Raw genomic sequence first — 55,622 nt, forward strand, 5'->3', positions numbered from 1 at the left:
TCGCGGGTGATGCGCACGTGCCGCTTGAGGAGGGTGGCGAGGCCGTAGCTGCCGTTGTTCTCCGCGTAGGTCTCGCCGCCGATCCGGAAGAACCCGATGTCCAGCAGCCGGAAGGCGACCGCGAGGGCGCGCTCGCGCGGCATGCCGTTGCGCGCGAGGTCCATCGTCACCTGACGGCGGGCGGACGGGAGCCGGCGCGCGAGGTCGAGGACGCGCTCGTGCTTGGCCGCGTCGCGGCTCTCGCGCCACGCGGGGTGGTAGAGGTACTGGCGGCGCCCGGCGTCGTCGGTACCCACCGCCTGGATGTGCCCGTTGACGACCGGGCAGATCCACACGTCCTTCCAGGCGGGCGGGATGACCAGCGCGCGGCAGCGCGCCAGCACGTCCGGATCGCTGACCCGGGCGCCGTCGGCGTCGAGGTAGACGAACCCGGTCCCGGCCCGGCGCCTGCTCAGGCCCGGTCCGTCCACCCGCACCCGCCGGAGTCTCACCCGTCACCTCTCACGGGGTCAGTGTGCTGGCGTGTGCCGCCTCGCGCTCGCCGACCCAGGCGCAGGCCCAGCACGAGGGCGTCCGTCCGCTCGAGCACGCGCATACCAAGGTGCTGGTAGAACCCGACGGCACCCTCGTTGGCCGGGTCGACGCCGAGGTGCACGCCCGGCGCGCCCGCCACGGCGAGCGCCGCGAGGACCGACTCCAGCAGCTGGCGGCCGTGCCCGCCGCCCTGCGCCTCCGGCAGCAGGTCCACGTGAAGGTGCGCCGGGTGGTCGACGAGCCAGGCGCCCGCGGTGCGCGTCCCGGCGTGGATCGCCCGGACGAGCCGGGCGTCGGGCGAGTCGTCGCCGGGCTCCGGGAGCGGGTACCGCGCCCGCAGCGGCGGCCACCAGGACGCCTCGCACGCGTCCTCGAACGCCGTGGTTCCGACGGTGGCGACGGCGTAGCCGACCGGCTCGCCGCCGGGGCGGCGCAGCACGCGGGCGAGGCCCGGCTCGAGCGCGAGGTAGGCGCCGAGGTAGACGTGGCCGAGGAGCTCCGGGTCCCGGTGGAGGCTGGTGGCGTCCCGGCCGGCGTCCCCCGTGCGCAGGCAGATCTCGTACAGCGCCGGACGGTCGCCGGGACGGTAGGGGCCGACGGCGAGGCCCGACCCGGCGCGCTCAGCCACGTGCCGCCCCGACGGCGGCGGTGAGGGCGGCGACGTCCGGCAGCGGCCAGCCGGCCCGGTCCGCGGCCAGGCGCAGCGCGCCGACCACCGGCGCGGCGGCGTCGTGGACGCGCAGGTCGTGGGCGGGCTGTCGCAGGCCGGCCAGCACGCCGTCGCGGACGGGACCGGGCCGGGTGAGCACCGAGCCCGCGAGCACGACGTCCGCGGCGCCGTCGGCCACGGCGGACAGCGAGCGCAGCAGGCCGGCGACCCCCTCGGCCACGATGCCGGCGGCGACGGCGTCACCGACGGCCGCGCACGCCGTCACCTCTCGGGCGAAGGAGCCGAGCTGGGCGGGGGAGCGGGTGTCGGTCAGGCGCACGAGATCCTGGCGCGGGTCGCCGGTGACGGCGGCCCCGGCCGCGGCGGCCAGCTCCGCCGCCGCTGGCGTCAGCGCGGTCGCGGGGCCACGCCCGTCGAGGTGGGCCGCCGCTGCGCGCAGGCCGGCCAGGGCCAGCCAGACGCCCGAGCCGACGTCCCCGAGGAGCCAGCCGAGCCCGTCGGAGCGGGCCCGCTCGGCGAAGCCGGCCACTCGCAGGGCGATCGCGCCGGTGCCCGCCAGCAGGAGGGCGCCGTCGGGCCCGGGCGCCCCGGCCGCGTAGGCGACGACCGGGTCCGTCACGACCTCGGCGGCCACCGGGACCGGCATCCCGCTGCCCGGCAGCGCGTCGTGGAGCAGGGCGACGGCGCGGGCCCGGCCGGCGGGTCCCGCCCCGGCGATCCCCGCCACGAGCGCGTCGGCCTGCCAGCGGCCGTCCAGCCGCCCATCCGCCTGCGCGGCCGCGGCGGCGAGGACCGCCCGCAGATGATCGACGACCACGCCGGGGGAGGACCGGAAGTTGGCGCCGGGCCCTTCGACGACGGCGAGCACGGCCCCGTCCGGGGCCAGGACGCCCGCGGTCGAGGAGGTCCCGCCCACGTCGAGGCCGACCACGGCGCGCAGCGCGCCCGCGGTGCCGGCGTACTCAGAGATTGGAGGCACGCTATTCCCCACCTCGGTCGACGGTGGTAACTTTCCAACTTGCGTCGGTGAACGGAAGTTATCACCACCACAGGAGCTTCCGCTCCATCGAACCACCGCCCGGTCCGCGCGTCCGACCGCCGGACCGCAGCAGCCCCGCGCGACCCGAGCCCGACCCTGGAGCCGCCATGAGCCGGACCGACAACGACTGGCGCGAGGTCATCGGCCTGCGCTCGCCCACGGAGGAACGCAACCCGCGCACCGCCGGGATCGACCAGCTGCCGGCCCGCGAGCTGGTCGCCCTGGTGATGGCCGAGGACCGCACGGTCCACGACGCCGTCGCGACGGTGGCCGGGCCCGTGGCCGAGCTCGTCGAGCGCGCCGTCGGGGCGATCGCGGCGGGCGGGCGCGTGCACTACGTCGGCTCCGGCACGTCCGGGCGGCTCGGTGTCCTCGACGCGGTCGAGCTGCTGCCGACCTACGACGTGGGCGAGGAGGCCTTCCGCGCGCACCTCGCCGGCGGCCCGGGGGCGATGATGCTGGCCGTCGAGGGCGCCGAGGACGACGCCGGCGCCGGCCGGACCCTCGGCGAGCAGTTCGGGCCGGACGACCTCGTGGTGGGGCTGACCGCGAGCGGGCGCACCCCGTTCGTCGGGGGCGCGCTCGCCGCGGCGCGCGAGCGCGGCGCGGCGACCGCCCTGGTCTCCACCAACCCCGCCGCCCCGCTGGCCGGTGCGGTGGACGTCGCGGTGCTGGTGGACACCGGCCCCGAGGTGGTCACCGGCTCGACCCGGATGAAGGCGGCGACCGCGCAGAAGCTGGTCCTGAACACTTTCTCGACGGCCGTGATGGTGCGCCTGGGCAAGACGTACTCCAACCTCATGATCGAGGTGCGGCCGACCAACCAGAAGCTCCGGGCGCGGACGGTGCGGATGCTCGTGCAGGCCACCGACCAGGAGCCGGCGCGCTGCGCGGAGGTTCTCGAGGAGGCCGGCGGGCGCGTCCGCGTCGCGCTCGTAGCCCTGCTGGCCGGCAGCACGGTGGAGGCGGCGGCCCGGGCGTCCGCTACGTTCCCGCCGGACCCCGCCCGGGCCGACGACCCCGCCGGGGTGCGCTCCGCCGTCGCCGCCCTCGGGGCGGGCGTGCGGTGAGCGAGGTGCCGCTCGCGGTGCGTCTGCGGGGGCTGCTGGAGAACCTCCAGCCCTCGACCCGGCGGGTGGCCGAGCTCGTCCTCGCCGACCCCGAGCGCGCGGCCGGCCTGACGATCACCCAGCTGGCCCAGGCCTCCGGGACGTCGCAGTCCACCATCGTGCGGCTGTGCCGCGAGGCCGGGCTCGACGGGTACCGGCAGTTCCGGCTCGCGCTGGTCGCCGACCTCGGACGGCGGGAGGGCGAGTCCCGCCCCGCCGAGATCACCGGCGACATCGCCGAGGGGGACGACCTGGACTCCGTCGTCGCCAAGATCGCCTTCGCGGACGCCCGGGCGGTCGAGGAGACGGGCCGCGCGCTGTCGGTCCCGGAGCTGGAGGCGGTCGTGGACGCCGTGGTGGCCGCCGGGCGCACGGACGTCTACGGGGTGGGGGCCTCGGGCATCGTGGCGGCCGACCTCCAGCAGAAGCTCCACCGCATCGGGCGCGTCGCGTTCTCCTTCCCGGACGCCCACCTCGCGCTCACGTCCGCGGCGCTCCTGGGCGTCGGCGACGTCGCTATCGGCATCTCCCACACCGGCACCACCGTCGACACCGCGGACGCGCTCGCCATCGCCCGGCGCAACGGGGCCACGACCGTGGCCATCACGAACGCACCGCGCTCGCCGATCGCGCTCGGGGCGGACCACGTGCTGCTCACCGCGGCCCGGGAGACGACGTTCCGCTCCGGGGCGACCGCGTCGCGGCTCGCGCAGCTGACCGTCGTGGACTGCGTCTTCGTCGGCGTCGCCCAGCGCACCTTCGCGGCGAGCCAGCGGGCGCTGGAGGCCACCCGCGACGCCGTCCGCGACCGGCGCGTGGAGCACCGCCCGCGCACGACCTCGCACTGAGGCCCGCCGCGCCAACCGACTCGCACCGTCACCGAGCAGGAAGGAGCACCGCCGCGGGGAACGCCCGCCAGGCCCGCCGCCCGATGACGCGCGCCGGGCCCGCCTCGCGCAGAGCCGCGCGACGGCAGGACAACTCGAGAGGAGCAGGACGATGAGACGACCGACTTCACGGACGATCGCCGCACTGGGGGGTTTTGCACTTCTGCCCGCACTCGCGCTCGCCGCGCCGGTCACGGCGCAGGCCGAGGACCGGCCCGAGCAGTGGCGCGGGTACTGGGTCGACGCGTTCAACGCAGGGATCTACGACGCCGAGCAGGTCACGGAGCTCGTGGCCGACGCCGAGGACCTCGGCGCCAACGTGCTGGTGGTCCAGGTGGGCCGCCGGTTCGACTGCTTCTGCAACGACGCGCTCTACCCGCGCACCGACGCGTTCGTGGACCCGGCGCCGTACGACCCGCTCGCCGAGGTGATCGAGCAGGCGCACGCCGCGGGCATCGAGGTCCACGCCTGGGTCAACGCCACGACGCTGTGGAACTCCGCGACCCCGCCGAGGTCGCCCGAGCACGCCTACAACGCCCACGGCTTCGCCGCCGAGGGCGAGCACCGCTGGCTGAACAAGCGGGCCGACGGCGTGGAGAAGGTGGGCAACAACTCCTTCATCGACCCGGCCAACCCGCACGCCGTCGACTACGTGGTGGACGCCGTCGCCTCCATCACCGAGAACTACGACGTGGACGGCGTCAACCTCGACTACATCCGCTACCCGGACTACAACAGCGGGGACTTCGTCAACGACTGGGGGTACTCCGAGGTCTCCCTCGCACGGTTCGCCGCCGAGACCGGCCGCACGGACGTCCCGGCCCCGACCGACGAGCAGTTCAGCGACTGGCGCCGCGACCAGGTCTCCGGGCTGGTCCGCAAGATCTATCTCGCGATGTACGAGGTCGACCCGACCGACCGGCTCAGCATCAACGGCATCACCTACGCCTACGGGCCGGCCACGTACGGCGGGTGGGAGGGCACCCGCCCCTACCGCAACGTCATGCAGGACTGGAAGGGCTGGCTGGACGAGGGCATCGTCGACACCGTCACCGCGATGAACTACAAGCGGGACTGGGTGCCCGCGCAGGCGCAGATGTTCGACGAGTGGAGCGAGGCGCTGGTCGACTACCGGGCCGGGCGGCACGTGGTGAACGGCCCCGCCCTCTACCTCAACGACGTCGACAGCTCGGTGGAGCAGGCCCGCAAGACGGTCGAGGCCGGCTTCGACGGCTGGATGGGCTACTCCTACGCCAACGCCACCATGGCCGCGACGGCGTCCGGCGACGCCGCCGTCAAGGACGCGGAGCGGGCCGCGCTGACGGACGCCCTGCGCGCCGACGTGCTCGCCGACGAGGTCGTCGTGCCCGAGATGACCTGGAGGACGGCGCCGACGACCGGGCACGTCTCGGGCACCGTCGTCCTGGCGGGCGGGGCCCCCGCCGACCAGGCCGACGTGGTGCTCCACCGGGTCGACGGGCCGGCGCAGAAGGTGCTCGCGCGCACCGACGGCTCGGGCTGGTTCGGCGCGGTGGATCTTGAGCCCGGCCGCTACCGCGTGCAGGTGGTGGAGGCGGGCGCCGAGGGGACGGCGTCGGCCTTCGTCACCGTGGGTGCGGGCGCCGTCGCCGAGGTCGCGGTGCGGGCCGACACCCTCGGCTGACGGCGTCCGACGGCCCTCGAGCGCCGCCCGACCCGACGACCGCTGCCGGCGCGCCCGCGGCGGTCGTCGGGTCGGGGCGCGGTCGCGTCGGGGCCGCGCCCCGACCATGACCCGCAGCCCTCAGCGCAGCGACGGCCGCTTCCACTCCTCGTCCGGGCGTGGCACCGAGGGCGGCCGGTCCGCGGCCGGCCGCGCACCGGGCCCGGCGTCGTCGGGCACGCGGACCATGCCCTCCTGGGCGACGGTCGCCACGTGGGTCCCGGCCGTGTCGAACACCTTGGCGATGCCGAGCCCGCGACCACCCTGCGCCGACGGGGACTCCTGGACGTAGAGCAGCCACTGGCCGACGTCGAGCGGCCGGTGCCACCACATGCCGTGGTCCAGGCTCGCCACGCTCAGCCCCGGTGTCCGCCAGCTCAGCCCGTGGCGGCGCAGCACCGGCTCCAGGAGCACCTGGTCGCAGGCGTACGCGAGCAGCGCCCGGTGCTGCAGCTGGGTCAGCCCCGCCGGCAGCGGGGAGCGGGCACGCATCCACAGCATCTGCGCGTCGGTCCGCTCGCCCGCGCCCCGCAGGTAGATGTCCTGCTCGACGTGGCGGATGTCGAACGCGGCCGTGGAGGACATGAACTTCGCGACGGGGTGGTCCACCTCGTCGAAGAGCGTCAGCGCGCTGCGCAGGCTCTCCGGGTCCGGGGCCTCGGGCGCTGCCGCGGCGTGCTCCCGCCCCGGCTGGTCCTCCTGGTAGGAGCTGATGAGGGAGAGGATCGGCTTGCCCTGCTGCAGGGCGTGGGTGCGCCGCGTGCTGAAGGACCGGCCGTCGTGCAGCCGCTCCACCGCGAACGTGATCGGCAGCTCGACCTTCCCGGGCCGCAGGAAGTACCCGTGCACCGAGTGCAGCTGGCGCCGGCCGTCGCCGTCGTCGGGCAGCGTCGCGGCCGCGGCCAGCACGGACTGCGCGAGCACCTGGCCGCCGTAGATGCGCCCGCTCAGCTGCGGCAGGGAGGTCCCCGCGAACTCGTCCGGCCCCAGCCGGGTCAGGCGCAGGGTGCTCAGGACCGTCGCCATCGGCTCGGCGTCGGTCTGGGGGACGTCCAGCACGGCGGCGGCGTCGGGGGCTTCGGGCAGCTGGGGCATGACGCTCCTGGGTGGTGGGTGGACGGGTGGTCGTCCCGCGCACGCGACGGCGCGGCGAGGCTCAGATCAGGCTGCGGCGGCCGGGCTCGGGCGTGTTGACCATTGCGTGCGCCGCGCGCTCGAGGTAGTCCCACAGCAGCGTCTCGAGCTCCGGGGCGAGCTCCAGCTCGTCGACGCCGACCCGCATGTGCGCGAGCCAGCGGTCGCGGGCCGCCGGGGTCACCGGGAAGGGCAGGTGCCGACGGCGCAGCATGGGGTGCCCGCGCTGCTGCGAGTACGTGGTGGGCCCGCCCCAGTACTGCTCCAGGAACATCGTCAGGCGCTCCTCGGCGCCCGCCCAGTCGTCCTGCGGGTACATCGGGGCGAGCAGCTCGTCCTCGCGCACGCCCTGGTAGAACCGGTGCACGAGCCGGGCGAACGTCGGGTGCCCGCCCATCGCCTCGTACACGCGGGCGAGATCGGCGTGGGTGGGCTGCTGCGCTGTCACCGTCCCATCATCGCTCACAGCCCGAGGTCCGCGAGAACCGGCAGCCCCTCCCGCACGCGCGCCCGGGCGTCGGCCGCGGACTCGGCGTCGACCGCCGCGCGGGCCAGCCGCCGGCACGTCGCGAGGTCGGTGGCCGCCAGCACGGCGGCGACGTCGGCCAGGGCTCGCGGCGTCATGGACAGCGAGGAGATGCCCAGACCCACGAGGACGACGGCGAGTGCTGGGTCGGCCGCGGCCTCGCCGCACACCCCGACCGGCCGGGACTGCTGCGCGCCGCCGAGGCAGGTCGACTCCACGAGCCGCAGGACGGCGGGCTGCCACGGGTCGGACAGCTCGGCGAGGGAGCCCAGCAGCCGGTCGGCGGCCATCGCGTACTGGGTCAGGTCGTTCGTGCCGATCGACGCGAACGAGGCCCGCGCCAGGATCGGCCCCGCGAGCAGCGCCGCGCTCGGCACCTCGACCATGACGCCCGCCGTGCCCAGCCCGTGGCGCTCGCACGCGGCGACGAACTCCTCGGTCTCGGCCACGGTCGCGACCATGGGGGCCATCACCCAGACGTCCGCGCTGGTCGCCTCGGCGGCGCGGGCGATCGCGGCGAGCTGGTTCTCGAGGACCTCGGGCGCCTTCCGGGCGGTGCGCAGCCCACGCACGCCGAGGGCCGGGTTGGCCTCCTCGGCGTCGGTGACGAACGGCAGCGGCTTGTCCGCGCCGGCGTCGAGGGTGCGGACCACGACCTTCTTGCCGGGGAACTGCTCGAGCACGCGCCGGTACTGCTCGGCCTGCTCGTCGACGCCCGGCTCCTCGGTGCGGTCGAGGAAGCAGAACTCCGTGCGGAACAGGCCCACGCCCTGGGCGCCCGCCTCGGCCGCGGACCGGGCGCCGTCCGGGTCGCCGACGTTGGCCAGGAGCGCCACCTCGTGCCCGTCCGCGGTGCGGCCGTGGCCGTCGAAGGTGCGGACGACCGCGCTCCGCTCCTCGGCGCGGCGGACGCGCTCGGGGTCGGGCGAGAGCTCGACGGTGCCGGCCCCGCCGTCGACGAGGACGAGCTCCCCCTCGGGCAGCGCCGCGGGGGCGCCGGCCAGGCCGACGACGGCCGGGATGCCGAGGGACCGGGCGAGGATCGCGGTGTGCGACGTCGGGCCGCCCTCCGCGGTGACGATGGCGCGCACGAGCGCGGGGTCCAGCAGCGCGGTGTCCGCCGGGGCGAGGTCGGTGGCCACGAGCACGAACGGCTCCGCGCGCTGCGGGACCCCCGGCATCGGCTGCCCGGTGAGCTCGGCGATGATGCGGTTGCGCACGTCGGCGACGTCTCTAGCCCGTTCGGCCATGTACCCGCCCAGCGCACCCAGCTGCTCCGCCACCTTCCCGGCGGCCAGCCACACCGCCCGCGGCGCCGGCAGGTGCTCCTCGCGCACCAGCGCGGAGGCGCTCTTCACGAGCGTGGGGTCGGCCGCCATCTGCGCCGTCGTCTCGAGCAGCTCGCGGCGCTCGCCCTCGACCGTCGTCGCCGCCTGCTCCAGGGCGCCGCGCACGGCCTCCGCGGCGGCGGCGATCCGTCCCGCCTCGGCCTCGGCCTGCTCCTCCGCGACCGCGGGACCGGCCGGGGGCTCGCCGGCGGGCGGGCGGACCTGCGCCACGGGGCCGGCGGCGAGGCCGGGGCTGACGCCGACGCCGCGCAGCGGCTCGGCCGCGCCCGCCGGGGCGCCGGGGTCGGGCATGACGGTGTCCGGGGCGTCCTCGCCCGCGGCCTGGGTGCTCATGGATGCTCCTGTCCTCGGAATGCGCCCCATCATGCCGCGCCTCGGCCCGCCCGCCCGGCGCACGCGCCGGGAGCACGGTGACCGGCCCCGGGTGACGCCGCCGGACGCGCCCCCGCGCGCCGATCCGCTGGTGCACCGGTAGCGCGCGGGTAGGCTCGGAGGAGGTCGCGGGAACGTGACGAATCCCGCACGCACACCGTCTCAACACCGTTGGAGGAGTTCGATGAACAAGGCCGAGAGCATCCTGGCCGCCCTGGGAGGTGCGCCGAACGTCGTCGACGTCGAGCCGTGCATCACCCGTCTGCGCGTGGAGGTCCGGGACCCGGCCGTCGTGGGTGAGAGTGACCTCAAGGCCACCGGTGCGTTCGGCGTCGTGCGGGTGGGCCGTGTGGTGCAGATCGTGGTCGGCCCGGAGGCGGACGACCTGGCCGAGGAGATCAGCGCGCTCCTGTAACCCAGGACCGTCGCGCGGTGCGCCGGCGAGGGCGAGGCCCCGGGCGCGAACACCTACGGCGGACCTGACGCGTCCGTCCAGACCGAGGAGCACCATGACGTCCAGCCCGGCACCGGCCGCGGACACCACCACCCCCTCGCCGGAGCTGCGGCGGCTCGCCGACAGCCTCGGCGTGGCGACCGAGTTCTGGGACTTCACCGGTCACCACCGGATCGTCTCCGCCGCGACCATCCGCGCCGTGCTGGCCGCGCTCGGCGTGCCCGCGGGCGACGAGGGCCAGGTGCGCGCCGCGCTCGCGGACGCCGAGCTGGCGCCGTGGCGCGCGGTGCTCCCGCCGTCCGTGGTGGTGCGGGAGGGACGGACGCACGAGCTCGCGGTGCACGTGCCCGACGGCACGGGCGTCGCCGTCGTCGTCGAGCTCGAGGCGGGCGGCACGCGCGAGCTGGAGCAGAAGGACGCCTGGGTGGAGCCGCGCGTGGTGGACGGCGTGCTCGTCGGCCGGGCCACCTTCGTCCTGCCCGCCGACCTGCCGGTCGGCTGGCACGAGGTGGAGGCCCGGGTCGACGGCGGACGAGCCGTCCGCAGCCCGCTCGCCGTCACGCCCGACCGGCTCCCGGACCCGGGGGTCGCCACCGCCCGCGGGTGGGGCCTGATGGCGCAGCTGTACTCGGTGCGCTCGGCCCGCTCGTGGGGGATCGGGGACCTCTCGGACCTGGCGGAGCTGACGAGCTTCTCGGGCGATCTGGGCGCGGACTTCCTGCTCATCAACCCGCTGCACGCGGCGGAGCCGAGCGGCCGGATGACCCCCTCGCCGTACCTGCCGGTCACGCGCCGGTTCGTCAACCCGATCTACATCCGCCCGGAGGAGGTGCGCGAGGCCGCGTACCTCAGCGGACCCCAGCGCGCCCTCGTGGAGTGGGCCGCCGAGGAGGTCCGGGGCGCCAACGCCACGAACCGGCCCATCGACCGCGACGCCGCCTGGTCCGCGAAGCGCCAGGCGCTCGAGGTGATCTTCGCGGCGGGCCGCAGCCGGTCCCGTCAGCGGGCGCTCGACCGGTTCCGGGCGGAGGAGGGCCAGGGGCTGGAGGACTTCGCCCTCTGGTGCGCGCTGCACGAGAGGTACGCGAGCACCGGCTGGCCGACGGAGCTGCAGGACATCCGCTCCCCGTTCGTCGCCCGCGCCCGCCGCGAGCTGGCCGAGCGGGTCGACTTCTACGTGTGGCTGCAGTGGGTCGCGGACGAGCAGCTGGCCCACGCCCAGCAGGTGGCCCTCGACTCCGGCATGGGGCTCGGGGTCATGCACGACCTGGCGGTCGGGGTCCACCCCGGCGGAGCCGACTCCTGGATCGACCGCGAGGCCTTCGCCCAGGGCATCGGCGTGGGCGCACCGCCGGACATGTACAACCAGCAGGGCCAGAACTGGAGCCAGCCGCCGTGGCGGCCCGACGCCCTGGCCCGCACCGCGTACGCGCCGCTGCGCGAGATGGCCCGCACGGTGCTGCGCCACGCCGGCGCGGTGCGCGTGGACCACATCCTGGGGCTGTTCCGGCTGTGGTGGATCCCGGACGGCATGGGCGCGGACGAGGGCACCTACGTGCGCTACGACCACGAGGCCATGGTCGGCGTCCTGCTCCTCGAGGCCGACCGTGCGGGCGCCGCCGTGATCGGGGAGGACCTGGGCACCGTGGAGCCGTGGGTGCGCGACTACCTGGAGGAGCGGGGGGTGCTCGGCACCTCGGTGCTCTGGTTCGAGAAGGACGGCGCCGGCCAGCCCCTCCAGCCGGACGCCTACCGACGCCTCGTCCTGGCCACCGTCGACACCCACGACCTGCCGCCCGTCGCCGGCTACCTGGCCGAGGAGCACGTCGACCTGCGCGAGCGGCTCGGGCTGCTCACCGAGCCGGTCGAGCAGGTGCGCGAGGAGGCCCGGACGGAGCGCCACCGCATGGTCGACCGGCTGCGCGAGCACGGCCTGGTCGGGGAGAACCCCACCGAGCGCGAGCTCGTCGAGGCCCTCCACGCCTATGTGGTCCGCACCCCGGCCGTGCTGGTGGGCGTCTCGCTCACCGACGCGGTGGGCGAGCGGCGCGCGCAGAACCAGCCGGGCACGGACACCGAGTATCCCAACTGGAAGCTTCCGCTGGCCGACGGGGCCGAGCAGGTGGTCATGGTCGAGGACCTCCCCGGCTCGGCCCGGCTGCTCTCCCTCGTCGCCGCCCTGCGGGCCGCGCTCGGCGACGACGACCGGCTGGCCTGACCGCCCCCGCAACGCCGCCACCCTCGGCGGCAGTGACATGTCACTTCTCTCGGTGACACGTCAGTGTTTCTCGAGCGCCTGAGAACGTGAGACGACCCCCTGCCCCGGAGCTCGTGAGCTCGCGGGGCAGGGGGTCGTCGTCAGCGGTTCAGACGCGCGGGGTTCCGCCGCCGTCGCGCTCCTCGCGACGCAGCTCGGGGACGGCCTTGCCCGTGTCCTCGGCCACGGCGCCGGCCGGGTCGCCCCGCCGTGCCGCGCGCTCCTCGGCCGGCCGCGCACCGGTCTTGACCGCGGCGGCGTCCTGCGCCTCGTCGAAGACCGACGGCGCACCCGAACCGACCTCGCCGTCCTCCTCGCGGCCGGGCGTGCGCAGGTTCCACCGCTTGATCGCGAAGCTGAAGATCAGGTAGTAGATCACCGCGTAGCCCAGCCCGATCGGGATCAGCCACAGGGGCATGGTCGCGATGCCGAAGTTGAGCAGGTAGTCGATCGCGCCCGCGGAGAACGTGAACCCGTCCTTGATGCCGATCGCGTTGACCAGTGCCAGCGAGGTGCCGGTCAGGACAGCGTGGACCGCGTAGAGCGGGAACGCCACGTAGGCGAAGGCGTACTCCAGCGGCTCGGTGATGCCGGTGAGGAACGCGGTCAGCGCGACGGAGATCATGATGCCGCCGGTGACCTTGCGGCGCTCCGGCTTGGCGTGGCGCCAGATCGCCAGCGCCGCGGCGGGCAGGGCGAACATCATGATCGGGAAGAACCCGGTCATGAACGTCCCGGCGGTCGGGTCGCCCGCGAAGAACCGGAAGAGGTCACCCTGGGCCACCTGACCCGTGTCCGGGTTGGTGTACTCGCCGAACTGGAACCACGGCAGGTTGTTGAGCAGGTGGTGCAGGCCGAACGGGATGAGCAGGCGGTTCAGCGTGCCGAACACGAAGCCACCGATCACGACGTTGCCCTCGTCGGTGACCCACCGGCCGAAGCCGCCGATGACGGCGTCGAAGGCGGGGTAGATCAGCGCGAAGATGACGGCGACGAGCACCGCGACGAAGGCGGTGATGATCGGGACGAGGCGGCGCCCGCCGAAGAACGCCAGGTAGGGCGGGAGCTTGGTGCGGTAGAACTTCTGCCACAGCAGCGCGGCGATGATGCCGATGACGATGCCGCCGAGCACGCCGTAGTTGATCGTCTCCTCGCCCTCCGCCCCGGCGCCGAAGAACGGTGCGAGCGCGTCGAGCACGGCCTGGAAGGTGAGGTAGCCGATCAGGCCGGCCAGCGCCGTCGAGCCGTCCGACTTGCGGGCGAAGCCGATGGCCACGCCCAGGGCGAAGATGATCGGCAGGTTGCCGAACACGGCGTTGCCGGCGGCGGCGAAGACGTCCGCGACGGGCTGGACCCAGCCCATCCCGTTCCAGCTCGCCACGCCCTGCTCGCCGAGCATGTCGGGCTGACCGAAGCGCAGCAGCAGGCCGGCGGCGGGCAGCACGGCGATCGGCAGCATGAGCGAGCGGCCCACGCGCTGAGCCTGGGCGAAGCCCGGGATGTGTCTCTTCTTCGTGGTGGCGGGGGTGCCCGCCGCGGTGGTGGTCATCGCTGCTCCAAGGTTCAGGAGCGACCCACCTGGCGTGCGCGACGGCGCGCACCGGGACGCTCCGGGATGCGTCCGCACGCCCGTCTCGCAGGACGATACGGACATGCTGACGCGGACACTGAATCGCCAGGGACCCCACGTGTCAAGGAACCGCGCCGCGCCTGGAGTTCGCTTGACACGCGCCTCACCTGCGCGGTCTCATCAGCATGCCGGGCCAGCCGGGTCCGGCGCGGGCGCCCGACGGCGCACGGCGGGGAGTTCCGCCGGCAGGATCACGGTCGATCCGTGACGACAGGAGCTGAAGATGAGCCAGGCGGAGCAGATCCTCGCGGCGCTGGGCGGGGACGCGAACATCCTCGACCTCGAGGCGTGCATCACGCGGCTGCGCGTAGAGGTCGAGGACCCGGCCAAGGTCGACGAGGCCGGGCTGCGCGCCGCGGGCGCCTTCGGTGTGGTGCAGCAGGGCGCGGCGGTCCAGGTTGTCGTCGGTCCGCAGGCGGACACCATCGCCGAGGACATCGAGGACCTGCGGTGACGTTGCGGGTCCTCGCACCCGTCGCCGGCACCGTCCTCGCGCTGAAGGACGTGCCGGACCCCGTCTTCTCGGAGGCGATCGTCGGTCCGGGGATCGCCGTCGACCCCGCAGGTGCGGAGGTCTCCGAGGTCCGCGCCCCCGTGGCGGGGACCATCATGAAGTTTCATCCGCACGCCTTCGTGCTGGTGGCCGAGGGAGGCCGCGGCGTGCTCGTGCACCTCGGTCTCGACACCGTTCAGCTCGGCGGCGAGGGCTTCACCCTCCACGCCGCGGAGAAGGACACCGTCGAGGCGGGGCAGCTCCTCGTGACCTGGTCGCCGGAGAAGGTGGCCGCGGGCGGTCGGTCGCCGGTCACGCCGGTCATCGCCCTGGAGGGCGCCGCGGAGTCGCTCACCACGGCCGTCGCGCCGGGGGACACGGTCGCCGCCGGCGACGAGCTGTTCACCTGGGCGTGACCCGCGACGGCCTGCGGGGCCGGGTGGACGCCATGCTGCGTGCTCCCGGCTCCGGGCTGCTCCTCGACCTCGACGGCACCCTCGTGGACTCCGAGCCGACCCACCGGGCCGCCTTCGCCACGTACTTCGCCCGGCGTGGCTGGGACGTGCCCGCCGACATGCTGCACCTGTTCGCCGGGCGGCGCGGCGCGGAGGTGTTCGCCGCGGTCGAGGGCCCCTGGACCGGTGAGGACCCGATGACGCTCGCGCACGAGGTCATCGCGTGCCTCGACGTCGTGGCCCACCCGCCCGCCCCGGTCCCTGGGGCGGCGGAGACGATCTCGGGCTGGCACGCGGCCGGGGTGCCGCTCGCCGTCGTCACCTCGGCGACGAACGCCTGGGCGACGGCGGCCCTCGAGCTCCTCGGGGTGGCCGACCTCGGCGTCGCGCTCGTCACCGCGGAGCTGGTCGACGTCGGCAAGCCCGATCCGGCCCCGTACCGGCTGGGCGCCGAGGTGCTCGGGGTGGCCACCGCCGCCTGCGTGGCCGCGGAGGACACCCCGGCCGGCCTCAGCGCCGCACTGGGGGCGGGCGTGGGGCTGGTGCTCGGGGTGACCACGTCGCACGACGCGCACGTCCTGCGGGCCGCCGGCGCCCACGACGCGGTCGCCGACCTCACGGCGCTGGTGCCCTGACCCACCGGCCTCGCGACACCGGCACCACCACCGGGTCCTAGCGACACCGGCAGCACCCCCAGTGAACGCCGAGAATGCCCTCACTGCTCGAACCGTCGTCGCGACGGGCAGGTAGGGCATTCTCGACGCCGGGGGAGGCGGTGCTGGGGTCAGACGCCTGCCCGGTCGGCCTCCTGGGCGCGGACGGCCCGGCGGGCGGCGTCGAGATTCTCCACCACCAGGCGGCGCAGCGCGGGCGCCGCGTCGGCGTGGGCGTCCAGCCACTGCTGCGTCAGCTCCACGACGTCCACGCCGTGCTGCTCCGCCAGGCCGGCCAGCTTGCCCGGGTAGAGCCCGATGACGATGTTCTGCGCCATCTCGTTCGTGCGGCCCGACCACACCGGCTCCAGCGCGTCGAAGTAGCGCCGCACGAACGGGACCAGCAGGCCGCGGTCGTGGACCTGCGCGAAGCCGCCGATGACGTTCGACTGCACCGCGTTGGGCAGGGCGTCGGACTCGACGACGTCGGCCCAGGCCCGCTCCTTGTTCTCCGCCGTCGGGATGGCGGCCCGCGCGCGGGCCGCCTGCTGCTGCCCCGTCGCGGTGGCGTCGCGCCGCAGCTCGTCGTCGATCTCGGGGGCGCCGGCGCGCCCGCCGGCGACGAGGCCCTGCAGCAGAGCCCAGCGCAGGTCGGTGTCCACCGCCAGGCCGGGCAGCTCGGCGGAGCCGTCGAGGAGGCCGGCCAGGACCTCGAGGTGCTCGGGTGCGACGGCGTGGGTGGCCAGGGCCCGCACCAGCTGGAGCTGGGTGTCGGAACCCCCGTCGGCCGCGCGCGCGAGCTCGAGGAGGCGTGCGCCGACGCCGCGGCCGACCTCGTCGCGCCGCTCCGGGGCGACGTAGGAGCCGAGGGCGACGCCGACCTGGCGGAGCAGCACCAGGACCACCGAGGAGTCGGTCTCGGTGGCGACGGCGCGCAGCGCGAGGTCGATGAACTGGCGCGCCGACCACTCGCCGTCGCGGGTCATGTCCCACGCGGCGGCCAGGACGAGGGCGCGGGGGAGGGACCCGTCGAACCCGCCCAGGTGCGCCGTCGCCGTCCCGAGGGACTCGCCGTCCAGGCGGACCTTGGCGTACGCGAGATCCTCGTCGTTGAGGAGGATCAGGTCGGGCCGCCGGCGGCCGACGAGCTCAGGGACCTCGGTGCGGGCGCCGTCGACGTCGAGCTCGACGCGGACGGTGCGCTCCAGGCGGGCGGCCGGGCCCTCGCCCACGACGTCGTAGCCGCCCACGACCAGCCGGTGCGGGCGGAGGGCGGGGTGCTCCGCCGGGGCCTCCTGGAGGACGGCGAACGTGGCGATCGTGCCGTCGTCGGCGGTGCGGATCTCGGGCCGGAGCCGGGTGACCCCGGCCTCCTCCAGCCACACCGCCGACCACGCGCCGAGATCGCGGCCGGAGGTGGCCTCGAGCTCGACGAGCAGGTCCCGCAGCTCGGTGTTCCCGAACGCGTGCTTGGCGAAGTAGCGCTGCACGCCGGCCAGGAACGCGTCGCGGCCCACCCAGGCGACGAGCTGCTTGAGGACGGAGGCGCCCTTGGCGTAGGTGATGCCGTCGAAGTTGACCTCGACGTCCTCCAGGTCGTTGATCGGCGCGACGATCGGGTGCGTGGAGGGCAGCTGGTCCTGGTTGTACGCCCAGGACTTCTCCATCGAGGAGAAGGTGGTCCACGCGCTCGTCCAGCGGGTGGCCTCCGCGGTCGCCAGGTGCGAGGCGTACTCGGCGAAGGACTCGTTGAGCCACAGGTCGTTCCACCAGCGCATGGTCACGAGGTCGCCGAACCACATGTGCGCGAGCTCGTGCAGGATCGTCACCGCGCGGCGCTCGACGGTGGCCTCCGGGACCTTGGAGCGGAAGACGTAGTTCTCCACGAACGTCACGGCGCCGACGTTCTCCATCGCGCCGGCGTTGAACTCGGGGACGAAGAGCTGGTCGTACTTGGCGAACGGGTACGGCCGGTCGAACGCCTCCTCGTAGAAGGCGAACCCCGCGCGGGTGATGTCCATGATCTCCTCGGCGTCGAGGAACTCGGCCAGGGACGCGCGGCAGTACACCCCGAGCGGGATCGTGCGCCCGTCGCGGGACGTCAGCTCGCCGGTGACCTTGTGGAACGGGCCGGCGACGACCGCGGTGAGGTAGGAGGAGATCACCTCGGTGGGTGCGAAGCGCCAGGTCAGCGACTCCGCGCCGGGCTCGGCGACGGGCTCGGGCGCGACGACCGGGGTGTTGGACACGACGGTCCAGTGGGCCGGGGCGGTGACCGTGAAGGCGAACACCGCCTTGAGGTCGGGCTGCTCGAAGACGGCGAAGACGCGCCGGGAGTCGGCGACCTCGAACTGGGAGTAGAGGTAGACCTCGTCGTCGACCGGGTCGACGAAGCGGTGCAGCCCCTCGCCGGTGTTCATGTACCGGCAGGTCGCCTCGACGACGAGCTCGTTGTCCACGGCCAGGTCCGTCAGGGCGATGCGGGCGCCGTCGAAGGCGGCGGGGTCCACCTCGCGGCCGTTGAGCACGATCCGCTCGACGGAGGCGGCGATGAGGTCGACGAACGTGCCCGCACCCTCGGTGGCGGAGAAGCGGATCGTCGTCGTCGAGCCGAAGACCCCGTCCCCGCGGGTGAGGTCCAGGACGACGTCGTAGGCGGACGTCGCGACGGTGGCGGCCCGCTCCTGGGCCTCGGCGCGGGTGAGGTTCTCTCCGGGCATGGGTCTCCTTGACGCGTGCATGACGGCCCGTTCGGCCGCGGTCCGGCTGCGCCCGACGGCGCACCGGGCTCGATCCTGCCACCCGGGTGCCGCGCCGGCCGACCTGAATCCGCGCCGGTTGCGCGCCCGCCGGGCCCGGGACACGCTGGGGCCAGCCGAGCTGGGAGGACCGACATGAACCGCGAGACCCCGCGCGAGACCGCCGACCGCGCCAAGGAGCTGGCCGACGCCGCCGCCGAGAACCTCGAGCACACCCGCCCCGACGACGAGGACCTCGCCGAGGCCGACGTCGACGCCGCGAACCGTCCGGGCGTGCCGGACAACCAGGAGCGACTCGACCCCGAGGGCCCGGGGGAGGACCTCGTCGGGCCCGGGTCCCCGATGCCGTGATGGCCTAGCCCGGGACCGACGCGACCGGTGCCTGCTGCACCTCCTCGGTGCGGTAGACCCGCAGGCCCCTCGCCCGGTAGTTCCCGAGGGCACGGGGACTGTCGAGGCTGCAGGTGTGCAGCCAGACCCGCCGGACCGGCGGCAGGCCGGGCCAGCGCGCCGGCAGCGTCCACGCCTGCCGCAGGACGTCGGCCAGCACGTGGCCGCCGAGCCCGCGCCCGGTGAACGCCGGCAGCAGCCCGAAGTACTCGAGCTCGACCTCCGTGGCACCGGACCCGTCCGCGGCCGTGCCCGCCAGCTCCGCGTAGCCGGCGACCTCGCCGTCCACCCGGGCCAGCCACGTCTCCCGGCCGGGGACGGCGAGCCAGGCTCGCCACTGCCGCGGCGACCACGGGAGCCGGTCGGTCCACGCCCAGTCCCCGCCGACGGACGCGTAGAGGGCGCGGTTGAGGTCCGGGTCGGGCTCCGGAACCCGCGCCAGCTCGAACGGCGGCCGCGGGGACGACGGCGGAGCCAGCGTGGCCGGGTCGGTCGTCTGCAGGTACGTGACGGTGACGCGCACCCGGCCATTCCAGCACGGCCGCCGGGGGTGCGGCAGGCCCCTGTGCCGGACCCCACACGGAGGCGGCTCCCGCTCGTCCGTACGATGGCCGCATGACTGAGACCACCACCGCACCCGCGACCGCCGACTTCTGGTTCGACCCCATGTGCCCGTGGGCCTGGATGACCTCCCGCTGGATGAGCGAGGTCGAGCAGGTCCGCGACGTGAGGGTGCGCTGGCACGTCATGAGCCTGTCCGTGCTCAACGAGGGCCGTGACCTCCCCGAGGACTATGCCGCCCTGATGGAGCGGGCCTGGGGCCCGGTCCGGGTGGTCAACGCCGCCCGCGAGCACCACGGCGAGGAGGTCCTGAAGCCGCTGTACGACGCGCTGGGGAACCGCATCCACCCCGGCGGGCGCGGGGACGACCTGGCCGCGGTGATCGACGAGGCGCTCGCCGAGGTCGGCCTGCCCGCGGAGCTCGCGCGCTTCGCGGCGTCGGACGAGCTCGACGAGTCCCTGCGCGTCTCCCACCAGGAGGCGCTCGAGCTCGTCGGTGACGAGGTCGGCACCCCGGTGGTCGCCGTCGACGGCGTGGGCTTCTTCGGCCCGGTCGTCACCCCGGCCCCGAAGGGCGAGGCCGCCGGCCGGCTGTGGGACGGGGCGCTGCTCGTGTCCTCCACGCCCGGGTTCTACGAGATGAAGCGCACGCGCACCGCGGGGCCGATCTTCGACTGAGCCCCCTCGCGGACGCACGCGCCCGGCCCCGGGGCGATGACGTAACGTGTCGGCGCCCCGGGAACCCGGGTGCGCCGGGCCGCACCCCGAAGCACGGACGCCCCGAAGCGGCGGGCGCCCGGAACGAGAAGAAGGAGCAGCAGATGGCGCAGGCACGGAGCAGGCTGAGCGGCGGCGAGCGGGCGGTCATCGTGGTCTCGCTCGTGCTCGTGGCCGCCTTCGCCGTCCTGCTCAGCCTGCGGCTCACCGGCAACGCGGACCCCGGGCCGGCCTCCGCGACGACGGCGCCCCCGGCAACCTCGGGCCCGGCGGCCACGGCCACCGCCGGCAAGGAGGCCACCGAGCCCGCCGGCGAGGACCTGAGCGAGGTGTCGTGGGACTTCGTCAGCCCCACCGGGAACATCGCCTGCGCCGTCGACGCCGAGCGGGCCCTGTGCGGCATCGCCTCCTTCGAGTACGCCGACCAGATCCCCGCCGCCGTGGTCCAGGCCTGCGACGGCACGGTGGGCCACTTCCTGCAGGTCACCGCCGAGGGGTCCTCCCTCGTGTGCGACACGTCCGGCGAGGCCCTGACGATCGACGCCGCCGGCGTCCCCGCCCTCGGCTACGGCCAGGAGGAGAGCGCCGAGGGCTTCACGTGCGCCTCGGCCGAGACGGGCATGTCCTGCCGGCACGACCAGAGCGGCTACTCCTTCTCGGTGCGGCGAGCCGCGTACGACCTCGCGTGAGCGCACCCTCGCTCACCGGAGTACTCGGGTCCCGCCCGCTCGCCCTCGCTCTCCTGGGCATGGCGGTGGGCAGCTTCGCGATCGGCACCACCGAGTTCGCCACGATGGGGCTGCTGCCCCAGGTGGCCGAGACGTTCGACGCCACCATCCCCGAGGCCGGGTACCTCGTGTCCGCCTACGCGCTGGGCGTGGTCGTCGGAGCGCCGTTGATCGTGCTCGCCACGTCGCGTGCGCCCCGGACCGGACTGCTCGTGGCGCTGGCGATGGCCCTCGCGGTCGGCAACGCCCTCTCCGCCCTCGCTCCGACACTGCCGACGGCGCTCCTCGCACGCTTCCTCGCCGGCGTGCCGCACGGGGCCTACTTCGGCATCGCGGCCGTGGTCGCCTCCGCGGTCTCCCCGCCGCAGCGCAGGGCCCGCTCGGTCTCGCTGGTGATGATCGGCCTGACCGTCGCGACGATGCTGGGCGTACCGCTCTCGACGGCGATGGGCCAGGCGTGGGGGTGGCGCTCGCTGTACTGGCTCGTCGCAGTGGTCGCGGTCCTGGCGGCGGCGGCCATCTGGCGCTGGGTCCCACCGGTCCCCGTGCGGGCGGGGGCGACGGCGCGACGCGAGCTCACAGCGTTGCGATCCCTGCAGCTGTGGCTGGCCGTGGGGACCGGGGCGATCGGGTTCGGCGGCATGTTCGCCGTGTACAGCTACATCACCCCGACGATGACCGAGGTCGCCGGCCTGGCCCCCACACAGGTGCCGTGGGTGCTCTTCGTCTTCGGGGTCGGGATGACCCTCGGCACGCTGGTGGGCGGCCGCCTGGCGGACCGGACCGTGCACGGTGCAATCGTCACGGGCCTGGCCGCCATGGCGGTGACGCTCGCGGCGTTCGGCGCGCTGGTGCGGGGGCCGCTCAGCGCCGTGCTGCTCGTGGGGCTCGTCTCCGTCGCCAGCCAGTTCATCGGGCCCGCGCTGCAGACCCGGCTGCTGGACGTCTCCCGCGAGGGGCCCTCCCTCGGTGCCGCGCTCCACCACAGCGCGCTGAACATCGGCAACGCGCTGGGCGCCTGGGTCGGTGGGCTCGTCATCGCCGCCGGGCTCGGCTACCTGGCTCCCGCCTGGGCAGGTGCGGTCCTGGCCCTGGCCGGCCTGGCGATCGCCCTGCTCGCCGTGGCGCTCGAGCGGCGCTCGGGCGCGCCGGGGCCGTCGACCATGATCGGCTGACGAGGGCGACGACCGCGACGACCGCGACGACCGCGACGAGCGCGACGAGCGCGACGACCGCGGCCCTCGGCCGCCCCAGCCGTCCGGGAGCCGCCGAGGGCCGTCGTCACGAGGTGGCACCCCCACCTACCAGATGCGCACCCGCTCCTCGGGCGGCAGGTAGAGCGCGTCGCCGGGCCGGACGTCGAACGCCTCGTGGAAGTCGTCCATGTTCCGCACAACCCCGTTGCAGCGGAACTCCGCCGGCGAGTGCGGATCGATGCTCAGGAGCAGGATCGCGTCGGCGTCCCGGGACTTCGAGCGCCAGATCCGTCCCCAGGAGTGGAACACCCGCTGCAGCCCGGTCAGGCCGTCGACGACCGGCGCGTCGGCCACGCCGCTCAGCCCCTCCTCGCGCAGGGCGATGTCGTAGGCCTTGACCGCTATGGAGAGCCCGCCCAGGTCGCCGATGTTCTCCCCGACGGTCAGGGCGCCGTTGACGTGGTGGGTGTCGTCGAGCTGCGCGGGGGAGTAGGCGTCGTACTGGGCGATCAGGGCCTTGGTGCGCTGCTCGAACTCCGCCCGGTCCTCCTCCGTCCACCAGTCGGTCAGGCGGCCGGTGCCGTCGTACTTGGAGCCCTGGTCGTCGAAGCCGTGGCCGATCTCGTGGCCGATCACGGCGCCGATGCCGCCGTAGTTCCAGGCGTCGTCGGCCTCGGGGTCGAAGAACGGCGGCTGGAGGATGGCGGCCGGGAAGACGATCTCGTTCATGGGCGGGTTGTAGTACGCGTTGACCATCTGCGGCGGCATGAACCACTCGCCCCGGTCCATCGGCCTGCCGAGCTTGTCCAGGTCCCGCCGCTCCTCGAACAGGTTGGCGGCCCGCACGTTGCCGAGGAGGTCCTCGGCCTCGATCTCCAGGCTCGAGTAGTCGCGCCACTTGTCCGGGTACCCGATCTTGGGGGTAAAGGCGTCCAGCTTGGCCAGCGCGCGTGCCCGGGTCTCCTCGCCCATCCAGTCCAGCCCGGTGATCGACTCGCGGTAGGCGGCGATCAGGTTGTCCACGAGGCGCTGCACCGCGGCCTTGTGCTCGGGCGGGAAGTGACGGGCGACGTACAGCTCGCCCACCGCCTCGCCGAGCGCGCCCTCGACGAGGGACACTCCCCGCTTCCACCGGTCGCGCAGCTCCTCCGCACCGGTGAGGGTGCGGCCGTAGAAGTCGAAGTTCTCGTCGACGAACGCGGCCGGCAGGTAGGGGGCGCGGGCGTGCACCGTCTGCCACGTCAGCCACAGGCGCAACGAGTCCACGTCCAGGGAGTCCCAGGCCCGGGCGAAGTCGGTCAGGTACGACGGCATCGCCACGATGAGGCGGTCGAACGCCCCCTCGGGCACGCCGGTGGCGGCACGCCACAGGTCCCAGTCGAACCCGGAGGCCGAGGCGACGACCTCCTCCCAGCTCATCGGGTTGTTGATCTGGTCGGCCTCGCGGGCCCGCACCTTGTCCCAGTGCCCGGCGGCGAGCGCGGTCTCCACCTTCATCACGCGCTCCGCGGCCCCCATCGCCTCGTCCTCGGTCACCAGGCCGGTGAGGGCCAGCATGCCCGCGACGTGCGCGACGTACGCCGTCCTGGTCTCGGCGTGGGCGTCCTCCCGGTAGTAGGACTCGTCGGGCAGCCCGAGCCCGGACTGGACGAAGAAGACGACGTAGCGCTCCGGGTCGTTGAGGTCGGTGTCCACCCCGTAGCCGACGGCGCCGGTGACCCCGGTGGGCTGCAGCGAGCCCATCGCCCGCGTCAGCGCCTCCTTGTCGAGCGCCGCGGTCAGCAGGTCCAGGTCGGCGCGCAGCGGCCCGGTGCCCAGCGCCTCGATCCGCTCGGTCGCCATGAACGAGGAGTACAGGTCCCCGATCTTGCGGGCGTTGTCCGGGTTCCCGCCCCCGGCGTCGCCGGCCGCGGCCGCCTCGACGATCGCGCGCACGCGCACCTCGCTGAGGTCGCGCAGCGCGTGGAAGGAGCCGTCCCGGGACCGGTCTGCCGGGATGACGTGCCTGGCCAGCCACGTGCCGTTGACGTGCCGGTAGAGGTCGTCCTGCACGCGCACGGAGGCGTCCATGGCCTCCTTGTCGGTCATGGCGGGAGTGGTCTCGCTCACGTTGGTGGTGGTCATCCTCCGACCCTACGACAGGGGGCCGACACGCACGGGCCGGAGCGGACCGCCGTCGGCCGCAGGAGCGCCCGCGAGACTGCCGAGTGGTCCCGGCGGCACGGGCGCCGTCGGTATTGGCACAATGACCGCCATGCGCATCCACATCGCCGCGGACCACGCGGGATTCGAGCTCAAGTCCGTCCTCGTCGAGCACCTCACGGCCGCGGGCCACGACGTCGTCGACCACGGTGCCCCCGAGTACGACGCCACGGACGACTACCCACCGGTGTGCTTCGACGCCGGCCGGGCGGTCGTCGCGGAGCCCGGCTCCCTCGGCATCGTCCTGGGCGGGTCCGGCAACGGCGAGCAGATCGCCGCGAACAAGGTGCCCGGCGTGCGGGCGGCCCTGGCCTGGAACACCGAGACGGCCACGCTCGCCCGTGCGCACAACGACGCCAACGTCATCGCGATCGGCGCCCGTCAGCACTCGGTGGACGAGTCGATCTCGCTGGTGGAGGCGTTCCTGGCCGAGCCGTTCTCCGGGGACGCCCGCCACCAGCGCCGCATCGACCTCATCAGCGCCTTCGAGAGCGGGCGCTAGAACCCCCAGCTCATGGCCGGGGCAGTGGGCCAGCCGAACGCCGTGGACGCCGCGGCGAGCGAGCCAGGGGCGAGCTCCGTGACGAGCCCCGCCCCGGCCAGCGCCGCGAGCGACGTGCCACCCAGGTACGCCGACGCCAGCGTGGCGACGTCCAGCGACAGGTGCGCCGGCGCCACGGTCCGCCCCGCGGTCGCCGCCGCGGGCGAGCCGACCAGGTGCCACCGGCCAGAGGTGGCGCCGAGGAGGTCGTCGCGGACCTCGAGGACGACGTCGACGTCGGCGGCGTAGCGGCGCGCGGCCAGGGCGGCGCCGACGTCCAGCAGCCGTAGCCAGACGCCGTCGTGCAGGCGCACCTGAGCCCCGCGCAGGTCGGTGAGCAGGTGCAGCAGCGCGTCGTCGACGGCGAGCCGGCCGGTGTGCACGCTCGCCATCAGGTCCAGGTCCGTGAGCGTCCCCCACAGGGCCCGCGCGGCCGCGGCGTCCAGCGCCACGGACTCGCGCACCTTCACCGTCCCCTCCGGCTGGCCCGCGTCGGACCACGACTCCTTGCGCCGGAACAGCGCGTACGCGCGCGGCTCGCCGGCGGCGGTGCGCACGATCGCGATCCGGAGGCTCTCGGCGTCCTTCCGGGCGCTGGGCCAGTCCACGAGGTGCCCCGCGCGCAGCGCCGCGGAGCCGCGGCGGATCCAGCCCGGGCGGACGACGGCGGCGTGGACGCCCTCTAGAACCTCGCCGTGGCGCTGCGGGTCGAGCCGGTCGAGCTCGACGAGAAGGTCCTGCGCCCCGGGCACGTCGCGCAGCGCCGCCCCGCGCCCGACCTTGGCGGTGGCGTGCTGGGTGGCGACGCCGTAGCCGTACCGGCCGTAGATGCCGGTCTCGGCGGCGTAGAGCGCGGAGACCACCTCGCCGCGCCGGGCCGAGCGCACCAGATGGGCGGTCATCATCGCGCGCGCCAGGCCGCGGCGCCGGTGCCCGGGGTGGACGCCGACCCAGGTCAGTCCGGCGGTGGGCAGGCGCGCGCCGCCCGGGACGGGCAGCTCGAAGGCGAAGGAGGAGTGCACGGCGGCGAGCCGGCGCCGGGCCGGGTCGCGCTCGTCCCACACCCCGACGCTGCGGCCCGGCTCGAGCTCCCACACGGCCGCGGCCTCGTCCTCCGGCGAGAGCTCGTAGGCGAAGGCCCACCGGTCGACGTCGATGATCTCGGCACGGTCCGCGGCGTCGTCGAGCTCGGCGAGGCGGTAGCCGGCGGGCAGCGGCGGGATCTCCGGCAGGGTCGGGACGGGGGCCGGCGGTGCGGCGGCGGGGGTGACCGTCGTGGTCACGGGCTCGGTCATGGAACCAGCGTGGCAGGGCCGCACGCCGTCGGCGAGGAGTTTTCCCGCGCGGCTCAGCGCGGGACGGTGGCCGTCCGCGCCGCGAGGGTGACGGCGAGGGGGACCAGGACGACGACGGTCGCGGGCACCACGCCCAGCAGCGCCACCGCGGCGGCGACGAGGGCTCCCTGGGCCAGCCAGCGGCGCACCCCGCCCGGGGCGTCGATGCCGCGCTCGGCCACCGCGCGGGCCCGCGCGTGCTCGCCGGCGTCACCGGGCGTGAGCAGCAGGGCCCGCCACGAGCGGGCGCGCACGAGCGCGGCGACCGCTCCCGCGGCGAGCCACGTCGCACCGGCGACGAGGGCGCCGGTCCACCCGCCGGCCAGCAGCGCGACGGCGAGGGCGGCGAGCGGCGTCATGCCCGCGGACGTCAGGGCCGCGGTGACCACGGCGCGGCCCTCCGAGGTCCGCCGTCGGGCTGCTCCCGCAACCGCGAGGGCCAGGACGGTGACGACGACCCAGCCCAGCGCCGTGAGGCCGACGGCGGCGAGGGTGTGGCCGGCCCCGCCGGCCACGGTGGCCAGCGCCCCGGTGACCGCGAGCAGGCCGGCGGCGACCGCCGCCATGCGGACCGCGCCCGAGCGCGCCCGGGTGCGGGAGGACTCGACCAGGGCCTTGACGTCGAGATGCTCGTGAGGGACGGAGTCGTCGCAGTGCTCGCACCGGTAGGAGTGGGCGGTGGGCTCAGGGACGTCGGTGGTGTGCGCGGTCATCGTGCTTGCGATGATACGGGGGTGAACCAGGACCGGACGGAGCTCGCGGAGCTCGTGCTCGACGTCGCCGACCAGGTGCCAGCAGGGGCGGTGACCACGTACGGCCTCGTCGCGGAGGCGGTCCGGGCCCTCACCGGGCACGGCCACCCCCGCCATGTGGGATCGGTCATGGCCGCGTTCGGCGGCGAGGTGCCCTGGTGGCGGGTGGTGCGCGCCGACGGCACGCTTCCGCGCCAGCTCCGCGAGCGGGCCCTCGAGCACTACCGCGCCGAGGGCACGCCGCTGACCCCCTTCGTCCCGGTGCGCGTCGACCTCGAGCGCGCGCTGTGGGACGCCCCCTCGCGCTGGCAGGCCCCCGTGGCGGGTCCCCGTGCCTGAGGGGCACACCGTCCACCGCCTCGCGCACGCCTTCCGTGAGCTCTTCGGCGGGCAGCGGCTCTCCGTGAGCTCACCCCAGGGCCGGTTCGCCGCGGGCGCCGCCCTGCTGGACGGCCGGGTCCTGACCGCGACGGAGGCGCACGGCAAGCAGCTGTTCCTCGCGTTCTCGCCCGGTGGCGGCTACGGCATCGACGGCGACGGCGACGGCCCTGCCGGCGACGGCGTCCGCTGGCTGCGCGTCCACCTCGGCCTCTACGGATCCTGGACCTTCGCGGGCGACGAGAGCTTCACCGCCCCGCACGCGATCGGCGCGCCCCGCCGTCGGGTCTCGGAGGAGGAGACCGCGCTCGCGGAGCAGCCGGGCAACGGCGTGGCGGTCGGCGACTGGTCCCCGCCCGCGCCGCGCGGCGCGGTCCGGGTGCGGCTGCGCGGCGAGCACGGCGTGGCGGACCTCACCGGCCCCACCGCGTGCGAGGTGGTCAGCGCCGGCGAGAAGGAGGCCGTGCACGCCCGCCTGGGCCCGGACCCGCTGCGGCCCGACGGCGATCCCGCGGCCTTCGTCGCGGGCGTGCGGGCGCGCCGACGGGCGGTGGGGGAGCTGCTGATGGACCAGAGCGTCATCGCCGGGGTGGGGAACATCTACCGGGCGGAGGCGCTGTACCGCGCCCGGCTGCACCCGCTGCGTCTCGGTCGGGACACGCCCGTCACTCGGCTGCGTGCCATGTGGTCCGACCTCGTCGGCCTCATGGGGGACGGGGTCGCCACCGGCCGCATCGTCACCACGAGGCCCGAGCACCGCCGCGACGAGGACGACCGGTGGTACGTCTACCACCGCACCGGCACCCCGTGCCTGGTGTGCGGGACGCGGGTGGCGGAGTCGGAGATGCAGGGCCGGCGGCTGTTCTGGTGCCCGCGCTGCCAGCGGGCGCCGCGGCCGGCCCGGGGCTAGCGCCGGCCCCGCGCCGGCCGAGCGGGAGGTCCCTCGGCCCGCACGACCGACCGGGCGGCACCGCCCGCACCTGCGCTCAGATGTAGACCGCCGGGTCGGCCCAGGGGTCGGCGACCACCGCCGGCGCCGGGCGCGGCCGTGCCGGCACGCCGACGGCCACCGCGCCGGGCGGCACGTCCTTGACGACCACGGCGTTCGCGCCGACCTTCGCGTCCGAGCCGATGTGCACCGGCCCGAGCACCTTCGCCCCGGCGCCGATCGTGACGCGGTCCCCGACGGTCGGGTGCCGCTTGCCCCGGCTCATGGACGTCCCGCCGAGCGTGGTTCCGTGGAACATCACGACGTCCTCGCCGACCTCGGCCGTCTCGCCGATCACCACGCCCATGCCGTGGTCGATGAAGAGCCGCCGGCCGAGGACCGCGGCCGGGTGGATCTCGATGCCCGTGGCGGCCCGCGCGGCCTGGGAGATCAGCCGCGCGGGCAGCCGGAGCATCGGGTTCGCGTGCCACACGCGGTGCGCCAGCCGGTGCGCCCACAGCGCGTGCACGCCGGGGTAGGCCAGCGCGACCTCAACCAGGGTGCGCGCCGCCGGGTCGCGGCGGCGCGCAGCCTGGAGGTCCTCCAGCAGCAGCTGGCGGAACGGCACGCGGGAGTCGTGCACGGTCAGTCGACCAGGCCCTCGAAGAGGATCGTCGAGAGGTAGCGCTCCCCGAAGGACGGGATGATCACGACGATGGTCTTGCCGTCGAACTCGGGCCGCTGCGCGACCTGCACGGCCGCGGCGAGGGCGGCGCCGGAGGACAGGCCGACGAGCAGGCCCTCCTCGGTGGCGGCGCGGCGCGCCCACCGCACGGAGGTCTCGGCGTCGATGTCGATGACCTCGTCGTAGACCTCGGTGTCGAGGATCTCGGGGACGAAGTTCGCGCCGATGCCCTGGATCTTGTGGGGGCCGGGCTGGCCGCCGTTGAGGATCGGGGACTCCGCGGGCTCGACGGCGAACATCTTCACCTCCGGCCGGCGCTCCTTCAGCACCTGCCCGACGCCGGTGATGGTGCCGCCCGTGCCGATGCCGGCGACGACCGCGTCGACCTGACCGTCGGTGTCGTTCCAGATCTCCTCCGCCGTCGTCCTGCGGTGGATCTCGGGGTTGGCCTCGTTGGCGAACTGACGTGCCAGCACGGCCCCCGGACGCTCGGCGGCGATCTCCTCGGCCTTCTCGACGGCGCCCCGCATGCCGTCCGCGGGCTCGGTCAGGACCAGCTCGGCGCCGAAGGCGCGCAGCAGCGCGCGGCGCTCCTTGCTCATCGAGGACGGCATGGTGAGCACGACCTTGTAACCGCGCGCCGCGCCGACCATCGCGAGGGCGATGCCGGTGTTGCCCGAGGTGGCCTCGACGATCGTGCCGCCCGCGGCCAGCTGCCCCGAGCGCTCGGCGGCGTCGACGATGGAGACGCCGATGCGGTCCTTGACGGAGCTCGCGGGGTTGTAGAACTCGAGCTTGGCGAGCACGGTGGCGCCCGCGCCGTCGGTGATCTTGTTCAGGCGCACGAGCGGGGTGCGCCCGATGAGCTCGGTGACGTCCTGGTAGATGGTGGCCATGGGTGTCTTCTCTCCTTGGGTGATGGGAGACGTGCAGGGGTCGGTGGCCCGGCGCGGGTGCCGGCGGGGTGGTGAGCGCCTGGCATGCGGTCGTGGCCGCACGCTTTCAGCCGGGCGCTCTAGCGACAGGGAGGGCAGCACGGACAGCACGGGTGGACGGGGAGCGTCGAGCTCACGGCGTCGTCCTCTCTGTGCGGTCGCGGCGATCTTGAAGCCTCAATCACACTATCGCGTGGGCAGCGTCACACGCACCCGGGCGAGGGGTCCGTCTCAGCGGGCGGTCGCCGTCACGCCGTTCGGCCCCGAGGCTGCTCGCCCCCGTCCGTCCGCCCCCGGTCCGCGGACCGCTCGCCCGCCGTCGCACGGGCGCGCTCGGCGAAGGTGTTGAGCAGCGCGGCACCGGTCGCGGCGTCGTCGACCGTGACCACGAACCGCCGGCCGCCGGAGCGCTCGACGGCGATCGACTCACCGCCGCGGACCACGACGCCGACCGTGCCGTTCACGGCCGTGCGCAGGCCCCAGCCCCCGAACTCCCGCGAGGGGGAGACCCGACGGGTCGAGGCCTCGACGACCTCGTGCGCGGGCACGTGCTGACGCGGCCAGCCCAGCGCGCCGCGCGCGGTCAGTCCGCTCGCGTCCACGCGCACCTGCCACACCAGCATGGTGAGCAGGAGCAGGAGCGTGCCGAGCATGACCAGGGCCACGAGCCAGCTCGCCGCGACGACCGCGACCCAGGCGGAGAGCCCGAGGTACAGGGCCAGTGCGAGGCCGCCCCACCGCACGAGCACCGCATTCGGCCCGGCCGTGCGGATCCACACCGCCCGCTCCGTCCCCGCGAGCGGGGTGCGTGCGGCCGACGCAGGGACCGGGGCGGTGGCGGGCAGGTCCGGGTCGGGTCCGGCCAGCGCCCCCGCGGCGACGCCGACGAGCACGGCGGCCACCACGGTGAGCGTGAGGCCGAGGTCGGGTGCCTCGGCGGCGGTCGCGTCGGCGAGGTCGACCTGCGTGGCAACCATGGTGACCAGCAGACCGCCGAAGAAGACGGCCGTCCCCGACGCCAGCCCCAGCACCGTGCGCCGGGTGAGCGCCGTGCGGCCGACCCTCAGCGAGAGGACCGCGAGCACGACCAGGCTGATCCCGCCCGACACGCCGGTCACCGTGACCAGGTCGCCCGCCGAGCCGACGCGGTCCACGACCCCGCCGACGCCCCAGTGCAGGGCCACCCGTTCGGGCAGACGCGGCAGCCAGGAGGCCACCAGCGCCCAGGCGGCGGCGGTGACGGCCAGCGGGACCGCCACGCCCAGCAGCCAGGCGCGCGTGCGGTGGGGGAGCGGCGGGCGGGGGGCGTCGGCGGTCATCGGTTCTCCTCGGGTCGGTCGATCATGGCGGCGACGGCGCTGAGCGGCAGTCCGAGGCGTCCCGCCTCGCGGCGGACCTCGTCGATGGCCCGGCCCAGCCGGTCGTACTGCTCGGTGGCGCGGGCCGTGATCACCGCGCCGCGGCCCCGACGCAGCTCCACGAGGCCCTCGTCGCGCAGCACCTGATAGGCGTGCAGCACGGTGTGCTGGTTGATCTCCAGGGACTCGGCGAGGTCACGGGCGGCGGGAAGGCGCTCGCCGCTGCGCAGCGCGCCGTCCACGACCGCCACCCGGACCTGTGCCGCCAGCTGCTCGAAGAGCGGGCGGGCGGAGGCGGGGTCGACGCGAAGCAGCATGACGCCACCATAGTTGTTCTATGGCAACTAGAGCAATATCTAGGGGTCTGCATCCTCCGGCCGTTCCACCACGGTCTCGCCGGCCGCCACGGCGGCCACGGCCCCGCGGGTCAGGGCGGCCACGGTGCCGGCGAGCTCCGCACCGTCGGCGGCGGCCAGGGTGAACCGCACGCCGTCGGCGTCGTAACGCACGCCGACCACCTCGACCCCCCGTACGTGCAGCTCCGCCTCCAGGTGGCCGGCGTCCGCATGGCCGACGTCCACGGCCCACAGCCCCACGGTCTCCGCCCGGACGCGCGGCGTGACCGCCAGGGCGCCCTGCACCGCCTCGGAGTACGCGCGCACGAGGCCGCCGGTGCCGAGCTTGGTGCCGCCGAAGTAGCGGACGACGACGGCGACGACGTTCGTCAGGCCGGCCCCGCGCAGCACCTCGAGCATGGGCATGCCCGCGGTCCCGGCCGGTTCGCCGTCGTCGGAGGAGCGTTCGACCCGGCTCGCGCCGGGCACGTCGACGACGAAGGCCGAGCAGTGGTGCCGGGCGTCCGGGTAGAGGGAGCGGGCCTCGGAGACCAGTGCCCGGGCCTCGTCCTCGCTGTCCGCGCGGCGGACGAGGGCGATGAAACGCGAGCGGCGCACCTCCGTCTCGGTACGCACGTCCGTGCCCCTCGCGGGTCTGAGTGCGCTCACCGCGGCAGTATGCCGCCCGGACGCGACCGATCTCACATCGTCGGCCGTGCCCAGGCCGCGGCAGGTGGGGGCGGGGGAACTCACGCGTGGGTTAGACTGCTCCGGTTGGCCTGACGCCCCTGCCACGTGGGAGGGTATACGTCGGCAATATCCCTCTACCTACGGAAGGAGCGGCAAGGGCATGGCAGTTCCCAAGCGCAAGATGTCCCGCAGCAACACCCGCTCTCGCCGGTCCCAGTGGAAGGCTGAGCTCACCGAGCTCGTCGCCGTCCGCGTCCAGGGCCGCGAGGTCAAGGTGCCGCGGCGGCTGGCCAAGGCTTACCAGAAGGGCATGCTGGTCGAGGACTGATCCTCGCCGCTGACCCTGACGGCCCCCTCACCGATCGGTGAGGGGGCCGTCGTCGTCAAGGGGCGCGTCGCGACAGTGACGGGGGGGCCGGCGGGCGGCGGTGCGGGCGCACGCTCGCGGAGTGCCCGGGGTGGCGGTGCGGGCGCACGCTCACGGAGTGCCCGGGGTGGCGGTGCGGGCGCATGCCCACGGAGTGCCCGGGGGGCGGTGCGAGGCGGGGTGTCGATGCCGCCGTCGGGAACCCCGCGAAGATCGTGCTGGAGCGGGTGACCAGAATCGAACTGGCACCATCTGCTTGGAAGGCAGAGGCTCTACCATTGAGCTACACCCGCGCGGGCCGGAGCCGCACGAGGATTCTAACCAGATCGTTCCGCTGGTGCGTGACACGTTCCGCCGGTGCCTGACACCGGCACGGCAGGCGGCCACGCCGTGTGACGGCATCGCTGTCGCGGCCCGTAGAATGCGGAACCGGCGCCGCCCGCGGCGCGACGGGATGTGGCGCAGGTTGGTAGCGCGTCCGCTTTGGGAGCGGAAGGTCGTGGGTTCGAATCCCGCCATCCCGACTGGTCGCCCGGTCTGACCTACGGTTCTGCAGGTGAGGGGCCGGCCTCGGGGGCCGAGCTGGCCTCGCAAACCCGATCCGCGACCGGTTACGCGTCGGCCCGGTGCCGTCGCTCACGTCACGGTCGAAGCGCGAGCCCCCTCGTCTACGCGATGCCAGAGCCGCACCTGGTCCCGCGGCCGCGTGGACAAGGCGGTCGGCTCGATCCGGAGCAACCGCCCGCAGCTCATCAAGCCCGGCGAGCCCTGAGGCGCTCAGAGGCCGCGGTGCTCGACAAGCTCGTAGGTGTCGACCTGGGGCTGCGGCAGGCCGGCACGCGCCATGGCCTCCTGCACCCGCTGGTCGCCGAGCGCAGCGGCGAGCCCGCCCGGTGACTCCCAGACGTCGACGACCAACACGCCGTCGGGTGTCTTGGCGAGCGAGTGCCACAGGGCGCCGCCCCGCGGGCCAACCTCGTTCATCACAGGTGTGAGGTGCTCGAGGATCTTCTCGGCGAGCTGGTCTGGGTCTCCAGCCATCCGGGCAACCACCAGCACGGCCATCGGCATCACCTTCGTCCACGCGCCGTTGCGAGTCCGATCAGGTTACCGCCCGACCTCGCGGGCGTACATGGACGCCGTCGCGGCGGGCGCTCGATGCGACAGGCTGCGGGCCAGGCCCGAACCAGCTCAGCCAGATTGGCCCATCCCTTGCACTTCTCGGCGTGCGGGAGCAAGGCGTGCCTTCCGGTGATCCACCACCTGGGGCGAAACCGGACTTCGTGATCGCTCGCTGCGCGACGCGACCACGACACCGATCGCGAATGCCGCAACGGACACGTTGAAGACCGGCGAAGCGATCTGCTGCGGGGTCGCCGATCACCTGAGAGCCGTGTCGCGCATGTCTTGAACCACGACACCGCCATCCCGACTGGCCACCTGCGCCGTCCGGGCGGAGCTCTCGGGCCGGCGGACGCCCGCGGTGCCGTGAGCCCGTCGCTGTGCGACGCTTCCCCCGTTCCACGTCGAAGGGGCGGTACCGATGGACCCCACCGGACTCACGTACGCGGCCGCGGGCCTGGCAGCGCTGCTCGCCGCGGTGCTGCCGCGCCTGATCAGCCGCGCTCCTGTGTCGATGCCGATGATCTTCCTCGGCGCCGGGGTGGTCGCGTTTGCCACGATCGAGTGGTTGCCGAACCCCGACCCCCTGGCGCACGGCGGCGTCGTCGAGCACGTCACCGAGGCCTGCGTCATCATCTCGCTGATGGGCGCCGGGCTGGCGCTGGACCGGCCCGTCGGCCTTCGCCGCTGGGGTTCCACCTGGCGCCTGCTCGGCATCGCGATGCCCCTCACGATGCTCGCCGCGGGGTTGCTCGGCGGCTGGGCCCTGGGGCTGCCCGTCGCGAGCGCCGTCCTCCTCGCTGCCGTGCTGGCCCCCACGGACCCCGTGCTGGCGAGCGAGGTGCAGGTGGCCGAGCCCTCGGACGCGGAGGACGAGGACGAGGACGAGGTGCGGTTCGCGCTGACGTCCGAGGCAGGGCTGAACGACGGCCTGGCGTTCCCGTTCACCTACGCGGCGATCGCCATCGCCGCCGCCGGCGTCGCGCCCTCCGGCTGGCTGGGCCGGTGGGTCGCCCTGGACGTGCTGTGGCGCCTGGGGGTCGGCGTCGGCGTCGGCCTGCTGCTGGGCTGGCTGCTCGGCAAGCTGTTCTTCTCCGTCCGGTGGGACCGGCTGCGGCTGGCCGAGCACGGCGAGGGCTTCGTGGCGCTCGCCTGCACCTTCGCCGCCTACGGCCTGGCAGAGCTGGCCGAGGGATACGGGTTCGTGGCGGTCTTCGTGTGCGCCTGCACGATCCGGGCCGCCGAGCGGGACCACGGTTATCACAAGGTGCTGCACCAGTACGTCGAGCAGCTCGAACGCCTGGTCACGATCGTCATCCTGATCCTCCTCGGCGGAGCCGTGGCGCGCGGGCTCTTCGCGGACGTCACCTGGGCGCACGTGCTCGTGGCCGCCGCGTTCCTGCTGCTGGTGCGCCCGCTGGCGGGCTGGGCCGCCATGGCCGGGAGCGGGACAGACCCGCGAGAGCGTGCGGTCATCTCCTTCTTCGGCGTGCGCGGCGTGGGTTCGCTCTACTACCTCGCCTACGGGCTGGGGCAGGCGTCCTTCTCCGAGCCGCGCTCGCTGTGGGCGATCACCGGTCTGGTGGTGGTGGGGTCCGTCGTCGTGCACGGCATGACCGCAGGTCCGGCGATGGCACTCCTGGACGACCGACGGCGCGCGTCCGTCCAGCGGACCGGCGTCGGTCAGCGAGCGCCGTAGCCGTCAGGGCAGCCGCCCGCGGCGCGACAGGCTCCCACGCCGGGCACCGGGAGCGCGAGGACCGGCCGGATCGTTAGCACGGCGAACCGGAATACGTCGCGTTTTCGTCCCGTGAAGGGCTCTGGATCGTTTCAGCGGTCGTTCGGAAGGCCCCGACTTACCTCCACAGTTGTGCATTTACCGTTCAACTGTTCCGTGAATGACGCCACATCACTAAGGTTTCCGATATCGGGTAGGCGCCCCCCTCGCCAACCCATGTTCGCAGGAGACCCCCTATGACTGTTGACCGTAGCTGGACCGCATTTGCCGCATGCGCCCAGCAGGCCCCTGACGCCCTTTTCGTGCGCGGTGCCGCGCAGCGATCCGCCCGGGAGGTGTGCTTCAGCTGCCCTGTCCGTGAGGCCTGCCTCGCCGAGGCTCTGACCACCGAGACCGAGTTCGGCGTCTGGGGCGGCATGACGGAGCGGGAGAGGCGGGCGCTGCTGCGCCGTCATCCCGAGGTGACCGACTGGGCCGCGTGGCTGGCCGAGCGCGGTGACGAGATCGAGAATCCCTCGATGCGGGCCGCACGTCGGCGCGCCCGCCGCCCGCTGGTCAGCGCCTGACGCCGGCGGCCGAAGCCGGCCGCGATCGCGCCCGGCGGTGAACCCCTCGTCGCGACGGTGTGCTCGGCCGTTGCGCCGTGCCCTAAGATTGGTCGGTCTGTGCGCCTCGGGCGCATGCAAGAACTTCGCACCGCCTGCTGGGCGGGGCCAGACCGAACCGTCACGATGAGTGGAGCACCGCAGTGAAGAGCGCCGTCGAGAACCTTGAGCCCACCCGGGTCAAGCTGACCGTGGAGGTGTCGTACGACGAGCTCAAGCCGAGCCTCGACCACGCCTACTCCCACATCGCCGAGCAGGTCAACGTGCCCGGCTTCCGCAAGGGCAAGGTGCCCCCGCGCGTCCTCGAGCAGCGCGTCGGCCGCGCCGCCGTGATCGAGCACGCCGTCAACGACGCCGTCCCCGGCTTCTACAACCAGGCGGTCGCCGAGACCGAGGTCCGCCCGATGGGGCAGCCGAGCATCAACGTCACCGAGATTCCGGCCGTCACCGGCACGCCCGGCGGGCAGCTCGTCTTCGAGGCCGAGGTCGACGTCCGTCCCGAGATCACTCTGCCCGAGCTCGACGGGGTCGAGATCACCGTCGAGCCGGCCGCCGTGAGCGACGACGACGTGGCCGCCAAGCTCGACGAGCTGCGGGAGCGCTTCGGCACGCTCGTCGGCGTGGACCGCCCCGCCGAGGACGGTGACTTCGTGGTCATCGACCTCTCGGCGAAGGTCGGCGAGGAGGAGGTCGACTCCGTCTCCGGCGTCTCCTACCAGATCGGCGCGGGCAACATGCTCGACGGCCTGGACGAGGCCCTGACCGGCCTGACGGCCGGCGAGACCACCACCTTCACCGCGCCTCTCGCCGGCGGCGAGCACGCCGGCGAGGACGCCGAGGTCACCGTGACCCCGACCGCGGTCAAGGAGCGGGACCTGCCCGAGGCGGACGACGACTTCGCCCAGCTCGCCTCCGAGTTCGACACCATCGACGAGCTGCGCGAGGACCTCCGTGGCCAGGCGGCCAAGGACCGGGCGGCCGACCAGGCCGTCCAGGCCCGCGACCGTCTCCTCGAGCGACTGCGCGGCGACGTGGAAATCCCCGTCCCGGGCGGCGTCGTCGAGGCCGAGATCGGCCGCCACCTCGAGGCCGAGGGCAAGGAGGCGGGCGACCCGCACGGCGAGGAGGTCCGCGAGGAGATCACCGACCTCCTGCGGGACCAGATGCTCCTCGACACCCTCGTGGACCGGCTGAAGGTCGGCGTCACGCAGAACGAGCTCCTCGAGTTCCTCGTCTCCAGCGCCCAGCAGTACGGCATGGAGCCGAACCAGTTCATCCAGGCCGCCTCCCAGACGGGCCAGATCCAGGCCTTCATGGGCGAGATCGCCCGCAACAAGGCGCTCGCCGTCGCGCTGCGCCAGGTCACCGTCAAGGACAGCGACGGCAACGAGGTCGACCTGAGCGAGTACATCGGCTCGGACGAGCTCGACGCCGCCGGACCGGACGGCGCGGCCGCCGCCCCGGCCGAGGAGGCGTCGGCGGAGGCCGAGAGTGCGGAGTCGGCGGAGAGCGCTGAGTCGGCCGAGAGTGCGGAGTCGGCGGAGAGCGCCGAGTCCGCCGAGTCCCCGGCGGAGGCCGCCGAGGCGGAGGAGGAGCCCGCCGAGGCGAAGAAGGCCACCGCCAGGAAGACCGGCGCGGCGAAGAAGTCCACCGCTGCGAAGGCCGACACGGCGTCGAAGGACGAGGCGGCGGCGAAGCCCGCGGCCAAGAAGGCGACCGCACGCAAGCCCGCGGGCAAGACCGCCGAGAAGGCCCCCGCGAAGTCCACCGCCGCGAAGAAGCCGGCCGCCAAGAAGGCCGACGAGTAACGCTCCCGGAACCCGCGACGGGCCCGGCACCCCGCGGTGCCGGGCCCGACGCATGCCGCGGACGACCCGGGCCGCGGCCGTGCGAGGGACCGTGCGCCGTGAGCGAAAAGCGTCCCCTGGGGAAAGGATCTGTCGGCGGGCGGCGTTAGTGTCGTCCGAACGGACCATCACAGGCCGAGACGGCCGTGGCCGCGGGGCCCGGCAGAAGGAGCATGCACGTGAGCGAGACGATGCCGCAGGCAAGGACCGAGAGCACCGGTATGGGCCTGAACGACAACATCTACAACCGGCTCCTCAAGGAGCGCATCATCTGGCTCGGCTCGGAGGTGCGTGACGACAACGCCAACGCCATCTGTGCGCAGATGATGCTGCTCGCCGCGGAGGACCCGGACAAGGACATCTTCCTTTACATCAACTCCCCGGGCGGCTCCATCACCGCAGGCATGGCGATCTACGACACGATGCAGTTCGTCCAGCCGGACGTCGCCACCGTCGCCATGGGCATGGCTGCCTCGATGGGCCAGTTCCTCCTCTCCTCCGGCGCGAAGGGCAAGCGGTTCGCGACGCCTCACGCCCGCGTCATGATGCACCAGCCCTCCGGCGGCATCGGCGGCACCGCCACCGACATCCGCATCAACGCGGAGCTGATCCTGCACATGAAGCGCGTGCTCGCCGAGCTGACCGCCGAGCAGACCGGCAAGAGCGTGGACCAGATCAACGCCGACGCCGACCGCGACCGCTGGTTCACCGCCCCCGAGGCCCTGGAGTACGGCTTCATCGACGGGGTCGTCGAGCACTCGCACTCGGTCCCCGGCGGCGGGGGCACCGACAGCAACAGCGGCTCCGAGCCCAAGTGACGCCGCAGCCCGCCGACCCGATGACCCCAGGAGCACCCGTGAGCACCAACTTCTTCGCCCAGGCCGGACGCATGCCGGCCTCCACCGCGCCGGCCATGCCGACGGCGCGGTACGTCCTCCCGCAGTTCGAGGAGCGCACCGCCTACGGCTACAAGCGCCAGGACCCGTACACCAAGCTGTTCGAGGACCGCATCATCTTCCTCGGCGTGCAGGTGGACGATGCCTCCGCCGACGACGTCATGGCCCAGCTGCTCGTCCTGGAGAGCCAGGACCCCGACGGTCTGATCACCATGTACATCAACTCGCCCGGCGGCTCCTTCACCGCCATGACGGCGATCTACGACACGATGCAGTACATCAAGCCGCAGATCCAGACCGTCTGCCTCGGCCAGGCCGCCTCCGCGGCCGCGGTCCTGCTGGCCGCCGGCTCGCCCGGCAAGCGTCTCGCGCTGCCCAACGCCCGCGTCATGATCCACCAGCCCGCGCTCGAGGGCGGCGGCTACGCGCAGGCGTCGGACATCGAGATCCACGCCAACGAGGTGCTGCGGATGCGCGAGTGGCTGGAGGAGACCATCGCCCACCACTCCGGCACCCCGCTGGAGCAGGTCCGCAAGGACATCGAGCGCGACAAGATGCTCACGGCCGAGCAGGCCCGTGAGTACGGCCTCGTGGACCAGGTCCTCGAGTCCCGCAAGACCCCCGTCCTGACGAAGGCCTGAGGCCTGCCTGCGCCGGGTGCGTCCGTCCCTCGTGGCGGCGCGCCCGGCGTCGGTGCACCCGGGGTACCGTGAAGCGCCCGCGCGGCGAGCAGGACAGGACCGCGCCCGGTGGTGTGGAATGGGGGTGCCGGACCGGATCGCCCGGGCGGCACGTGACAAGAGACGAGACGGTGGTGGAGCGCGGTGGTTCGCACGGGTGAGGGAGCGGACCTGCTCAAGTGCTCGTTCTGCGGAAAGAGCCAGAAGCAGGTCAAGAAGCTCATCGCAGGTCCGGGTGTGTACATCTGCGACGAGTGCATCGACCTGTGCAACGAGATCATCGACGAGGAGCTGGCGGAGGCGAGCGAGCTCGGGCTGGTAGACCTGCCCAAGCCGCGCGAGATCTACGACTTCCTCGAGGAGTACATCATCGGCCAGGACAGCGCGAAGCGGTCGCTGGCGGTGGCGGTCTACAACCACTACAAGCGCGTGCAGGCCCGCGAGTCCGCCGGGCAGGACGACGCCGGCGTGGAGATCGCCAAGTCGAACATCCTCCTCGTCGGGCCCACCGGGACCGGCAAGACCTACCTGGCTCAGACCCTCGCGAAGATGCTGAACGTGCCGTTCGCCATCGCCGACGCCACGGCGCTGACCGAGGCAGGGTACGTCGGCGAGGACGTGGAGAACATCCTCCTCAAGCTCATCCAGGCCGCCGACTTCGACGTCAAGAAGGCCGAGAAGGGCATCATCTACATCGACGAGATCGACAAGATCGCCCGCAAGAGCGAGAACCCGTCGATCACCCGCGACGTCTCCGGCGAGGGCGTCCAGCAGGCGCTGCTGAAGATCATCGAGGGCACCCAGGCCTCCGTGCCGCCCCAGGGCGGCCGCAAGCACCCGCACCAGGAGTTCCTGCAGATCGACACCACGAACGTGCTCTTCATCGTGGCCGGCGCCTTCGCCGGCCTCGAGGAGATCATCTCCGCCCGCGCGGGACGGCGCGGCATCGGGTTCGGTGCACCGCTGCGCTCGGCCGACCAGGAGGTCGACCTCTTCTCGGAGGTCCGCCCCGAGGACCTGCACAAGTTCGGCCTCATCCCGGAGTTCGTCGGCCGCCTGCCGATCGTCGCCACGGTCAGCACGCTCGACCAGGACGCCCTCGTGCGCATCCTCACCGAGCCCAGGAACGCCCTGGTCAAGCAGTACCAGCGGATGTTCGAGATCGACGGCGTCGAGCTGGAGTTCACCGACGACGCCCTGGAGTCCATCGCGGACCAGGCGCTCCTGCGGGGCACGGGCGCCCGCGGGCTGCGCGCCATCATGGAGGAGGTGCTCCGCGAGGTGATGTTCGAGGTGCCGTCGCGCGACGACGTCGCCCGCGTCGTCGTCACCCGTGAGGTCGTCCTGGAGAACGTGAACCCGACGCTCGTGCCCCGCGAGAAGGCCAGCAAGCGGCGCCCGCCGCGCGAGAAGACCGCCTGACCGACGACGGCGGCGACAGCGGTCGTCGACCGTGGAGGCCGGCACCTGAGGGTGCCGGGCGACCGTGCAGGGCCGGCACCTGAGGGTGCCGGCCCTCCGCCGTTCCCCCTGGGTGCGGGGCCCGTCAGGCTGCTTCGGGGCACCTATGGCGTCCCGGCCTCCGGTGCGTCAGAGTGGACGGGACCAACCGACTCCGACACAGCGAGGTGCCCGATGCGACTTGACCGGATCACCGCCAACCTTCCCCACGACGTCCCACTCGTCACGGTCGTGATGGACGCGACGCGCGAGAGCGAGACGGGAAACCAGGCGGTGCTCACACGGTGGAAGGACCTGCGGCGCGGCCTGGAGGGGCAGGGCGCCGACGGTGCCACCCTGGAGGCGCTCGGCGAGCGCATCCGGACGATCAGCAACGCGGCCGGCAAGTACGGGCGGGTCCTCGTCGGTGCCCGCGGAGAGGTGGTCCTCGACTGCACCCTCGCCTCCCCGCCGGGCGCGGACGAGGCCATGGTCGACCGGGGCGTCAACGCCCTCGCGCTCGCGCGCGTGGCCGACGAGCACGTCCGCTACCTCCTCGTGACCGTGGACCGCTCCGGCGCGGACGTCACGCTCTTCGAGTCGGCCACCGCGTCCGAGGTCGCTGCCGACCTCGTGAGCGTGGAGGGAGGCCACGACGAGCTGACCAAGGCCAACACGGGCGGCTGGTCGCACCGTCGCTTCGAGAAGCGCGCCGAGGACTCCTGGGAGCGCAACGCCGAGGTCGTCGCGGCCGAGCTGGACCGCATCGTCTCCGAGCGACGTCCGGAGCTGCTGCTGCTCACTGGTGACGTCCGCGCCCGGGCGATGGTGGCCGACTCCCTCGGGCAGCAGGCCAGGGAGATCCTCACCGTCCTCGACGGCGGATCGCGGGCCGAGGGCGTCAAGCCCGAGGCGTTCAACGCGCACGTGGCCGACATGCTGACCCAGTTCCGGCTGCGTCGCCGCGAGGCGGTCGTGAACCGGTTCCGGGAGGTGCACGGCCAGGACGGTGCGGCCGTCGCCGGGCGCGACGGCGTTCTCGACGTGCTGCGACGGGGGCAGGTCGCCGAGCTCCTCGTCACCGAGGAGGTGGCGGGGCCGCCGTCGTCGCTGGCGAACAAGAAGTTCTGGTGCGGGGACGACCCGCTCCAGCTCGGCAACCACACGGACGTGATGGAGATGGGCGCTCGCGCCCCGCACGAGGTCCGCGCGGACCTCGCGCTCGGCCGTGCCGCGCTCGCGCAGGGCGCCGGCATCACGGTGGTGGACCCGGCGAGCGTCCAGCTCCCCGACGGCGTGGGAGCGCTCCTTCGCTGGAGCGACGCCGCCACCCCGAACGACCACCTGTTCTCCCAGAGTGCCGACCCGCACCGCGAGGGGCGGAGCCGGGTGGGCAAGCGGTAGGCGATCGGCGAGGCCCGCTGAGGGGCGGCCGGGCGCGCCGGCCGCAGCCTCCGGCAGGCGGGCGCCGGGGTCCGGCAGCCTCCGGCAGGTGGGCGCCGGGGTCCGGCGCCCGCCGTCTTCCGTAGGATCGCGCCATGACGACGACCCCGGGCATCCACCGCAGCAACGAGCCTGACGAGGTGCCGGCGGCGCTGCGCTCGGCGCGGGCGACGATCGACAACATCGACGCCGCGCTCGTGCACCTGCTCGCCGAGCGATTCCGCTGCACCAAGCAGGTAGGGGTCATGAAGGCGGAGCTGAAGCTGCCGCCGTCGGACCCGGACAGGGAGGACCGTCAGGTGGCCCGGCTGCGCGCGCTCGCCGAGGAGGCCGGCCTGGACCCGGTTTTCGCGGAGAAGTTCCTCAAGTTCATCGTGGACGAGGTCATCCGCCACCACGAGGACATCGCCGAGGCCCGGGCCAACGGCGGCACCAAGCCCTGAGCACCGCCCGGCCGGCGAGACGTCACGAGATCGCGAGCGTCCCATCGGACTCGTGACGCCTCACCGATCGCGTGACCTCTCACCGGGAGTGGTCAGGAGTAGATCTTCTCCACCTCGCCGGCGAAGTCGGCGAGCACCTTGGCGCGCTTGACCTTCTGCGACGGCGTCAGGTAGTCGTTCTCGATCGTGAAGTCCGTGGTGAGCACCCGGATCTTGCGGATCGACTCCGCCCGGGAGACCGCCTCGTTCGCACGCGTGACGGCCCGGTCGAGCGCGGCGAGCACCTGCGGGTTCTCCGCGGCCTCGGCGACGCTCATGGCCGGCAGGCCGTGGTTGGCGAGCCACTGCGGGAGCATGTCGGCGTCAAGGGTGACCAGCGCACCGATGAACGGCTTGGCGTCGCCGACCACGACCACCTGCGAGACGAGCGGATGGCCCCGCAGACGGTCCTCCAGCACCGCCGGGGCGACGTTCTTCCCGCCGGCGGTGACGATGAGCTCCTTCTGCCGGCCGGTGATGCGCAGGTAGCCGTCGTCGTCGAGGGTGCCGATGTCGCCGGTGACGAACCAGCCGTCGTCGAAGGCGGCCTGCGTGGCCTCCGGGTTGTTGCGGTACCCGCGGAAGACGTTCGGGCCCTTCACCTGCACCTGCCCGTCCGCCCCGATGCGCACGGAGCTGCCGGGGTAGGGCGGGCCGACCGTGCCGATCTTGACCAGCCCGGGGCGGTTGACCGTGGTGGGGGCCCCGACCTCGGTGAGCCCGTAGCCCTCGAGGACGACGACGCCGATGCCGCGGAAGAAGTGCCCGAGCCGCTCGCCCAGGGGTGCGCCGCCGGAGATCGCGTAGTCGAGGTTCCCGCCCATCGCGGCGAGGATCTTGCCGTAGACGAGCCGCGACGCCAGGGCGTGCTGCGCCTTCAGCGCCGCCGAGGGTCCGTCCGGCCGGTCCTGCGCGCGGGAGTGCTCGATGGCCACCTTCGCGGCCCAGCGGAAGATCCGCTTCCGCGCCCCGGCGCCGGCCTTGGCGTCGGCGGAGTTGTAGACCTTCTCGAAGACCCGCGGGACGGCGAGGAGGAACGTCGGCCGGAACGCGCCGAGGTCCGCGACGAGGTTCTTCGCGTCCGGCACGTGCGCCATGACGGCGCCGGAGTAGATGCAGAGCACCTGGACGAAGCGGGCGAACACGTGGGCCATCGGCATGAACAGCAGCGTGCGCCTGTCGCCGCCGCGCACCACGCCCGAGAAGTTCGGGTCGTCGGTCCCGTTGACCACCAGGGAGACGAAGTTGCCGTGGGTGAGCTCCACGCCCTTGGGGCGCCCCGTGGTGCCGGAGGTGTAGATGATCGTCGCCAGCGTCTCCATGACGACGGCGTCCGTGCGCTCGTCGACCACCTGCTCGGGCACGTCGGTGCCCGCCGCGGAGACCTGGGAGATGGCGAACTCGTCGATGACGTAGACCTTCTCCAGCCCGGGCACCTTGCCGACCAGCGGCTCGACGAGCGCGGCGAGGGCACGGTTCTCGGCGAAGACCAGGCGCACGCCCGCGTCGGTGACGATCCACTCGACCTGCTCGGCTGAGGAGGTCTCGTAGACGGGCACCGGCACGGCGCCGACCGACCAGGCCGCGAGGTCCAGCACGGACCACTCGTAGCTCGTGCGGCTCATGATGGCGAGCCGGTCGCCCGGCTCGACGCCGAGCGCCACCAGGCCCCGGGCGAACGCGCGCACCTCGTCGAAGAAGACCTTGGTGGTCACCGGCACGAAGCTCGACCCCAGCGCCGACTGCCGCTCGAAGATGGTGCCCTCCGGGTCCCGGGCGGCCCGCTCGCGCAGGATCTTCGGGATCGACATTCCCGGGGTCAGCGTGCCCCGGCCCGGGGTGGTGGCCTCCGGCAGCGTGGTGGTCTGAGTCATGGTGTCCTTCCGTGCGTCAGCGACGCGGTTCGGGCTCGTCGAGCTCGTGCTCGACGACGGCGGCCGCCTCGCCGGCGGGCGCGCCGAGAATCTCGAGGTCGCCGCGCACGCGGCCGGCCGCGCGCAGGTCGCCGAGCGCCTGCTGGACCAGGGCGACGGAGTCGGCGGGGAGCTGCAGCCGGGCCCGGGCGAAGCTGGTCTTCTGGGACACCTTGGCCTCGGACTTGACCTTGCGCAGCGCGGCGAGCGCCTCGCCGGTGGCGGCGACGACGGCGGGGTCCCCGCCGGCCGCCGCGGCGCGCAGCGGCTCCGCCGTCGGCCAGGGCGCGGTGTGCGCCGAGCCGGTGCGGTACCAGCTCCAGACCTCCTCGGTGGCGAACGGGAGCACCGGCGCGAACAGGCGCAGGAACGTGTCCACGGCGATGGCCAGCGCGGCCCGCGCCGAGGCGACCTCACTTGCGCCCAGGGCCCCGTCACGGTTGTACGCGCGGTCCTTGACCAGCTCGAGGTAGTCGTCGCAGAACGTCCAGAAGAACGTCTCGGTGGTCTCCAGGGCGCGGGTGTGGTCGTACGCCTCGAAGGCGGCGGTGGCGGTCTCGACGACGTCGGCCAGCCCGGCGAGCATGGCGCGGTCGACGGGGGCGGTGACGGCGGCGGGGTCGAGGACGAGGTCCTCCTCCCCGCCCATCGTCAGGGCGAACTTCGACGCGTTGAGGATCTTGATCGCCAGGCGGCGGCCGATCTTCATCTGGCCGACCTCGAAGGCCGCGTCCGTGCCGAGGCGGGCGGAGGCCGCCCAGTAGCGCACGGCGTCGGAGCCGTGCTCCTCGAGCAGGCCCATCGGGGTGACCACGTTGCCCTTGGACTTTGACATCTTCTTGCGGTCCGGGTCGAGGATCCAGCCCGAGATGGCGGCGTGGCGCCACGGCAGCTCGCCGAACTCCAGGTGGGCGCGGACCACGGTGGAGAACAGCCACGTGCGGATGATGTCCTGGCCCTGCGGGCGCAGGTCCATGGGGTAGACGCGGGCGAAGAGGTCCTCGTCGCGCAGCCAGCCGCCCGCGATCTGCGGGGACAGCGACGACGTCGCCCACGTGTCCATGATGTCGACCTCGCCGACGAACCCGCCGGCCGCGCCGCGCTGGTCCTCGGTGAAGCCCGCGGGGACGTCGATGCTCGGGTCGACGGGGAGCTGGGCCTCGTCGGGGGTGAGGACGCGCTGGTAGTCGGGCTCGCCGTCGTCCCCGACGGCGTACCAGACCGGGATCGGGACGCCGAAGAAGCGCTGGCGCGAGATGAGCCAGTCGCTGTTGAGGCCGTTGACCCAGTTCTCGTAGCGCACGCGCATGAAGTCGGGGTGGAAGTCGAGCTCCTTGCCGCGCCCGATGAGGTTCTCGCGCAGCTCCTTGCCGTTGGCCTCGGTGTGCGGGCGGCCGCCGTTGCGGATGTACCACTGCCGGGAGGTGACGATCTCGAGCGGCTTGTCGCCCTTCTCGAAGAAGTTCGTCTTGCGCTGGGTGGCGACCGGCTCGCCGATCAGGTCGCCGGAGGCCCTGAGCGCGTCGACGACGGCGGTGCGCGCCGAGAAGGTCGTCTTCCCGGCCATCTCGGCGTAGGCGGCCCGGCCGCCGTCGTCCGTGATCCAGTCCGGGGTCTCGGCGAGGATGCGGCCGTTGCGGCCCAGCACCGGGCGGGTGGGCAGGTCGAGCTCGCGCCACCACTGCACGTCGGTGAGGTCGCCGAAGGTGCAGCACATCGCGATGCCCGCGCCCTTGTCCATCTCCGCGGCCGGGTGGGCGAGGACGGGCAGCTCGACCCCGAAGATCGGCGAGGTGACCGTGGTGCCGAACAGGTCCTGGTAGCGCTCGTCGTCGGGGTGGGCGATGAGGGCCACGCAGGCCGGGAGCAGCTCGGGGCGGGTGGTCTCGATGGCGACGGTGTCCGTGCCGTCCGCCCGGGGGGCCGGGAGGTGGAAGGTGACCTTGTGGTAGTGGCCCGGGTAGTCGCGGGCCTCGAGCTCGGCCTGGGCGACGGCGGTCTGGAACGTCACGTCCCACAGGCCGGGGGCCTGGGCCTGGTAGGCCTCGCCGCGGGCGAGGTTGCGCAGGAACGCCGCCTGCGCGACGGCCCGGGCGTCCTTGCCGATGGTCTGGTAGTGGTGGGTCCAGTCCACGCTCAGGCCCAGGTGACGCCAGAGGGCCTCGAACTGCTGCTCGTCCTCGGCGGTGAGCCGCTCGCACAGCTCGACGAAGTTCTTGCGGCTGACCGGGACCTGGTCCGCGGCCTTGACCGACTTCCCCTCGCCGCCGACGTGGGGCGGCGTGAAGTCGGGCTCGTACGGCAGGGACGGGTCGCAGCGCACACCGAAGTAGTTCTGGACGCGGCGCTCGGTGGGCAGGCCGTTGTCGTCCCAGCCCATCGGGTAGAACACGGCCTTGCCGCGCATGCGCTGGTAGCGGGCGACGACGTCGGTGTGGGTGTAGCTGAAGACGTGTCCCACGTGGAGCGAGCCGGAGACGGTGGGCGGCGGGGTGTCGATGGAGTAGACCTGCTCGCGCGTCGCGGTGCGGTCGAAGGCGTAGGTGCCCTCCTGCGTCCACGCGGCGTTCCAGCGGTCCTCGATCCCGTCGACGATGACCTTCTCCGGTACCGACGGGGCCGGGAAGGTCTCGACGTCGACGGAGGGGGCCAGGGATGCATCGCTCATGGTGACCGATTCTCCCACGACGGCGGACGTGACCGTCGTCACGCTCCGGGGGTGCCAGGCTCAGCGCCGGGCGAGGGCGACGAGCTTGTCGAGGATGCGGGAACCGTCGGTCCGGATGCCGTCGTGGGCGTAGTCGTTCGTGACCCACGGGCGCACGTCGTGGAGCGCCTCCGCGGTGGCCGTCGAGAGGTCGAAGGGGACGAACATGTCGTCCACGTAGACGGCCGCGGCCACCGGCGGGCCGTGCGCGGCGAGCGTCTCCGCGTCGTACAGGGGCGGGAAGTCCTCCTTGGCGGCGAGCAGGTCCGCGGCGTCGGCGAGCGGCGACAGGGCCGGGTCCTCGCGAAGCTGCCAGGGGTAGACGTGCTCGCCGGTGAGGAAGTACGGCGTCGAGGTGTCCGTGGGGTCGGCGTCCTCCGCGAAGCCGTCGAGCTGCTCACGCAGGCGGTGCGCCGCCCACCGGGTGGCGGCACCCTGGGCGTAGATCGCCTCGTGGAGGACGGCGTAGAGCGGGTTGGTGGCGTGGCTGAGAACGGCACCGACGTCGGCGAGGAAGGCCCGGCTGACCCGGCGGGTCCCGGCCACCTGGACGAACGGGGCCTCGAGGACGTGGTGGAGCGCGTCGAACCCGAGGTCGGCGCCGAGCCGGATGCCGATCTGCCGCAGCCGGCGCGGGCTGAGCCGCTCGCCCGTGGGCAGGTGCTCCTCGGTGTCGGCGAGGTGCCGGGCGAGCAGGCGCAGGTTCTTCTCGTCGTCGGCGTAGCGGGCGAAGTACCGGCGGTTGAGGCGGGCCGTGGCCGCGTAGGTGCGCCGGTAGACGTCCTCGGCGCTCGCCGACAGGCTGGGCAGGCCACCGGTCACGAGGGCCTCGCGGACCGAGCCGGGCGCCACGGAGAGGTAGCGGATGATGACGAAGCCCCCGAAGGACTGCCCGAGCAGGGACCAGGGGGCGTCGCCGACCAGCGCCTCGCGCAGCAGCTCTGCGTCGTCGACGATGGCGTCGGCGCGGAAGTGGGCGAGGTAGGCGGCCTGCGCGGCGGCGTCGCCACGGGCGGTGACGGTCAGCGCGTCGGCCGGGGTGGACAGCCCGGTGCCGCGCTGGTCCATGAGGACCACGCGGTAGTCCCGGAGGGCGCGGTCGAGCCACCCGGTCAGCCGGGCCGGGCGGTCGGCGCGCCCGCCGGGGCCGCCCTGCAGGTAGAGCAGGCGGGGCCGGTCCTCCCCGCCGTCGCGGACGATCTCGCGAGCGAACAGCCCGATGCGCTCGCCGGCCGGCGCGGCGTGGTCGAGCGGGACGCTGATCCGGTGCTCGAGGACGCTGTGGCCGTCGCGGCGGTGCCGGGTGGTCTCCAGCCCGCTCACCGCCCCGCCCTCACCGTCGGCGCGGGCGCCGCGGTGTCGGGCATGGCGTCGGAGAAGCGGGCGATGGTGGCCTCGGCGCGGCGGACCCGGGCGAGCGCGTGGCCGGGCAGCGCGTCCTGCAGGAACTCGTAGCTGTCGGCGGTGGCGCGGGCGGCGCGGTCCCCGGTGCGGGCGGCCGCGACGGTGGCGTCCCACCAGTCGGCGATGTCGCCCCAGCCGGGGGCGGCCAGGGAGCCGCCGAAGTGCTGCACCGCCAGGGCGGAGCACAGCACGGCGAAGCGCAGCCGGTGCTCCAGGGCCCAGCCCTGGAGGGTGCCGCCGATCAGCGCGGCGGCGAACACGTCCCCGGCGCCGGTGGCGTCCAGGGCCTTGACGTGCAGCGGCGGCACCGCGACCTCCGCCCCGGTGGCCGCGTCGACGGCGAGCGCACCCTCCGCGCCGACCGTCACCACCGCCAGCGGGACGTGCTCGGCGAGGGCGCGCACCGCGTCGCGCGGGGTGCTGGTGCGGGTGTAGGCCATCGCCTCGACCGCGTTGGGCGTGAACGCGTGACAGCCGTCCAGCATGGAGAGACGGGCCGGGTCCCAGCTCTGCGAGGGGTCCCACCCGCCGTCGGCGAAGACGAGCGAGCCGGACGCGGCGACCGCCCGCCACCACGGTTCGTCGTCGTCCCCGGGGTCGGTGAGGTCGGCGACGACGGCGCGCGCCGGGGGAGCGGCGGCCACGAAAGCGCCCGCGGGCTCGGGGTCGTGGTGACCGTGGCTGACCATGGCGCGGTCGCCGTCGAGCGCGAGGGAGACGGTCACGGAGGTGTGCCAGTGCCGGTAGCGGCGCGAGGCGGACAGGTCCACACCCTCCTGCTGGGACAGGACGGTCCAGAGCCAGTCGGCGTACGCGTCGTCGCCGAAGCCGGACGCCATCCCGGTGCGCAGGCCCAGGCGCGACGCCGCGACCGCGAGGTTGGCGATCCCGCCGGGGGCGGTGCCCATGCCCTCCGCCCAGACCTCCGTGCCGGGCACGGGCGCCCCCGGCAGGCCGGTGAAGATGAGGTCGAAGAAGACGGGGCCCGAGACCAGGAGGTCGAGCGGGTCGGCGGGGGCGGCGGTGGGGCTCATGGTGCCCACGATCCTGCCACCCCGATAGCGTGGGCCAGGTGATTCTCACGATCCTGGGCGGCGGGGGCTTCCGCGTGCCGCTGGTGTACGAGGCGGTCGCCGCGGCGCGGCAGCGGGTCGTCGTGGACGAGGTGGTCCTGCTCGACGACGACGCGGGCCGGCTCGGGGTGATGGCGGACGTGCTGGCGCAGGCCGGCGCCGGCGCTGGGGGGCCCGTGCCGCGGGTGCGGGCCACCACCGACCTCGACGACGCCGTCGCGGGCGCGGACGTCATCTTCTCCGCGATCCGGGTGGGCGGGACGGCGGGGCGCACGCGCGACGAGCGGGTGGCGCTCGGCGAGGGGCTGCTCGGGCAGGAGACGGTGGGGCCGGGCGGGCTCGGCTATGCGCTGCGCACCGTCCCCGAGGTCGACCGCATCGCCGCCCGCATCGCGGAGCTCGCCCCGGACGCGTGGACGATCAGCTTCACCAACCCCGCCTCGATCGTCACCGAGGCGATGCGGACATGGCTGGGTGGTCGGGTGGTCGGCATCTGCGACACGCCCATCTCCCTCGTGCGCAGGACGCTGCGCGCCCTGGGGCTGGACGCCCGGGCCTTCGACCGCGGTGAGGTCGAGATCGACTACGCCGGGCTCAACCACCTCGGCTGGCTCCGCGGCGTGCGGGCCGGCGGCGAGGACCTGCTGCCGGCCCTGCTGGGGGACGACGCCGCGCTCGCGGGCCTGGAGGAGGCCCGGCTCATGGGGGCCGAGTGGCTCCGTGCGCTGGGCGCGCTGCCCAACGAGTACCTGTACTACTACGACTTCACCCGCGAGGCCGTGGCCGCCATCGCCTCGCAGGAGTCCACGCGGGGCGAGTTCCTGCTCGCCCAGCAGGGCGCGTTCTACGAGGCGGCCGCGGCCCGGCCCGACCGGGCGCTGGAGCTGTGGCGCGCCACGCTGGCCGAGCGCGAGGCCACGTACATGGCTACGGAGCGCGACGCGCAGCAGGCCGGCGAGCGGGCGGAGGAGGACCTTGGCGGCGGCTACCACGAGGTCGCCGTGGACCTCATGGCGGCGTTGCTCGGCGGCGAGGAGCACCGGATGATCCTGGACGTCGCGAACACCGGGCCCGACGGCGCCCCGCTCGTGGCGGGACTGCCTGGGGACGCCGTGGTGGAGGTGCCGGTCCTGGTCGACAGCGACGGCGCGCACCCGCTGCCGCTGCGACGTCCGCTCGAGCCGGCGATGCTCGCGCGGGTCCAGGCCGTCAAGGCGTGCGAGCGGCTCGCGATCGACGCGGCGCGGTCGGGCTCGCGCGAGACGGCGTGGCTCGCCCTGGCGATGCACCCGCTGGTGGACTCGGCGGCGGTGGCGCGGCGGCTCGTGGACGCCTACCTCTGACCGGCGGTCCGGCGGCCTGGCGTGCGGCGCCCCGGCGTCCGGGCGCCCCGGCGTCCGGGCGTCCCGGCGTCTGGGCGCCGGGCCGGGACCGTGGTCCCTTCCCTCCGGACCCCGCACGGGGTTCTCCTGGGAGGGCAAGGCCGCGGAGCGCGCTCCGCCCCTGGGGCGCCACGCGCGAGGTCAGGGAGGACCGGTCATGCACGTCGCCTACTACCACGCGTCCAGGTTCGGCAACGGTGCCGCGGTGGCGGCCAAGTTCGCGGAGATCATGGCGGCGAGGGGTGTCACGGTCGACGTCCGGCACATGCGCGACGCCGACCCGAAGCGCCTCCCGCCGGCCGACCTGTACGTGTTCAGCACGCCGGGATTCATGGGGAAGCCGCGCCGGACGGCCCGGAGCTTCGCCAAGCACGCGCGGCTGCAGCCGGGCACCCGGTACGCGATCCTCACCACCGAGGTGGCTCCGAGGCCGGACAAGAACGGGCAGCTGCCGGACCCGGAGAAGCTCGACCGGTGGCAACGGGTCATGCCGATCATGAGGGAGCTCCTCGAGGGCAAGGGCGTCGAGGTCGCGGAGGGCACCGTCAGGGTCACCGACCTCAAGGGGCCGCTCGAGGAGGGCTGGGAGGAGAAGGTGCGGGCCTTCGCCGACCGGATCTCCTCGATCCAGAGCTCCGCCGCCTGAGCTCCCACGCCAGGGCCCCGTCCCCGGCCCGACGAGCGTGCGGACCCGGCCCGGCGGACGGGGCCGGGCCGGGCCGCGCCGTCGCGCCCCGCCGTTGTGCTCCGCCGTCGTGCTCCGCCGTTGTGCTCCGCCGTCGTGCTCCGCCGTCGTGCTCCGCCGTCGTGCTCCGCCGTCGTGCTCCGCCGTCGTGCTCCGCCGTCGCGCCCCGCCGTCGCGCCCCGCCGTCGTGCTCCGCCGTCGCCGGAGCGCCGTCGTGGCGCGTCCGCCGTGGTGTCCGGCTGCGGTCCGCGCCGCCCTGCGAGAAGGTGGGACGACGGCGCACCGCGCACCCCGAGCGAGGAGAGACACATGACGATCCACCACTGGTCCCGAGACAGCGAGGCCGAGCAGTCCAAGGACTTCCGGCGGGTGCTGTGGACGGGTGAGCACAGCCAGCTCGTCATCATGACGATCGAGCCCGGCGGGGAGATCGGCGAGGAGACGCACCCCGACAACGACCAGATCCTCAGCTTCGTCTCCGGGTCGGCCAAGGCCGTGATCGAGGGCGAGGAACACCTCGTCGCCGCCGGCGACATCGTCGCCGTGCCGGCCGGGACCAGGCACAACTTCATCAACGTCGGGCACAGCCCCCTGGTCCTCTACACGATCTACGGCCCCGCCCACCACGCCGAGGGAGCGGTGCACGCCACCAAGGAGGAGGCGGACGCCAAGGAGGAGGCCGGCGAGGACGAGCCGCCCCAGTGATCCCGGGCCGGCCTGCCAAGATGGCCCCATGAGTCTGACGATCGGTTACGCCGCAGCCCTCGAGCAGTTCGCGCCCATGGAGGCGGTGGAGTACTCGGCGCTCGCGGAGGAGCACGGCTTCTCCGGGGTGATGGCGGCGGACCACTTCCAGCCGTGGACGCCCACGCAGGGGCAGGCCGGCTTCGTGTGGAACGTGCTGACGGCGGTGGCCGAGCGCACACGGGGCGACCTGGGTCCCGGCGTCACCGCCCCGACCTTCCGCTGGCACCCGGCGATGGTCGCCCAGGCGTCGGCGACGCTGGCGGCGATGTACCCCGGCCGGCACTGGCTGGGGCTCGGGTCCGGGGAGGCGCTGAACGAGCACGTCGTCGGCGGCTACTGGCCCGAGGCGCCCGAGCGGATCAACCGGATGTTCGAGGCGATCGAGATCATCCGCAAGCTCTTCACCAACTCCCTCGCGGGCAAGGACACCAAGCACGCGGGCACGTTCTACAAGCTGGAGTCCACCCGGCTGTGGTCCATGCCCGCGGAGGCGCCGCCGATCCTCGTGGCCACCGGCGGGCCGGTGACCGCCAAGCGGGCCGGCAGGCACGCCGACGGCCTGATCACCGTGGGCGCACCGATCGAGAAGATCGCGGGCCTCTTCGAGAAGTTCGCCGCCGGGGCGAAGGAGGCGGGGAAGGACGCGGACGAGATGCCGAAGGTGCTGCAGCTGCACCTGTCCTGGGCACCCACCGACGAGGAGGCCCTCGCGAACGCGATGGACCAGTGGCCCAACGGCGGGATGAAGTTCCCCAAGGCCGACATCCGCTCGCCCTTCGACTTCGCCGCGATGGCCAAGCTCGTGCGCGAGGAGGACTTCGCCGGGCGCATGGTCATCTCCGCCGACCCCGACGAGCACCGCGCGGAGATCCAGCGCTACGTCGACCTCGGGTTCGACCGCATCTACCTGCACAACGTGGGTCGCAACCAGCGCGAGTGGCTCGAGGTCTTCGGCCGCGACGTCCTGCCCGGCCTCGCCCGGTGAGCGTCAACGGCATGCTGCTCGCCCAGGCGCCCGACGGCGTCCCCACCATCACGCGGGGCGACGATCTCGCCGCGCTCCTCGTCCCCGTGCTCGAACGGCTCACCTGGCCCGACGGCTCCACCGGGCTCGCGGAGGGCGACGTCGTCGTGGTCGCCTCGAAGATCGTCGCCAAGGCCGAGGGCCGACTGGTCGCCGCCCGGGACGACGCCGAGCGGGAGTCCGTGATCGCGGGCGAGACGGTGCGGGTGGTGGCCGAGCGCGAACGACCCGACGGCACGACCCTGCGCATCGTGGAGAACCGGCTCGGCCTGGTCATGGCCGCCGCCGGTGTCGACGCCTCCGACGTGCCGCCCGGGACGGCGCTGCTGCTCCCCGCGGACCCCGACGAGTCGGCGCGACGGCTGCGCCGCGGGCTCCACGCCCGCACGGGGGTGCGGCCCGGAGTGCTGATCACCGACACCGCCGGCCGGCCGTGGCGGAGGGGGGTGGTCGACATGGCCATCGGGGCGGCGGGCGTGGAGGTCCTGTCCGACCTGCGCGGCAGCACGGACGCGTACGGCAAGGAGCTCCGGACGACGGTGATCGGGGTGGCGGACGAGATCGCCGCGGCGGCCGAGCTGGTCAAGGGCAAGGTGTCGGGACGGCCGGTCGCCGTGGTGCGCGGCATGGGCCACGTCGTGACGGTGGCGGACGGCGACGGCGCCGCGTCGCTGATCCGTCCGGCGGTCGAGGACATGTTCCGCCACGGGGTTTCGCAGGACTGACCCTGCGAGGATCCTCTCGCCCTCGCCCCCCCCGGCACGAGCTCAGGAGTCGCGGCGGGGGCCCGGGTCGGGCGGCGCGCCTCCCGGACCCGCGTGCTCGTCGTCCCGGACCGGGGCGGGGGTGAGCTCGCAGCTGTCGGTGCCGCCGGGCATGCGGTGCCGGCGGGCCGCGACGGCTCGGTAGACCACGTCCGCCACCGGGCGCACGGGGTCGCTGGCGATCAGCAGCCCAGCCACCGTCGCCAGGCCTCCGCGCGCGACCATCGCGGCAGCGATCGCCCCGCTCCCGCCGCGTAGCGGCCCGGTGCCCGACTGCCAGTACGCCTGCCGCGAGAGGTCCTCCTCGCGCAGACCGAGCCCGGCCAGGTCGGGCACCGACTGCCACGGCACGATCGCCACCCGGTCCGGACGCCGCCGGGCGAGCCAGAGCGCCGCACGGGTGCAGAAGCCGCAGTCCGCGTCGTACAGCAGCCGGCCGGAGGTGTCGGCGCCCCGGCGGACCGCCCGGGCGGACTGGCCGAGCCGCACCACGGGCGCCAGCAGGAACCAGGCCCCGACGATCCCGCCCGCGACGAGCACGACCGGGTAGACGACGTCGGCAGCGTTGCCCACGGCCTCGATCAGCAGGGACCAGCCGATGCCTCCGGCGAGCACCACGACCGGGGCGAGGCGGACGAGCCGGGCCGGCGGGGCGTACGAGCGGCGCAGAGCACGGGGCACCGGCACGCGGTCCCACGGCACCACGAAGCCGTACGTCACGACGTTCATGAAGAAGGCGATGTTCATCATGAGCCACACGCCCAGGTGGAACGTCGCAGCCACCGCGAACGCCAGCCGCGTGGTCGTCCACCACAGCACGGCGACGATCATTCCCGCCTCGAGGACGATCGTGGCGATGTCGAGGATCTCCCAGAACACCGGGTGGTCGAAGTCGAGGAAGAACGGGGCGAGGAGCTCGTCCTTGCCGTTCGTGAAGTACTGCCGGACCTGATGGCCCTGGACGGCCTGCGTCTGCAGACTGAGCCAGTCGCCGCGGATCTTCGGCCAGGCGGCCGTGAGGAACCCCAGGCCGATCATGAGCGCGTACAGCCGGAGCGGCCACTGCTCCGCGCGCTCGGGGGGCTCAGGCAGCCCCCGTGCGCGCCGCCGCACCGCGTCGAGGGAGAGCCGGTCGCCCCACCCGGCGAGCGCCATCGCAGCCGGGAGCAGCACAAGAAATATGTCGTGGTCGATCTTGCCGAGGCTGTACGTGAACCCGAAACCGGTCATTGCGACGATCACCGAGAGAAATGACGCGACTCGCGTGAACCACCCGAGGAGAATGGCGAACAGGCACGCCGCGAAAAGCGCCTCCAGGCTGCGCAGGACTAATTCAGGAGGAAATCCCGGGAAAAGCATGAACGGCCCGGGCGGCGCAATGTACATCGAGTCGGGGAACAGCGCCGGCCACGAGAAGTCAGGAAGCGTCAGCAGGGCGATGACCCCGTACAGGACGCGGTACCTGGCGAGCGAGGTCCGGGTGAACGCGCCACCGTGGATCCAGGCGTCGATCCGGTCGGTCCCGGTCGCCGTCGCGCTACTCATCCCGG

Annotated in this window: 53 protein-coding genes and 2 tRNA genes (2 of these 55 cut by a window edge); 30 read left to right on the plus strand and 25 right to left on the minus strand. The window is 73.9% G+C overall.

Annotated features, from left to right (window positions below; all coding sequences use genetic code 11):
- The 3 genes in view from KZX45_RS08515 to KZX45_RS08525 are tightly spaced (each overlapping or abutting the next) and all read right to left on the minus strand, a layout consistent with a single transcriptional unit that may run on beyond the window.
- Positions 1-491 carry the start of a DNA topoisomerase IB gene (locus KZX45_RS08515; protein WP_248257299.1) on the minus strand. 526 nt of this gene lie to the left of the window's left edge, so 491 of the gene's 1,017 nt are visible here — the first part of the coding sequence; it begins with the start codon at positions 489-491; the stop codon falls past the left edge of the window.
- The gene (locus KZX45_RS08520; RefSeq protein ID WP_248257300.1) at positions 488-1,162 is read right to left on the minus strand and encodes an N-acetyltransferase; all 675 of its coding nucleotides are present in this window, start codon (positions 1,160-1,162) and stop codon (positions 488-490) included. Before KZX45_RS08520 ends, KZX45_RS08515 begins: the two co-directional genes overlap by 4 nt.
- Complete coding sequence (locus KZX45_RS08525) at positions 1,155-2,183, minus strand: BadF/BadG/BcrA/BcrD ATPase family protein (RefSeq protein WP_248257301.1); 1,029 nt, start codon at positions 2,181-2,183, stop codon at positions 1,155-1,157. Before KZX45_RS08525 ends, KZX45_RS08520 begins: the two co-directional genes overlap by 8 nt.
- Positions 2,184-2,350: 167 nt before the next feature.
- Between KZX45_RS08525 and KZX45_RS08530 the strand changes: the two genes are divergently transcribed.
- The 3 genes from KZX45_RS08530 (at position 2,351) to KZX45_RS08540 (ending at position 5,902) form a co-directional block, all read left to right on the plus strand.
- Entirely contained in the window at positions 2,351-3,313 is a 963-nt protein-coding gene (locus KZX45_RS08530; protein WP_248257302.1) for an N-acetylmuramic acid 6-phosphate etherase, read from the plus strand.
- On the plus strand, positions 3,310-4,200 hold the full coding sequence (locus KZX45_RS08535) for a MurR/RpiR family transcriptional regulator (protein WP_248257303.1): 891 nt from the start codon (positions 3,310-3,312) through the stop codon (positions 4,198-4,200). The genes KZX45_RS08530 and KZX45_RS08535 overlap by 4 nt, the downstream gene beginning before the upstream one ends.
- 151 nt (positions 4,201-4,351) lie before the next feature.
- The gene (locus tag KZX45_RS08540; RefSeq protein WP_248257304.1) at positions 4,352-5,902 is read left to right on the plus strand and encodes a family 10 glycosylhydrolase; all 1,551 of its coding nucleotides are present in this window, start codon (positions 4,352-4,354) and stop codon (positions 5,900-5,902) included.
- Between the two features lie 120 nt (positions 5,903-6,022).
- On the opposite strand, the gene KZX45_RS08545 is transcribed toward KZX45_RS08540, so the two are convergent.
- The 3 genes from KZX45_RS08545 to ptsP all read right to left on the minus strand — a co-directional run bounded on the left by KZX45_RS08545 (position 6,023) and on the right by ptsP (position 9,241).
- Entirely contained in the window at positions 6,023-7,036 is a 1,014-nt protein-coding gene (locus KZX45_RS08545) for an acyl-CoA thioesterase II (RefSeq protein ID WP_248257305.1), read from the minus strand.
- 61 nt (positions 7,037-7,097) lie between these two features.
- Positions 7,098-7,472 (minus strand): globin, encoded by a 375-nt coding sequence (locus KZX45_RS08550; protein WP_248257414.1) that lies wholly within the window; start codon positions 7,470-7,472, stop codon positions 7,098-7,100.
- Between the two features lie 65 nt (positions 7,473-7,537).
- Positions 7,538-9,241, minus strand: a complete 1,704-nt coding sequence (gene ptsP, locus KZX45_RS08555; RefSeq protein WP_248257415.1) for a phosphoenolpyruvate--protein phosphotransferase — start codon at positions 9,239-9,241, stop codon at positions 7,538-7,540.
- A 265-nt stretch (positions 9,242-9,506) separates the two neighbouring features.
- Here ptsP and KZX45_RS08560 point away from each other — a divergent pair, with 265 nt between their 5' ends.
- Both KZX45_RS08560 and malQ read left to right on the plus strand, forming a co-directional pair.
- Entirely contained in the window at positions 9,507-9,737 is a 231-nt protein-coding gene (locus KZX45_RS08560) for a glucose PTS transporter subunit EIIB (protein ID WP_248257306.1), read from the plus strand.
- Positions 9,738-9,831: 94 nt separating this feature from the next.
- A complete protein-coding gene (gene malQ, locus KZX45_RS08565; protein WP_248257307.1) occupies positions 9,832-11,994 on the plus strand; it encodes a 4-alpha-glucanotransferase in 2,163 nt (720 codons plus the stop codon).
- A 148-nt stretch (positions 11,995-12,142) separates the two neighbouring features.
- Here malQ and KZX45_RS08570 read toward each other — a convergent pair whose 3' ends face one another.
- Positions 12,143-13,582, minus strand: a complete 1,440-nt coding sequence (locus KZX45_RS08570) for a PTS transporter subunit EIIC (RefSeq protein WP_248257308.1) — start codon at positions 13,580-13,582, stop codon at positions 12,143-12,145.
- 304 nt (positions 13,583-13,886) lie between these two features.
- Between KZX45_RS08570 and KZX45_RS08575 the strand changes: the two genes are divergently transcribed.
- From KZX45_RS08575 to KZX45_RS08585, 3 genes are read left to right on the plus strand one after another with little or no spacing between them, the layout of a single operon-like run.
- A complete protein-coding gene (locus KZX45_RS08575; protein ID WP_043498907.1) occupies positions 13,887-14,117 on the plus strand; it encodes a glucose PTS transporter subunit EIIB in 231 nt (76 codons plus the stop codon).
- On the plus strand, positions 14,114-14,572 hold the full coding sequence (locus KZX45_RS08580; protein ID WP_248257309.1) for a PTS glucose transporter subunit IIA: 459 nt from the start codon (positions 14,114-14,116) through the stop codon (positions 14,570-14,572). Before KZX45_RS08575 ends, KZX45_RS08580 begins: the two co-directional genes overlap by 4 nt.
- Complete coding sequence (locus tag KZX45_RS08585) at positions 14,569-15,246, plus strand: HAD family phosphatase (RefSeq protein WP_248257310.1); 678 nt, start codon at positions 14,569-14,571, stop codon at positions 15,244-15,246. Before KZX45_RS08580 ends, KZX45_RS08585 begins: the two co-directional genes overlap by 4 nt.
- A gap of 149 nt (positions 15,247-15,395) precedes the next feature.
- Here the strand turns inward: KZX45_RS08585 and pepN are convergent, their stop codons facing one another.
- On the minus strand, positions 15,396-17,984 hold the full coding sequence (pepN, locus tag KZX45_RS08590; protein ID WP_248257311.1) for an aminopeptidase N: 2,589 nt from the start codon (positions 17,982-17,984) through the stop codon (positions 15,396-15,398).
- Positions 17,985-18,158: 174 nt separating this feature from the next.
- On the opposite strand from pepN, the gene KZX45_RS08595 reads away from it, so the two are divergent.
- Entirely contained in the window at positions 18,159-18,374 is a 216-nt protein-coding gene (locus tag KZX45_RS08595) for a hypothetical protein (RefSeq protein WP_248257312.1), read from the plus strand.
- A gap of 4 nt (positions 18,375-18,378) precedes the next feature.
- On the opposite strand, the gene KZX45_RS08600 is transcribed toward KZX45_RS08595, so the two are convergent.
- Positions 18,379-18,936, minus strand: a complete 558-nt coding sequence (locus KZX45_RS08600) for a GNAT family N-acetyltransferase (RefSeq protein WP_248257313.1) — start codon at positions 18,934-18,936, stop codon at positions 18,379-18,381.
- A gap of 92 nt (positions 18,937-19,028) precedes the next feature.
- Between KZX45_RS08600 and KZX45_RS08605 the strand changes: the two genes are divergently transcribed.
- The 3 genes from KZX45_RS08605 (at position 19,029) to KZX45_RS08615 (ending at position 21,594) form a co-directional block, all read left to right on the plus strand.
- Positions 19,029-19,652 carry a DsbA family protein gene (locus KZX45_RS08605; RefSeq protein ID WP_248257314.1) on the plus strand — a complete coding sequence of 208 codons (624 nt, stop codon included), beginning with the start codon at positions 19,029-19,031 and terminating at the stop codon, positions 19,650-19,652.
- 143 nt (positions 19,653-19,795) lie between these two features.
- Positions 19,796-20,380: a hypothetical protein gene (locus KZX45_RS08610; RefSeq protein WP_248257315.1), complete on the plus strand. Its 585-nt coding sequence runs from the start codon at positions 19,796-19,798 to the stop codon at positions 20,378-20,380.
- A complete protein-coding gene (locus KZX45_RS08615; RefSeq protein WP_248257316.1) occupies positions 20,377-21,594 on the plus strand; it encodes an MFS transporter in 1,218 nt (405 codons plus the stop codon). Before KZX45_RS08610 ends, KZX45_RS08615 begins: the two co-directional genes overlap by 4 nt.
- A gap of 126 nt (positions 21,595-21,720) precedes the next feature.
- On the opposite strand, the gene KZX45_RS08620 is transcribed toward KZX45_RS08615, so the two are convergent.
- A complete protein-coding gene (locus KZX45_RS08620) occupies positions 21,721-23,739 on the minus strand; it encodes a M13 family metallopeptidase (RefSeq protein ID WP_248257317.1) in 2,019 nt (672 codons plus the stop codon).
- Positions 23,740-23,869: 130 nt separating this feature from the next.
- Here KZX45_RS08620 and KZX45_RS08625 point away from each other — a divergent pair, with 130 nt between their 5' ends.
- A complete protein-coding gene (locus KZX45_RS08625; protein WP_248257318.1) occupies positions 23,870-24,319 on the plus strand; it encodes a ribose-5-phosphate isomerase in 450 nt (149 codons plus the stop codon).
- Here KZX45_RS08625 and KZX45_RS08630 read toward each other — a convergent pair.
- Both KZX45_RS08630 and KZX45_RS08635 read right to left on the minus strand, forming a co-directional pair.
- Positions 24,316-25,653 (minus strand): GNAT family N-acetyltransferase, encoded by a 1,338-nt coding sequence (locus tag KZX45_RS08630; RefSeq protein WP_248257319.1) that lies wholly within the window; start codon positions 25,651-25,653, stop codon positions 24,316-24,318. The genes KZX45_RS08625 and KZX45_RS08630 overlap by 4 nt on opposite strands.
- A 53-nt stretch (positions 25,654-25,706) precedes the next feature.
- A complete protein-coding gene (locus KZX45_RS08635) occupies positions 25,707-26,405 on the minus strand; it encodes a hypothetical protein (RefSeq protein ID WP_248257320.1) in 699 nt (232 codons plus the stop codon).
- Positions 26,406-26,426: 21 nt separating this feature from the next.
- Between KZX45_RS08635 and KZX45_RS08640 the strand changes: the two genes are divergently transcribed.
- Positions 26,427-26,783 (plus strand): MGMT family protein, encoded by a 357-nt coding sequence (locus tag KZX45_RS08640; RefSeq protein WP_248257321.1) that lies wholly within the window; start codon positions 26,427-26,429, stop codon positions 26,781-26,783.
- Positions 26,776-27,732, plus strand: coding sequence for a DNA-formamidopyrimidine glycosylase family protein (locus KZX45_RS08645; protein ID WP_248257322.1), 957 nt, complete (start codon positions 26,776-26,778; stop codon positions 27,730-27,732). Before KZX45_RS08640 ends, KZX45_RS08645 begins: the two co-directional genes overlap by 8 nt.
- Before the next feature lie 76 nt (positions 27,733-27,808).
- Here the strand turns inward: KZX45_RS08645 and epsC are convergent, their stop codons facing one another.
- The 5 genes from epsC to KZX45_RS08670 all read right to left on the minus strand — a co-directional run bounded on the left by epsC (position 27,809) and on the right by KZX45_RS08670 (position 31,732).
- On the minus strand, positions 27,809-28,393 hold the full coding sequence (gene epsC, locus KZX45_RS08650; RefSeq protein WP_248257323.1) for a serine O-acetyltransferase EpsC: 585 nt from the start codon (positions 28,391-28,393) through the stop codon (positions 27,809-27,811).
- Between the two features lie 2 nt (positions 28,394-28,395).
- Positions 28,396-29,331 carry a cysteine synthase A gene (cysK, locus tag KZX45_RS08655; RefSeq protein WP_248257324.1) on the minus strand — a complete coding sequence of 312 codons (936 nt, stop codon included), beginning with the start codon at positions 29,329-29,331 and terminating at the stop codon, positions 28,396-28,398.
- Positions 29,332-29,618: 287 nt separating this feature from the next.
- Positions 29,619-30,689, minus strand: coding sequence for a DUF1648 domain-containing protein (locus KZX45_RS08660; protein WP_248257325.1), 1,071 nt, complete (start codon positions 30,687-30,689; stop codon positions 29,619-29,621).
- Positions 30,686-31,045 carry a GntR family transcriptional regulator gene (locus KZX45_RS08665; RefSeq protein WP_248257326.1) on the minus strand — a complete coding sequence of 120 codons (360 nt, stop codon included), beginning with the start codon at positions 31,043-31,045 and terminating at the stop codon, positions 30,686-30,688. The genes KZX45_RS08660 and KZX45_RS08665 overlap by 4 nt, the downstream gene beginning before the upstream one ends.
- Positions 31,046-31,084: 39 nt before the next feature.
- A complete protein-coding gene (locus KZX45_RS08670; protein WP_248257327.1) occupies positions 31,085-31,732 on the minus strand; it encodes a YigZ family protein in 648 nt (215 codons plus the stop codon).
- Between the two features lie 181 nt (positions 31,733-31,913).
- On the opposite strand from KZX45_RS08670, the gene rpmF reads away from it, so the two are divergent.
- Positions 31,914-32,081, plus strand: coding sequence for a 50S ribosomal protein L32 (gene rpmF / locus KZX45_RS08675; RefSeq protein WP_043496948.1), 168 nt, complete (start codon positions 31,914-31,916; stop codon positions 32,079-32,081).
- 258 nt (positions 32,082-32,339) lie between these two features.
- On the opposite strand, the gene KZX45_RS08680 is transcribed toward rpmF, so the two are convergent.
- Positions 32,340-32,413 (minus strand) — tRNA-Gly (locus KZX45_RS08680).
- Positions 32,414-32,570: 157 nt separating this feature from the next.
- On the opposite strand from KZX45_RS08680, the gene KZX45_RS08685 reads away from it, so the two are divergent.
- Positions 32,571-32,644: transfer RNA gene (locus KZX45_RS08685), tRNA-Pro, on the plus strand.
- A gap of 253 nt (positions 32,645-32,897) precedes the next feature.
- On the opposite strand, the gene KZX45_RS08690 is transcribed toward KZX45_RS08685, so the two are convergent.
- On the minus strand, positions 32,898-33,185 hold the full coding sequence (locus tag KZX45_RS08690) for a hypothetical protein (RefSeq protein ID WP_248257328.1): 288 nt from the start codon (positions 33,183-33,185) through the stop codon (positions 32,898-32,900).
- A gap of 478 nt (positions 33,186-33,663) precedes the next feature.
- Between KZX45_RS08690 and KZX45_RS08695 the strand changes: the two genes are divergently transcribed.
- The 8 genes from KZX45_RS08695 to KZX45_RS08730 all read left to right on the plus strand — a co-directional run bounded on the left by KZX45_RS08695 (position 33,664) and on the right by KZX45_RS08730 (position 42,334).
- The gene (locus KZX45_RS08695; RefSeq protein ID WP_248257329.1) at positions 33,664-34,941 is read left to right on the plus strand and encodes a sodium:proton antiporter; all 1,278 of its coding nucleotides are present in this window, start codon (positions 33,664-33,666) and stop codon (positions 34,939-34,941) included.
- A 275-nt stretch (positions 34,942-35,216) separates the two neighbouring features.
- Positions 35,217-35,546: a WhiB family transcriptional regulator gene (locus tag KZX45_RS08700; RefSeq protein WP_248257330.1), complete on the plus strand. Its 330-nt coding sequence runs from the start codon at positions 35,217-35,219 to the stop codon at positions 35,544-35,546.
- A 182-nt stretch (positions 35,547-35,728) separates the two neighbouring features.
- Positions 35,729-37,393 (plus strand): trigger factor, encoded by a 1,665-nt coding sequence (gene tig, locus KZX45_RS08705; protein WP_248257331.1) that lies wholly within the window; start codon positions 35,729-35,731, stop codon positions 37,391-37,393.
- Positions 37,394-37,623: 230 nt separating this feature from the next.
- Positions 37,624-38,250 (plus strand): ATP-dependent Clp protease proteolytic subunit, encoded by a 627-nt coding sequence (locus KZX45_RS08710; RefSeq protein WP_248257416.1) that lies wholly within the window; start codon positions 37,624-37,626, stop codon positions 38,248-38,250.
- Between the two features lie 71 nt (positions 38,251-38,321).
- Positions 38,322-38,969 (plus strand): ATP-dependent Clp protease proteolytic subunit, encoded by a 648-nt coding sequence (locus tag KZX45_RS08715; RefSeq protein WP_248257417.1) that lies wholly within the window; start codon positions 38,322-38,324, stop codon positions 38,967-38,969.
- Between the two features lie 183 nt (positions 38,970-39,152).
- A complete protein-coding gene (gene clpX, locus KZX45_RS08720) occupies positions 39,153-40,430 on the plus strand; it encodes an ATP-dependent Clp protease ATP-binding subunit ClpX (RefSeq protein ID WP_248257332.1) in 1,278 nt (425 codons plus the stop codon).
- Between the two features lie 213 nt (positions 40,431-40,643).
- On the plus strand, positions 40,644-41,852 hold the full coding sequence (locus tag KZX45_RS08725) for a Vms1/Ankzf1 family peptidyl-tRNA hydrolase (RefSeq protein WP_248257333.1): 1,209 nt from the start codon (positions 40,644-40,646) through the stop codon (positions 41,850-41,852).
- Between the two features lie 134 nt (positions 41,853-41,986).
- Positions 41,987-42,334 (plus strand): chorismate mutase, encoded by a 348-nt coding sequence (locus KZX45_RS08730; protein WP_248257334.1) that lies wholly within the window; start codon positions 41,987-41,989, stop codon positions 42,332-42,334.
- A 92-nt stretch (positions 42,335-42,426) separates the two neighbouring features.
- Here the strand turns inward: KZX45_RS08730 and KZX45_RS08735 are convergent, their stop codons facing one another.
- The 4 genes from KZX45_RS08735 to KZX45_RS08750 are packed head-to-tail and all read right to left on the minus strand — an operon-like array spanning position 42,427 to position 49,431.
- Entirely contained in the window at positions 42,427-44,247 is a 1,821-nt protein-coding gene (locus tag KZX45_RS08735; RefSeq protein ID WP_374112576.1) for a long-chain fatty acid--CoA ligase, read from the minus strand.
- A gap of 16 nt (positions 44,248-44,263) precedes the next feature.
- Positions 44,264-46,954 carry a valine--tRNA ligase gene (gene valS / locus KZX45_RS08740; RefSeq protein WP_248257335.1) on the minus strand — a complete coding sequence of 897 codons (2,691 nt, stop codon included), beginning with the start codon at positions 46,952-46,954 and terminating at the stop codon, positions 44,264-44,266.
- 60 nt (positions 46,955-47,014) lie between these two features.
- The gene (locus tag KZX45_RS08745) at positions 47,015-48,316 is read right to left on the minus strand and encodes an alpha/beta fold hydrolase (RefSeq protein WP_248257336.1); all 1,302 of its coding nucleotides are present in this window, start codon (positions 48,314-48,316) and stop codon (positions 47,015-47,017) included.
- On the minus strand, positions 48,313-49,431 hold the full coding sequence (locus tag KZX45_RS08750; RefSeq protein WP_248257337.1) for a carbohydrate kinase family protein: 1,119 nt from the start codon (positions 49,429-49,431) through the stop codon (positions 48,313-48,315). The genes KZX45_RS08745 and KZX45_RS08750 overlap by 4 nt, the downstream gene beginning before the upstream one ends.
- Positions 49,432-49,469: 38 nt before the next feature.
- On the opposite strand from KZX45_RS08750, the gene KZX45_RS08755 reads away from it, so the two are divergent.
- The 5 genes from KZX45_RS08755 (at position 49,470) to cofE (ending at position 54,033) form a co-directional block, all read left to right on the plus strand.
- Entirely contained in the window at positions 49,470-50,813 is a 1,344-nt protein-coding gene (locus tag KZX45_RS08755; protein ID WP_248257338.1) for a 6-phospho-beta-glucosidase, read from the plus strand.
- A gap of 196 nt (positions 50,814-51,009) precedes the next feature.
- A complete protein-coding gene (locus tag KZX45_RS08760) occupies positions 51,010-51,498 on the plus strand; it encodes a flavodoxin domain-containing protein (protein WP_248257339.1) in 489 nt (162 codons plus the stop codon).
- Between the two features lie 348 nt (positions 51,499-51,846).
- Entirely contained in the window at positions 51,847-52,242 is a 396-nt protein-coding gene (locus KZX45_RS08765; protein WP_248257340.1) for a cupin domain-containing protein, read from the plus strand.
- Between the two features lie 28 nt (positions 52,243-52,270).
- The gene (locus KZX45_RS08770) at positions 52,271-53,269 is read left to right on the plus strand and encodes a TIGR03557 family F420-dependent LLM class oxidoreductase (RefSeq protein WP_248257341.1); all 999 of its coding nucleotides are present in this window, start codon (positions 52,271-52,273) and stop codon (positions 53,267-53,269) included.
- Positions 53,270-53,280: 11 nt separating this feature from the next.
- The gene (gene cofE, locus KZX45_RS08775; RefSeq protein ID WP_248257419.1) at positions 53,281-54,033 is read left to right on the plus strand and encodes a coenzyme F420-0:L-glutamate ligase; all 753 of its coding nucleotides are present in this window, start codon (positions 53,281-53,283) and stop codon (positions 54,031-54,033) included.
- Between the two features lie 42 nt (positions 54,034-54,075).
- On the opposite strand, the gene KZX45_RS08780 is transcribed toward cofE, so the two are convergent.
- Both KZX45_RS08780 and KZX45_RS08785 read right to left on the minus strand, forming a co-directional pair.
- Positions 54,076-55,617 (minus strand): DCC1-like thiol-disulfide oxidoreductase family protein, encoded by a 1,542-nt coding sequence (locus KZX45_RS08780; RefSeq protein WP_248257342.1) that lies wholly within the window; start codon positions 55,615-55,617, stop codon positions 54,076-54,078.
- Positions 55,610-55,622: the 3' portion of a hypothetical protein gene (locus KZX45_RS08785; protein WP_248257343.1), read on the minus strand. The gene runs 467 nt beyond the window's last position; the window shows 13 of its 480 coding nt (coding positions 468-480); the start codon falls outside the window, past its right edge — the gene reads right to left on this strand; its stop codon occupies positions 55,610-55,612. Before KZX45_RS08785 ends, KZX45_RS08780 begins: the two co-directional genes overlap by 8 nt.

Origin of the sequence: Georgenia sp. EYE_87, from assembly GCF_023148685.1 — a bacterium.
Lineage (GTDB): Bacteria > Actinomycetota > Actinomycetes > Actinomycetales > Actinomycetaceae > Georgenia.

What these genes read in the sequence shown, in the direction of transcription:
- valS (WP_248257335.1), bottom strand. Translation starts at nt 46,954, where the DNA reads ATGAGCGATGCATCCCTGGCCCCCTCCGTCGACGTCGAGACCTTCCCG.
- KZX45_RS08695 (WP_248257329.1), top strand. Translation starts at nt 33,664, where the DNA reads ATGGACCCCACCGGACTCACGTACGCGGCCGCGGGCCTGGCAGCGCTG.
- KZX45_RS08540 (WP_248257304.1), top strand. Translation starts at nt 4,352, where the DNA reads ATGAGACGACCGACTTCACGGACGATCGCCGCACTGGGGGGTTTTGCA.
- KZX45_RS08735 (WP_374112576.1), bottom strand. Translation starts at nt 44,247, where the DNA reads ATGACTCAGACCACCACGCTGCCGGAGGCCACCACCCCGGGCCGGGGC.
- KZX45_RS08610 (WP_248257315.1), top strand. Translation starts at nt 19,796, where the DNA reads ATGGCGCAGGCACGGAGCAGGCTGAGCGGCGGCGAGCGGGCGGTCATC.
- pepN (WP_248257311.1), bottom strand. Translation starts at nt 17,984, where the DNA reads ATGCCCGGAGAGAACCTCACCCGCGCCGAGGCCCAGGAGCGGGCCGCC.
- KZX45_RS08780 (WP_248257342.1), bottom strand. Translation starts at nt 55,617, where the DNA reads ATGAGTAGCGCGACGGCGACCGGGACCGACCGGATCGACGCCTGGATC.
- malQ (WP_248257307.1), top strand. Translation starts at nt 9,832, where the DNA reads ATGACGTCCAGCCCGGCACCGGCCGCGGACACCACCACCCCCTCGCCG.
- KZX45_RS08660 (WP_248257325.1), bottom strand. Translation starts at nt 30,689, where the DNA reads ATGACCGCCGACGCCCCCCGCCCGCCGCTCCCCCACCGCACGCGCGCC.
- KZX45_RS08700 (WP_248257330.1), top strand. Translation starts at nt 35,217, where the DNA reads ATGACTGTTGACCGTAGCTGGACCGCATTTGCCGCATGCGCCCAGCAG.
- rpmF (WP_043496948.1), top strand. Translation starts at nt 31,914, where the DNA reads ATGGCAGTTCCCAAGCGCAAGATGTCCCGCAGCAACACCCGCTCTCGC.
- KZX45_RS08730 (WP_248257334.1), top strand. Translation starts at nt 41,987, where the DNA reads ATGACGACGACCCCGGGCATCCACCGCAGCAACGAGCCTGACGAGGTG.
- KZX45_RS08575 (WP_043498907.1), top strand. Translation starts at nt 13,887, where the DNA reads ATGAGCCAGGCGGAGCAGATCCTCGCGGCGCTGGGCGGGGACGCGAAC.
- KZX45_RS08595 (WP_248257312.1), top strand. Translation starts at nt 18,159, where the DNA reads ATGAACCGCGAGACCCCGCGCGAGACCGCCGACCGCGCCAAGGAGCTG.
- KZX45_RS08715 (WP_248257417.1), top strand. Translation starts at nt 38,322, where the DNA reads ATGCCGGCCTCCACCGCGCCGGCCATGCCGACGGCGCGGTACGTCCTC.
- KZX45_RS08550 (WP_248257414.1), bottom strand. Translation starts at nt 7,472, where the DNA reads ATGGGCGGGCACCCGACGTTCGCCCGGCTCGTGCACCGGTTCTACCAG.
- ptsP (WP_248257415.1), bottom strand. Translation starts at nt 9,241, where the DNA reads ATGCCCGACCCCGGCGCCCCGGCGGGCGCGGCCGAGCCGCTGCGCGGC.
- KZX45_RS08545 (WP_248257305.1), bottom strand. Translation starts at nt 7,036, where the DNA reads ATGCCCCAGCTGCCCGAAGCCCCCGACGCCGCCGCCGTGCTGGACGTC.
- KZX45_RS08570 (WP_248257308.1), bottom strand. Translation starts at nt 13,582, where the DNA reads ATGACCACCACCGCGGCGGGCACCCCCGCCACCACGAAGAAGAGACAC.
- KZX45_RS08630 (WP_248257319.1), bottom strand. Translation starts at nt 25,653, where the DNA reads ATGACCGAGCCCGTGACCACGACGGTCACCCCCGCCGCCGCACCGCCG.
- KZX45_RS08770 (WP_248257341.1), top strand. Translation starts at nt 52,271, where the DNA reads ATGAGTCTGACGATCGGTTACGCCGCAGCCCTCGAGCAGTTCGCGCCC.
- KZX45_RS08665 (WP_248257326.1), bottom strand. Translation starts at nt 31,045, where the DNA reads ATGCTGCTTCGCGTCGACCCCGCCTCCGCCCGCCCGCTCTTCGAGCAG.
- KZX45_RS08625 (WP_248257318.1), top strand. Translation starts at nt 23,870, where the DNA reads ATGCGCATCCACATCGCCGCGGACCACGCGGGATTCGAGCTCAAGTCC.
- KZX45_RS08765 (WP_248257340.1), top strand. Translation starts at nt 51,847, where the DNA reads ATGACGATCCACCACTGGTCCCGAGACAGCGAGGCCGAGCAGTCCAAG.
- KZX45_RS08530 (WP_248257302.1), top strand. Translation starts at nt 2,351, where the DNA reads ATGAGCCGGACCGACAACGACTGGCGCGAGGTCATCGGCCTGCGCTCG.
- cysK (WP_248257324.1), bottom strand. Translation starts at nt 29,331, where the DNA reads ATGGCCACCATCTACCAGGACGTCACCGAGCTCATCGGGCGCACCCCG.
- cofE (WP_248257419.1), top strand. Translation starts at nt 53,281, where the DNA reads ATGCTGCTCGCCCAGGCGCCCGACGGCGTCCCCACCATCACGCGGGGC.
- KZX45_RS08750 (WP_248257337.1), bottom strand. Translation starts at nt 49,431, where the DNA reads ATGAGCCCCACCGCCGCCCCCGCCGACCCGCTCGACCTCCTGGTCTCG.
- KZX45_RS08725 (WP_248257333.1), top strand. Translation starts at nt 40,644, where the DNA reads ATGCGACTTGACCGGATCACCGCCAACCTTCCCCACGACGTCCCACTC.
- KZX45_RS08690 (WP_248257328.1), bottom strand. Translation starts at nt 33,185, where the DNA reads ATGGCCGTGCTGGTGGTTGCCCGGATGGCTGGAGACCCAGACCAGCTC.
- KZX45_RS08620 (WP_248257317.1), bottom strand. Translation starts at nt 23,739, where the DNA reads ATGACCACCACCAACGTGAGCGAGACCACTCCCGCCATGACCGACAAG.
- KZX45_RS08760 (WP_248257339.1), top strand. Translation starts at nt 51,010, where the DNA reads ATGCACGTCGCCTACTACCACGCGTCCAGGTTCGGCAACGGTGCCGCG.
- KZX45_RS08635 (WP_248257320.1), bottom strand. Translation starts at nt 26,405, where the DNA reads ATGACCGCGCACACCACCGACGTCCCTGAGCCCACCGCCCACTCCTAC.
- KZX45_RS08560 (WP_248257306.1), top strand. Translation starts at nt 9,507, where the DNA reads ATGAACAAGGCCGAGAGCATCCTGGCCGCCCTGGGAGGTGCGCCGAAC.
- KZX45_RS08710 (WP_248257416.1), top strand. Translation starts at nt 37,624, where the DNA reads ATGCCGCAGGCAAGGACCGAGAGCACCGGTATGGGCCTGAACGACAAC.
- KZX45_RS08605 (WP_248257314.1), top strand. Translation starts at nt 19,029, where the DNA reads ATGACTGAGACCACCACCGCACCCGCGACCGCCGACTTCTGGTTCGAC.